The sequence below is a fragment of the Anaerolineae bacterium genome, from assembly GCA_013178015.1.
In the GTDB taxonomy this organism is placed as follows: Bacteria; Chloroflexota; Anaerolineae; order DRVO01; family DRVO01; genus Ch71.
In genome coordinates, this window is record JABLXR010000012.1 from 57,672 (window position 1) to 100,207 (window position 42,536).

34 protein-coding genes, 1 tRNA gene and 2 pseudogenes (1 of these 37 only partly in view) are annotated in these 42,536 nt (G+C 66.0%); 20 read left to right on the plus strand and 17 right to left on the minus strand.

Annotation, left to right across the window (positions count from 1 at the left end):
* The 4 genes from HPY83_06220 to HPY83_06235 all read left to right on the plus strand — a co-directional run.
* Positions 1-372: the 3' portion of an acetamidase gene (locus HPY83_06220; GenBank protein NPV07545.1), read on the plus strand. The gene continues 552 nt to the left of window position 1, outside the view; only the last 372 of its 924 coding nucleotides appear in the window; the start codon falls outside the window, past its left edge; the stop codon is at positions 370-372.
* 108 nt (positions 373-480) lie between these two features.
* Positions 481-1,176: a zinc metallopeptidase gene (locus HPY83_06225; protein ID NPV07546.1), complete on the plus strand. Its 696-nt coding sequence runs from the start codon at positions 481-483 to the stop codon at positions 1,174-1,176.
* A gap of 200 nt (positions 1,177-1,376) precedes the next feature.
* Positions 1,377-1,820 (plus strand): Hsp20/alpha crystallin family protein, encoded by a 444-nt coding sequence (locus tag HPY83_06230; protein ID NPV07547.1) that lies wholly within the window; start codon positions 1,377-1,379, stop codon positions 1,818-1,820.
* Between the two features lie 74 nt (positions 1,821-1,894).
* Positions 1,895-2,341, plus strand: a complete 447-nt coding sequence (locus HPY83_06235; protein ID NPV07548.1) for an Hsp20/alpha crystallin family protein — start codon at positions 1,895-1,897, stop codon at positions 2,339-2,341.
* A gap of 118 nt (positions 2,342-2,459) precedes the next feature.
* On the opposite strand, the gene HPY83_06240 is transcribed toward HPY83_06235, so the two are convergent.
* From HPY83_06240 to HPY83_06250, 3 genes are all read right to left on the minus strand, one after another.
* On the minus strand, positions 2,460-5,375 hold the full coding sequence (locus HPY83_06240) for a hypothetical protein (protein ID NPV07549.1): 2,916 nt from the start codon (positions 5,373-5,375) through the stop codon (positions 2,460-2,462).
* A 176-nt stretch (positions 5,376-5,551) separates the two neighbouring features.
* A complete protein-coding gene (locus tag HPY83_06245) occupies positions 5,552-6,427 on the minus strand; it encodes a sugar phosphate isomerase/epimerase (GenBank protein ID NPV07550.1) in 876 nt (291 codons plus the stop codon).
* A 46-nt stretch (positions 6,428-6,473) separates the two neighbouring features.
* Positions 6,474-7,436 (minus strand): sugar phosphate isomerase/epimerase, encoded by a 963-nt coding sequence (locus tag HPY83_06250; protein ID NPV07551.1) that lies wholly within the window; start codon positions 7,434-7,436, stop codon positions 6,474-6,476.
* 161 nt (positions 7,437-7,597) lie between these two features.
* Between HPY83_06250 and HPY83_06255 the strand changes: the two genes are divergently transcribed.
* The gene (locus tag HPY83_06255) at positions 7,598-8,287 is read left to right on the plus strand and encodes a glycerol-3-phosphate acyltransferase (protein ID NPV07552.1); all 690 of its coding nucleotides are present in this window, start codon (positions 7,598-7,600) and stop codon (positions 8,285-8,287) included.
* Between the two features lie 37 nt (positions 8,288-8,324).
* On the opposite strand, the gene lon is transcribed toward HPY83_06255, so the two are convergent.
* The 8 genes from lon to HPY83_06295 all read right to left on the minus strand — a co-directional run bounded on the left by lon (position 8,325) and on the right by HPY83_06295 (position 19,461).
* Positions 8,325-10,745: an endopeptidase La gene (lon, locus tag HPY83_06260; GenBank protein NPV07553.1), complete on the minus strand. Its 2,421-nt coding sequence runs from the start codon at positions 10,743-10,745 to the stop codon at positions 8,325-8,327.
* Positions 10,714-12,108 (minus strand): bifunctional folylpolyglutamate synthase/dihydrofolate synthase, encoded by a 1,395-nt coding sequence (locus HPY83_06265; GenBank protein NPV07554.1) that lies wholly within the window; start codon positions 12,106-12,108, stop codon positions 10,714-10,716. The genes lon and HPY83_06265 overlap by 32 nt, the downstream gene beginning before the upstream one ends.
* A 160-nt stretch (positions 12,109-12,268) precedes the next feature.
* A complete protein-coding gene (locus tag HPY83_06270; protein NPV07555.1) occupies positions 12,269-14,020 on the minus strand; it encodes a hypothetical protein in 1,752 nt (583 codons plus the stop codon).
* A gap of 52 nt (positions 14,021-14,072) precedes the next feature.
* Positions 14,073-14,885: a sugar phosphate isomerase/epimerase gene (locus tag HPY83_06275; GenBank protein NPV07556.1), complete on the minus strand. Its 813-nt coding sequence runs from the start codon at positions 14,883-14,885 to the stop codon at positions 14,073-14,075.
* Positions 14,879-16,918 (minus strand): hydantoinase/oxoprolinase family protein, encoded by a 2,040-nt coding sequence (locus tag HPY83_06280; protein ID NPV07557.1) that lies wholly within the window; start codon positions 16,916-16,918, stop codon positions 14,879-14,881. The genes HPY83_06275 and HPY83_06280 overlap by 7 nt, the downstream gene beginning before the upstream one ends.
* 119 nt (positions 16,919-17,037) lie before the next feature.
* Positions 17,038-17,778, minus strand: a complete 741-nt coding sequence (gene trmD, locus HPY83_06285) for a tRNA (guanosine(37)-N1)-methyltransferase TrmD (GenBank protein ID NPV07558.1) — start codon at positions 17,776-17,778, stop codon at positions 17,038-17,040.
* A 19-nt stretch (positions 17,779-17,797) separates the two neighbouring features.
* Entirely contained in the window at positions 17,798-18,835 is a 1,038-nt protein-coding gene (locus tag HPY83_06290) for a zinc-binding dehydrogenase (protein ID NPV07559.1), read from the minus strand.
* A gap of 59 nt (positions 18,836-18,894) precedes the next feature.
* The gene (locus HPY83_06295; protein NPV07560.1) at positions 18,895-19,461 is read right to left on the minus strand and encodes a hypothetical protein; all 567 of its coding nucleotides are present in this window, start codon (positions 19,459-19,461) and stop codon (positions 18,895-18,897) included.
* A gap of 111 nt (positions 19,462-19,572) precedes the next feature.
* On the opposite strand from HPY83_06295, the gene HPY83_06300 reads away from it, so the two are divergent.
* Positions 19,573-21,423, plus strand: a complete 1,851-nt coding sequence (locus HPY83_06300) for a hypothetical protein (GenBank protein NPV07561.1) — start codon at positions 19,573-19,575, stop codon at positions 21,421-21,423.
* On the opposite strand, the gene HPY83_06305 is transcribed toward HPY83_06300, so the two are convergent.
* Positions 21,384-21,605, minus strand: a complete 222-nt coding sequence (locus tag HPY83_06305) for a hypothetical protein (protein ID NPV07562.1) — start codon at positions 21,603-21,605, stop codon at positions 21,384-21,386. The genes HPY83_06300 and HPY83_06305 overlap by 40 nt on opposite strands.
* 198 nt (positions 21,606-21,803) lie before the next feature.
* Here HPY83_06305 and HPY83_06310 point away from each other — a divergent pair, with 198 nt between their 5' ends.
* From HPY83_06310 to HPY83_06365, 12 genes are all read left to right on the plus strand, one after another.
* Positions 21,804-22,295 (plus strand): hypothetical protein, encoded by a 492-nt coding sequence (locus HPY83_06310; GenBank protein ID NPV07563.1) that lies wholly within the window; start codon positions 21,804-21,806, stop codon positions 22,293-22,295.
* On the plus strand, positions 22,292-23,320 hold the full coding sequence (locus HPY83_06315; protein NPV07564.1) for a peptidoglycan bridge formation glycyltransferase FemA/FemB family protein: 1,029 nt from the start codon (positions 22,292-22,294) through the stop codon (positions 23,318-23,320). Before HPY83_06310 ends, HPY83_06315 begins: the two co-directional genes overlap by 4 nt.
* Positions 23,313-24,374 carry a peptidoglycan bridge formation glycyltransferase FemA/FemB family protein gene (locus HPY83_06320; protein ID NPV07565.1) on the plus strand — a complete coding sequence of 354 codons (1,062 nt, stop codon included), beginning with the start codon at positions 23,313-23,315 and terminating at the stop codon, positions 24,372-24,374. The genes HPY83_06315 and HPY83_06320 overlap by 8 nt, the downstream gene beginning before the upstream one ends.
* A complete protein-coding gene (locus HPY83_06325) occupies positions 24,367-25,668 on the plus strand; it encodes a hypothetical protein (GenBank protein NPV07566.1) in 1,302 nt (433 codons plus the stop codon). Before HPY83_06320 ends, HPY83_06325 begins: the two co-directional genes overlap by 8 nt.
* Before the next feature lie 110 nt (positions 25,669-25,778).
* Positions 25,779-26,813, plus strand: a complete 1,035-nt coding sequence (locus tag HPY83_06330; GenBank protein ID NPV07567.1) for a hypothetical protein — start codon at positions 25,779-25,781, stop codon at positions 26,811-26,813.
* Positions 26,814-26,815: 2 nt separating this feature from the next.
* A complete protein-coding gene (locus HPY83_06335; protein NPV07568.1) occupies positions 26,816-27,475 on the plus strand; it encodes a cyclase family protein in 660 nt (219 codons plus the stop codon).
* Positions 27,476-27,494: 19 nt separating this feature from the next.
* Complete coding sequence (gene mrdA / locus HPY83_06340; protein NPV07569.1) at positions 27,495-29,648, plus strand: penicillin-binding protein 2; 2,154 nt, start codon at positions 27,495-27,497, stop codon at positions 29,646-29,648.
* Positions 29,645-30,835 carry a deoxyguanosinetriphosphate triphosphohydrolase gene (locus HPY83_06345; protein NPV07570.1) on the plus strand — a complete coding sequence of 397 codons (1,191 nt, stop codon included), beginning with the start codon at positions 29,645-29,647 and terminating at the stop codon, positions 30,833-30,835. The genes mrdA and HPY83_06345 overlap by 4 nt, the downstream gene beginning before the upstream one ends.
* 17 nt (positions 30,836-30,852) lie before the next feature.
* Entirely contained in the window at positions 30,853-31,893 is a 1,041-nt protein-coding gene (locus tag HPY83_06350; protein NPV07571.1) for a glycosyltransferase, read from the plus strand.
* 4 nt (positions 31,894-31,897) lie between these two features.
* Positions 31,898-32,950 carry an SIS domain-containing protein gene (locus HPY83_06355; GenBank protein ID NPV07572.1) on the plus strand — a complete coding sequence of 351 codons (1,053 nt, stop codon included), beginning with the start codon at positions 31,898-31,900 and terminating at the stop codon, positions 32,948-32,950.
* Positions 32,951-32,961: 11 nt separating this feature from the next.
* Positions 32,962-33,816 (plus strand): amidohydrolase, encoded by an 855-nt coding sequence (locus HPY83_06360; GenBank protein NPV07573.1) that lies wholly within the window; start codon positions 32,962-32,964, stop codon positions 33,814-33,816.
* Positions 33,813-34,244, plus strand: coding sequence for a YjbQ family protein (locus tag HPY83_06365; GenBank protein NPV07574.1), 432 nt, complete (start codon positions 33,813-33,815; stop codon positions 34,242-34,244). Before HPY83_06360 ends, HPY83_06365 begins: the two co-directional genes overlap by 4 nt.
* Before the next feature lie 40 nt (positions 34,245-34,284).
* Here the strand turns inward: HPY83_06365 and HPY83_06370 are convergent, their stop codons facing one another.
* From HPY83_06370 to HPY83_06390, 5 genes and pseudogenes are all read right to left on the minus strand, one after another.
* Complete coding sequence (locus HPY83_06370; protein ID NPV07575.1) at positions 34,285-37,761, minus strand: hypothetical protein; 3,477 nt, start codon at positions 37,759-37,761, stop codon at positions 34,285-34,287.
* A 266-nt stretch (positions 37,762-38,027) separates the two neighbouring features.
* A pseudogene (locus tag HPY83_06375) lies at positions 38,028-38,195 on the minus strand (calcium-binding protein).
* A 431-nt stretch (positions 38,196-38,626) separates the two neighbouring features.
* A pseudogene (locus HPY83_06380) lies at positions 38,627-38,827 on the minus strand (calcium-binding protein).
* A 437-nt stretch (positions 38,828-39,264) separates the two neighbouring features.
* Positions 39,265-40,623 carry a tRNA (N(6)-L-threonylcarbamoyladenosine(37)-C(2))-methylthiotransferase MtaB gene (gene mtaB / locus HPY83_06385; GenBank protein NPV07576.1) on the minus strand — a complete coding sequence of 453 codons (1,359 nt, stop codon included), beginning with the start codon at positions 40,621-40,623 and terminating at the stop codon, positions 39,265-39,267.
* Positions 40,624-40,785: 162 nt separating this feature from the next.
* Positions 40,786-40,857: transfer RNA gene (locus tag HPY83_06390), tRNA-Gly, on the minus strand.
* A 114-nt stretch (positions 40,858-40,971) separates the two neighbouring features.
* Between HPY83_06390 and HPY83_06395 the strand changes: the two genes are divergently transcribed.
* Together HPY83_06395 and HPY83_06400 are read left to right on the plus strand one after the other, a co-directional pair.
* On the plus strand, positions 40,972-42,078 hold the full coding sequence (locus HPY83_06395) for a tyrosine-type recombinase/integrase (protein NPV07577.1): 1,107 nt from the start codon (positions 40,972-40,974) through the stop codon (positions 42,076-42,078).
* 56 nt (positions 42,079-42,134) lie between these two features.
* On the plus strand, positions 42,135-42,536 hold a 402-nt coding region (locus tag HPY83_06400), incomplete at its 3' end, for a hypothetical protein (protein ID NPV07578.1).

Consider the following 42,536-nt stretch of genomic DNA (forward strand, 5'->3'; position numbering starts at 1 on the left):
GACGTGCACGCCATCCAGGGCGACGGAGAGATCTGCTGCGGCGGGGGTATCGAGTGCCGGGCAACGGTGCAGCTCAAGGTAAAGGTGCTCGTGCGGCCGAAGCGCATGACCTGGCCTCGCTTCATGGATTCCACCCACATCGGCTGCTTCGGGTGCGCCCGCCCCGCCGAGGACGCCTTCCGCCTGGCCGTGCAGGACCTAATCTACTGGCTGGCAGACGACTACGCCCTGGACGAACGCGAAGTGTTTCTGCTGCTGGGCCAGATCCTGGAAGCCCGTTGCACCCAGTTCGTGGACCCGCTGTACACGTACGTGGCCAAGGTGCCGCTCAACTACCTTCCCGGCATGCCCGCGTCCGTTGGCGCCACCTAGAAGGTGCGGCCCGTCCCGAACGTCGGTATAATCGCGTTGATAGCTCTACGTACAATGCCGACGTTGGCCCTATTCAGCAGGCCCTATCGGGGATGCTCGAGGTGAATCATGCCGTTCCTGTTCTATAACCCCACTTACTGGCTTTTTGCCCTGCCGGCCCTCCTGCTGGGCCTATACGCCCAGTTCCGGGTCCAAACCTCGTTCAACAAGTACATGCGGGTCCCCAACTACCGCCGCGTGACGGGGCTGGCAGCGGCGCGGGAACTGCTCTCCGCCGCTGGTCTCGGTCACGTGGAGATCGAGGGAACCGCGGGCACCCTGAGCGACCACTACGACCCTCGCACCAAGACTCTCCGCCTCTCGCGGCCCGTGGCTCAGTCCGCCTCGGTGGCCGCAGTGGCAGTGGTAGCCCACGAGGTCGGGCATGCCGTCCAGGATGCCACCGATTACACACCGATGCGAGTGCGCTCTGGCATCGTGCCCCTGGTGAACCTGGGCTCTTGGCTGGGACCCATCCTCTTCTTCATTGGCCTCCTGGCCGCTAGCCCCGAGCTGGCACTCATTGGAGTACTCGGCTTCGCCGCCGCGGCGGTGTTTGCCCTTGTCACCTTGCCAGTCGAGCTCAACGCGAGCTCCCGTGCCCTGCACATGCTTCAGTCCTCTGGGCTCATCGCTGGCCAGGAGGTCCCCGCCGCCAGGACTGTGCTCAACGCTGCCGCGCTCACTTACGTGGCCGCTCTGGCCCAAGCCATAAGCACCCTGCTCTACTTCCTCACCCTCCTCGGTGGTGTCCGACGGGACTAGGCAACTACTACTGCAGCGAAAAACGAAGAAAGCCCTAGAAAGAAGCCGCGAGCATACGCCCGCGGCCGTTCTTTTGGCTCCTAGCCGGCGCCAGGGCCGCACAAGCGCCTACAGTTGCCCTAGATGCCGCTTGCACTCTCGTATCGAGAGTGCTAACATCCTGCTTGGTGCAAAACAACGCGTTTGGTTGGGAGGTTGTCATGGCGGAACTAGTACCACGAGAGAATCGCGAGGTTATGACGTTGCGTGAAGCCATTGATCGCCTGTTCGAGGAATCATTCGTGCGTCCCTGGACGCACTTCGCGCGGGCAGGCGAGCGTGGCATGGCCCTGGACGTCTACGATGAAGGTGATCACGTCGTGGTGGAAGCGGTGGTCCCCGGGGTGAAGTCGGAGGACGTGGACGTCCGGGTGGAAGGGAATGTCCTCACCATTAGGGCCGAGACGAGCAAGAGCAAAGACGTGTCGGACGAGAAGTACTTCTACAGAGAGCGCTACCGCGGCGTAATGCAGCGGAGTGTCACCTTGCCTTCAGAGGTGAACGCGGATAAGGCGGATGCCAGGCTGGAGAACGGTATCCTGAGACTGGCTCTACCCAAGGCCGAGAAGGAGCGGACCCGCCGCATACAGGTCAAGGGCGCCTAGACGTTCACCTCCTGGGTGGCAAACTGCTAGACACAGCTTACCTAGATGATGTGTGTAGGCAATGGAGGGTAGATATGAGAGACATCACGCGTTGGGATCCGCTAGCGGAGGCGGTGAGCCTGCGGCAGATGATGGACCGCCTCTTCGAAGACAGCTTCGTGCGCCCCTTCACCTGGAGAGGGGACACCGGTAGGGCTCTGCGTCCCCCTCTGGACATCTACAGCACCGATGAGGACATCGTCATCCTCATGAGCGTGCCCGGCGTCAAGCCCGAGGACGTAGATGTCACCGTGGAGGGCGACACCGTCACCATCCGGGGCGAGATCAAGCCCCCCATCGAGAACGTGGATTACGTGGTGCAGGAGCGGGCTACCGGCCCCTTCCGCCGGGTGGTGACCCTGAACGTGCCGGTGGAGGCGGACAAGGCGGAGGCCTCCTTCAAGGACGGGGTCCTCACCCTCACCCTGCCCAAGGCGGCGGAGATCAGGCCGCGCAGCATCAAGGTTCAGGCCGGCGGATAGTGTGAGTAGAGAAGGCGCCGCGCGCAACGCGTGGCGCCCCAGAAGTGACGAAGGAGGCGCGACGTGTGTCCCATCGCGCCTCCTTCGTCACTTGTCAACAAGGGCCGGATACCGCCTTCTAGCGGTCCAGCCTCAGTCTCAGCGCCCGACCCAGCTCGGGGAACCACAAGACCGGATCCTCCCAAGGCCCTCGTCCCGCGGGGGCGAGAGCGTAGGCCCTGAGCACGTATGCTGCGGAGTCTCCGCCCGTCAGCGGCGGCACTCCTTCCTGGGACAGCTCCTCCCAGACCGCGGCCGCCTGTCGCCAGTTCACGGGTTGGTTCGCCCCGCGACCCAGGTAGGCGCCGTACTGCCAGTCGGAGTTGATCACCAGCGCTGGGCCGAGGTTCGGCCTCAAGGCCACGTAGTCCTGGTTGCGGAACCGCAAGTCTATCGTCAGCAGCCCCCCATCGGCAGAGGCCTGGGCATCAGCCGACAAGGAGAGGTAGGCCATGACCTCAATCTCTTCCTCGTCCACCATCGCCCCCGGCGGCAGATTGGGAGCGGCGGTGGGCACGCGCCTGGGAGCCTCGCCCTCCTCCTCGCCCGGCAGGTAGAGAAACTCCAGAGGTATGCCATCGGCACTGAGCGATGGGAGCCCCACCCGAACCGTGGCTCCGCTGATGGCTGACGGCGAGGGAAACCCGGACACCTCGAAGTAGAAGCGTCCCCAGAGGTTCCTCAAGTCCTCGAACTGCAAGCGTGCCGGAACCGAAAGCGGCCCCTCCAGGCGTGCTTCGCTGGCCACGTGGCTATGCCCGTGGTCGTCCACCAGCGTCAATCCGAGGATTCGCCCCAGATCGGCGTCGCCCGTCGTGGCCAGCAGACGCTCGACGTCGTGGCGTCGGTGCCGGGTCATGGTGCCCCACGCTACCACCTTCACCCACCTGGCATCGGTCGGGTCTGGCTCTCGCCTCCACCCATCCAGGCTAAGTGTCCAATCGGCATCCAGGTACCGGAACCGCACTACGCTACCCAGGCACAGGGGCGCGCCCGCCTCCCGGCAGCCGGACGGCGCCGAGGACGACGAGGGCTCCGCCGTGGGGGTGACTGTTCGCGCTGCAGTAGAGAGTGGAGCTGGGGTGACCTTTGGTGCCGGCGTGGCGGTCGGCGCGGGGGTAGCGGTAGGCAAGCAGGCCGGGACCAGTACGTCACGCTGCAGCCAGTTGTTGTTCTCGTCCGTCTCTGCGACGGAGTTGCTGGCATCCGTTATCACCCGAACGGACCAGCTACCAGGTTCGCTCAGTTCACAGGCGAACACAAAGGCCTCTCCCGACTCCAGCCCTCGCACCCGCCAGGGCCCGCAGGCTCCGTCTACACCTCCGACGACCGTATTGAAACTCGACGCTCTCCCTCCCCCACGGTTGCGGACCTGCACCATCAGGCGAGCCGGCGACCCTTCGCACACCCCTTCAGGTGGTGTCTCGGCCCATATGCCCTCAACCGCCAGATCCGGCATCTGGCGCGCATGCTCCGCCTGCACCTCCAGCGCGTCCAGGTACGCTGTGGAACCCTGTCCCGGTTCAGGGTCGGAGAGCTCCAGGAACACCGTCACTACATCCCCCTCGGCCAGGACGTCAGCCAGCATCAGGCTGGTCCACGCCCCGTGGACGGCTCCCTCAGCCCACACCACCGACACCGCGGTGGGGTCCGTGCCTCCAAAGGGATCTACGCCGAGGCGCACTCGGGCCAGGCTCTCGGATTCCTCTGCCACCTCCAGGCGATACTGCACCTGAATGTGGTGCGGCTCTCCTCTGCGCAAGCCGGCTACCGGTCGCATGATCCCCACGCGAGTAGCCCCCCTAGCCCGCAGCACCTGCGCTCGTGACTGCTCCAGCCCGGCGCTGCTCGCCGTGAACTGGGCCACTACACCGGTCTGATACGCTCCCCACTCACGGGCCACGTCACGCCCTTCTGCCCCGGTGAAAGTCGCCGCGTCATCGAAGTCCTCGCTAGCCACCCCGGTTGGGTGGAGTGACAGGGGAGCTCCCGGTTCTCGAACCGTGTCAACCCGCTCCGGCAGCACCGGCGTACGAACCACCTCGGGCGCCTCCCCCGCCGAATCCCCGGCCCCCCTCACCGTGATCACACGCTCAGCCGTAGCCGAGCTGACCGGCCGTCCGGAGGTGTCATAGAACGTGAGCCTGACCTGCGCCCGCGCCAGTCCTGGCTCGCCAGCCGGTACCCGAAGTGGTGCCAAAGTCGCAGCATCGACCGCTGCTATTCCAGTAAGCGCCTCGGTCAGCTCGATGCCAGCCACGTAGGCTATGCTTCCTAGCGGGCCATCGGCGCCATCCCAATCCTCCAGCGCCCCGCTGGAGGCCTGGCTCACCCCTCCCGCTCCCCTCAACGATACGGTGACCTCCCCGTAGCCCTCCAGATCCGAAGGGCCCAGGTTCGCCACGGCGTACCCGACCTCGAGCTCCTGACCGCTCTCTACCTCGGCCGGGATGGAGAGGAGCAGTATGGAGGGCGCCGTCTGATCGTTGCCCAGATGTGTCACCGGATCCTGGCCCACACTCCACAGGCTGAAGTGGGTCGCCAGCACCCTCACTGCGCTCCCATCCGCCGGCACCAGCCCAGGAGACCGAGACCAGTGCGCCCCGTCCCAGAACACCGCGAAGGTCTCAACTTCCTCCGCCTGCGATGCCTCCGTGTGCAGGGGCAGGACCAGCTCGATGGGTCGGGCGAAGTCCGCTCCATCCGCCTCCAGCGACCAGACTGATGCGGCCAGAGAGTGAGAAAGAGGGAAGACCTCCTCGGGCGCCATGCGAACGCGGGTGGGCCGGTCGAAGGTCTGAGGGAGGACTCTGAGCCGAGCGCCGAGAGGATGCCACACCACCAGGCCCTCGCCTGGGTTCACCACTGCCTCCAGTGCCCATGGCTGCCCGGCAGCTGGCAGTGGCGCAACCGCCCCTTCGCCCACCTGGTAGTAGGCGAAGGCGCCGGCGACGGCGACTGTGGCCAGAAACGCGAGCGCCAGCGATCGCCTCACCGGCGCGACCCTCCTAGCACGTGCTGGCGCCAGTATGGACCGCCTGGCCAAGCGGCATCAGTAATGAGAGCGTAAAACTGCCGTAAGAGGGTCGTGAATTGCAGCGAAGCCGGCGAGCACTTTCGCCGGCCTCGCTTAGGTATCGCTATCGAGCTAGCTAGAGGGCGCTCATCTGATCAGCTCATCGCTGCTGGGGCGGCCTCCAAGCCGCGGATGTATTCCAGATTCCGTATCAGCTTCTCCTCAGTAGACATCCCCTGGCTGAAGTCCTCGAACGAGAGGTAGCCACCATAGCCACTTCGGCTCAGAGCAGCGAGCAACGCAGGGTAGTCGGCGATCCCCTCCCACATGGCGGCGGCGTCACACTTCCATAGGGTCCGGCCACCCTCCTCGCCTACCACCTGCCACGCCGCATTCTTCACGTGTACGTGGGCCAGATGCGGGCCCAGCAGGTCCACCGCCATGGCATAGCTCTCGAACCCTTCATAGACCATGTTGCCCGCGTCCAGTATCACGCCTACATATCGAGGGTCGAAGTGCGATGCCAGCCGCTGGGCCAGGCCGGGGCTTGGCGTCAAGGTGTTCATGTGAATCTCGATAGTGGCCTTGACGCCGCTCTCGCGGGCCGCGGCCTCTACCTTGCCGTACAAGTCCACCGCCCGGGCGAACACGTCATTGTAGTTCTGGCTGCCGTCGAACCGGGGCGGGCCCACCCTCATCATGGGAGCACCCATCGCTGCGGCCGCCCCCATCAGTCGGCGCACCTTCTCCAGTTCCTCACAGGTGACGTAGGTGCCCAGAGCGGGCATCTCGAGGCCAGCAGCCTCCGTCATCCGGCGCACCTCGGCCGCCCGTTCAGGCAGAGTGTCTGCATCCAGGGTGCACCGGTTGGCGGCCCAGTATCGCATCGCCGCCGGTACGCTTCCCGGCGCTGCCGATGAGAGCTGGTGCACCCGCCACTCCACCCCGTCATAGCCCGCCTCCGCCAGCTTGCCGACAGCCTCCTCGGGTGTCCACTCGGGCAGCATCACAGTGAAAACAGCATGTCTCATCGAGCGCCCTCCCTCCCGACCGCTCCCGTAACCAACACAATGATCATCAAGCCCAGAACATCTGCCCCGGCGGTTCGCTGATCACAGACTGCCTCAGCGTCTCCACCGCCTTGCGCAGCCCTTCCATCGGTGACATGAGCGAGTCTTCATGCTCGATACTGAGCACGTAGTCATAGCCCACCAGCCGCAGGTTGCTGACGAAGTCCTTCCAGAACATCAGATCGTGGCCGTAGCCCACCGAGCGGAATAGCCACGAGCGATGGATCTCATCTGAGTAAGGCTTGGTGTCCAGCACGCCGTTGAGGCCAGCATTCAAGGCGTCCACCTTCGTATCCTTGGCATGGACGTGATGGATGGCCTCACCTAGCGAGCGGACCGCCTGCACCGGGTCGATGCCCTGCCAGAACAGGTGACTGGGGTCGAAGTTTACCCCCAAGTAGCTGCCGGTGGCTTGCCGCAGCTTCTGAGCCGTCTCCGGGTTGTATACGCTCATCCCAGGATGCATCTCCAGAGCGATCTTCACCCCGTGAGAGCGGGCATACTTCTCCTCCTCCGCCCAGTAAGGGATCAGCACCTCATTCCACTGGTAGTCCAGCACCTTCAGGAAGTCGTCGGGCCAGGGGCAGGTGACCCAATTGGGGTACCTGTCGTTAGGAGATCCACCAGGGCACCCGGAGAAGGTATTGACCACCGGGACCTCCAGCTTCTCCGCCAGGAGTACCGTTTGCCGCCAAGACTCGTGCGAAGCGCGGGAAAACGCCGCATCCGGATGTACCGCGTTCCCGTGGCAACTGAAAGCGCTGATCGTCAGCCCTCGGCTCTCCACTGCCTGCCTGAGGGCGCGAGCCTTCGCCTCATCGCCCAGGAGAACCGCGGGGTCGGCGTGAGCCGTGCCTGGATATCCACCTGTACCTATCTCGACCGCTTCGAGGCCCATCTCAGCGATTACGTCTAGTGCCTGCTCCAGCGGCCGATCCTGAAACAAAGCCGTGAAGATGCCGATCTTCATGCTGCATCCCTCCATCGTGGCTGAGTTCACTATCGCTTGCGGTCTCGAAAGGCGCCGGCATTATAGGAATCGCCCTCCGAGGTTGTCAACGACCCTGGCTGCCGTTGTAGACTGATGGTGTCAGCACCCGTCCGTACCATCGCGCACGAGGAGACTGAGAGATGCCCGATTTCGTGTCGCTCCTCCTATGGCTGATCGTCGGCTATCTCGCCGGGTCCATACCCGCAGCCTACATCGCCGGCCGAGTGCTAAAGGGCATAGACATTCGTGACTATGGCAGCGGCAACGTCGGCGGGGCCAACATTATGGCCCACGTCTCCCCCTGGGCGTTCGTCCCCGTGGTGGCGACGGACCTCCTAAAGGCGATTCTGCCCGTGTGGGGAGCACTCAGCATGACTGGGTCTGAGTGGGCCGCCATGGCCGCTGGGGCGGGCGCAGTCGCCGGACACTGTTGGTCGCTCTACCTGTCGTTCACCGGCGGCCGGGGCATGGCGGCCACTCTAGGGTCGCTCCTGCCGCTGTTCCCGCTGGGGGTAGCTTGGATCGTGGGTGTGCACTTCATCGGCTCCGCCTTCCGCCGGGCGCCGCTCGCCGACATCCTGGCTCTCGCGTCCCTTCCTGTCCTGGCCCGGTTGAGCGGCCAATACGCCGCGGTCGTCTGGGGGGCGGTGGCCATCCTGCTCTTGGTGGCGGCCAAGCGTCTCCACGCTAACCGCCTGCCGCTTCCGAACGATCCGGCCTCCCGCAGGCAAGTGCTGCTTCTCCGCCTCCTGTACGACCGGGACGTTCCTCCGGGGGTTCCCTGGACCGAACGCAAGGGGGGCATACGAAGCGGGCGCCCATCCGAGTAGATGGGCGCCCCACCGGCGTCTGGACCTGCCGAGTGACTTAGGGAACCGAGGCGCTTCTCCTGTGTCGCCCCGTTCTGCGTGTCCGCTGTCTGTCCTGCTCGCCGGCCAACGCCACGGTGACCACGTCGTCCATGCTGTCGGCCGACACGAACCTGATCTTCTGCCGGATGCGCCGCGGCACCTCGACCAGCTCCCTCTCGTTCTTCCTCGGGATGACTATCGTCTCTAGCCCGGCGCGGTGAGCCGCCAGGATCTTCTCCTTCAAGCCCCCGATGGCCAGCACCCTGCCCCGTAGGGTGATCTCGCCCGTCAACCCTACCTCGCGCCGCACCGGCCGACCGGTGAGGGCCGAGAGGATGGCGGTGGCGATGGTGATGCCGGCCGATGGACCATCCTTGGGCACCGCACCTTCCGGCACGTGCACATGCAGGTCCAGCTTGTCGAAGTCCACGTCCTCCAGGCCGAAGGCGGCAGCGTTGGCGCGGGCATAGGAGAGCGCGGCCTGGGCCGATTCCTGCATCACGTCGCCTAATTGGCCAGTGAGCAGAAGAGAGCCTTTACCCTCCATAGCTGTGACCTCTACGGTCATCACGTCGCCGCCTACTTCGGTGACGGCCAGGCCGGTGGCCACGCCAACCTGGTCTTCCTCTTCCTTGAGCCCATACGTGAACTTGGGCACGCCCAAGTAGGCGGACAACGAGCGAGCGCTAATGCGGGTGGGTGCCGCCTTCCCTTCGGCCACGCGCCGGGCGATCTTGCGAAAGACGTTGGCGATCTGCCGGTCCAGGTTGCGGACGCCTGCCTCGTAGGTGTACTCCCGGATCATCTGCCGCAGAGCCCCATCCGAGAACGCTACCCGAGCCAGACCATGCTCCCGAAGCTCCTTGGGTATCAGGAACTGGCGGGCGATGGCCACCTTCTCGTCCTCGGTGTAGCCCGGGAACTCGATCACCTCCATCCGGTCTCGGAGAGCGTCCGGAACCGGATCCAGCCAGTTGGCCGTGGTGATGAACATCACCTTGGAGAGGTCGTAAGCGACCTCCAGATAGTGATCGGAGAAAGAGTTGTTCTGCTCCGGGTCCAGCACCTCCAGCAAAGCTGCTGACGGGTCTCCGCGGAAGTCGTAGCCTAGCTTGTCAATCTCGTCCAGCATGAAGACTGGGTTGACCGACCCTGCACGCCGCATGGTCTGAATGATCCGGCCCGGCAGCGCCCCGATGTAGGTGCGTCGGTGGCCGCGAATCTCGGCCTCGTCACGCACTCCCCCCAGGCTAACTCGCACGAAGTTCCGCCCCAGAGCCTCGGCGATGGAACGCCCTATCGAGGTCTTCCCCGTGCCCGGAGGGCCGACGAAGCAGAGAATGGGCGTGCGCATAGTCTCGCCGGCCAGCTTGCGGACGGCTATGTGCTCGACGATGCGCTCTTTCACCTTCTCCAGGCCGTAGTGGTTCCGATCCAGCACGTCGGCGACGTGGGTCACATCCATGTCGTCTTCGGTGGCCCTGGCCCAGGGCAGGTCCAGCAGCCACTCCACGTAGGTACGGATGATACCGCTCTCAGGAGAGCCCGGCGGCATGGTACGCAGCCGCGCTAGCTCCCTCTCCACTCGCTCGCGGGCCTCCGGCGGCATCTCGGCCTCTAGGAGTCGCTCCTGCAGGTCGTCCATCTCCTGCTCAAAGGGATCGTTCTCCCCTAGCTCCCTCTGGATGGCCCGCATCTGCTCTCGCAGGAAGTACTCCCTCTGAGACCGATCCACTTCCTCCTGGACCCGAGACTGGATGCGGTCCTCCAGCTCCAGGACATCCAGCTCTTTGGCCAGCAGCATGCTGATCTTCTGCAGGCGGGCCACCGGGTCCAGCGTCTCCAGTAGGTCCTGGCGTTGCCCCAGCTCAGTGGTCAGGATGGAGGCTATCATGTCGGCCAGCCAGCCCGGATCGTCTATGTTCATAGCCGCCACGTAGGCATCCTCGGGCATGTTGTCCGAAAGGTGCACGCAGCGCTCGAACAGAGTGAGCACCGCGCGCATGAGGGCCTCTACAGGAAGCCCCGACGCCCGCGACTCGGTGATGCGGACTACGCGCGCCCGCAGGAAGGGGCCGTCATCCAGTACGTCGACGATGCGCACTCTCCCCTGGCCCTGGGCCAGTACGCTGGTGGTACCGTCCGGCATGCGTAGAGTGCGCGCCACCGAGACAACGGTACCCACTTCGTACAGGTCGCCTCGGCCTGGGTCGGCCACCTCGGCGTGTCTCTGAGTGACCACCACCAGGTCGGACTCGTTCCTGACCGCGCTCTCCAGCGCCCGCACCGAACGGTCTCGCCCCACCATCAGCGGCGCCACCATGTGTGGGAATACCACTGTATCCCTGAGGGGCAGCACCGGAAGCTCTTCTACTTCCTCCACCTGCACCCCGTATAGCTCTTCGTCACGTTCCAACAAGGGACACCCTCCAATCATCAATAACTGATACAACCTCGGTCTCGCCCTCTGCCTCGTCCACCCGCCCGTATCGCCGGGCGACGGCTTCCCTGGCCGCTGCCACCACGAACAGCGACCCGGCGACGCACACGCAGTCGCCCTCGCCAGCCGAATCGAGCGCCGCCCAGAGAGCCTCGTCCACCGAGGGAAAGAGTACGTGCCTCAGGCCCAGGTCTGCTGCGGCCGCTCCAACCGCACCCGGATCGGCGGCTCGATCGTGGCGGCTCCGGCATCCGTACACGGTTAGGCCCGGTTGACGGATGGCTGCCAGCATACTCCTCACGTCCTTGTCTCGGGAAGCCCCGAACACCAGATGCAGCTCCCCATACTGGAAGTGCCGCTGCAGAGCCTCCCGCAACCGGCGGAAGGAGTCGTCGTTGTGGGCGCCATCGAGGACCAGATAGGGCTGCCGAAGCAGGACTTCCAGTCGGCCTGGCCACCTCACCGCCTCCAGGCCCGCTCTCGCATGTTCCGGCCGTACGCCCAACTCCACCGGCGAGTGGGTTACCGCCGCCACCGCCAGGACCGCGTTCTCGATCTGATGCTCCCCCAGCAAGGGCAGACGGTAGGTCCGATCATACACGCCCAGGCAGGCGGCAGGCCCGGCAAGGTCGAACTCCTGTTCCCGATCGTCAGCCGGCCCCAGCCGATAACGCCAGTCTGTCCCCACCCACTCCAGAGGACAACCCAGTTCCCCAGCCCGGTCTTGGATCACTGACGTCACTTCCGGCGCTTGGGCGGCGCTCACCGCCGGAACGCCGGGCTTCAGGATGCCCGCCTTCTCCTTAGCGATGGCGGCCAGCGTATCTCCCAGCACTGCAGTGTGATCCCGGCTTATGGAGGTGATCACGGAGACGAAAGGAGCGATCACATTGGTCGCATCCAACCGTCCCCCCAGACCCACTTCCATCACGGCCACGTCCACCATCGCCTGCCGGAAGTGCAGGAGAGCGGCCGCTGTGAGAGCCTCGAAGCTGGTTATGCCCTGTATCCCTTCTTTGGCTCGCGCGACCGCCACAACTGCGGCGGCGAAGTCCTCTCGGCTGATGGGCACACCCCCCACTCGAATCCTCTCCCGCACCGTGTGCAGGTGCGGTGAGGTGTAGAGACCCGCTCGGAGGCCCGCTGCCCCGTACACCGAGGCCATCATCGCCGAAGTGGACCCCTTTCCCTTTGTTCCGGCGACGTGCGCCAGCCGCATTCCCCGGTGGGGGTCCCCCAATCGGCCCAGCAGCGCGTCAACGCGCCTCAGGTCGAAACGTTCCGGCGAGTAATCGTATCCGGTACGACGCTCGTAGTCGGTGAGGCTCCACAGCCAGTCTACGGCTTCGGTGTAGGTCATGTGCCTGTCCGCGTGTTTCAGGGCCATCAACATTCCATTGTAGCATGCCAGGCCGGCTACAAGAAACCTGTCATCTCCTCCTTAGGACGCTCGGCGGCCGTCGCCCTGGGGGACCCTAGAAGGCCCTAGCTGATCACCCTGAACAGGCCCGGCTCCCCAGCTAGGCATCCAGGCCTGCAGTCACCTCGGTTGCGTCGACCGACTCGGGCCACATCTCCCGTACCCGGTAAGAGAGCAAGAGCCGGTAGATGTCCGTCGGACCGCGGACGTCGGAGAGGTCCACCGGTTCGCGCGTGACTCCGATGATGAAGGGGTAGCACTGCTCGCCGCCGACGCCGCCATGGGTAGCCCGTTGCCGCTCGAAAGTGACCACCAGGTCAGGCCGGCCCCACCAGTTCCACCGGCCCAACAACACAAGGTCGCCGGCACTAGGGTGCGCTAGCAGATCCCGCAGGCTGGTGACGATGGCGGTAGCGTCTGCCAGGTCGGCGAAGGCTGCCTCCCCCTGTCCCGGCCGGCAAGGATACGTGCCTTCAGCCGTCACCAACTGGGGACCAACCGCGGTTCGCACCCCGACCACGGCGATGCCAGGATGGTCGGCCACACGCCTGACCAGGCCCGGGTAGACCTCCTCCAGCGCCGACAGGTCCATGGGACCCTCAGGGACCACGCTGAAGTACACGTGGGAGAGCGGCCCCGAGTCCCGCACCACCACGTCAGTCCGGCCAGGCAACTCGGTGATCTCCTCTTCCGCCCGCCTTTCCAGGGACAGCCGCAGGCTTCGGGCCGCGTCCGAGGGGAGCCCTTCCAGGTCGTCCTCCGCCACTCCCACCTCGTAGCCCAGCAGAGAAGAGGCTCCCCGCAGACCCACCGCCCCCGCGCGAGCCTCATCGGTGCGGGTGGGTGCCTCGATGCAGCTATCCACGAACTGGCCCAGCGACTGCCCGAAAGCGGTCTCGAAGGGAACGCTCGGTGTCATGCCGTGGTCGGAGAGAAGGTACAGGTCGTATGGCCGCCCGCCCCACCGGCGACGCATCCGATCCACCTGCTGCACCTGGCTGTCTATGGCCTTGACGGCGCGGAGGGCATGGCCGTCGGTGGGCCCGAAGCGGTGCGCCCACTCATCGTAGCTGCTGTAGTTGGCGTAGATGGCCGGAACGCCGCGATAGATGTCCACCAGGACAGCGAAAGTCTCTATCTCTCGCACCACCACGTCGGTCAGCACGTGGACGAAGGGTGACAGGAAACTGAGCTGGCCATACTTGCTGGGCCAGAACAGTGCCGACAACCGCCGCCACACCCCTAGCAAGTAGGTCCATACCGACAGGGCCAGGATGCGCATCACACGAACGGGGCTGAACGCCAGGACCAGGAAAAGCGAGAGGCCGCCCATCTTCCGTAGGATGCTGGTACGGCCGATGGCGGAGAGGGTGAAGAGCGAGGTCGAAGCTCCCCCGTCGAACATGTTGGCGTAGCTGGCACCGCCCTCCAGGATGCCGCGGCGTCCGGCGCTCACCCGGGCTTGGATCTGGCTCAGGGTGCCGGGGAACTTGCAGACGATAGCCTGGCCGCTTTCCTTCTCGTACCAGCGAAAGCCCACGATGCCCTCACTGCTGCCATACATGATGGCAGCCTGCACCGCCGGCGTCGTGCTCGGCACCCCGGAGAACCAGCGATAGGCCTCGCCCTGGCCCGACCGGAGCAGCTGACCGATGTGAGGAGCGTAGCCCCGTGCCACCGCCTCCAGGAGCGTCGCGTGGCTCAGGCCGTCAATCTGTATGACAATGAACCCACGGGACTCGTCGCCCTCGGTCGTTCCCAATCGTCGCGCCACCGGGCCGTAGCGCCAGGAGTAGTACCGCCTCATGAGCCCTTCGTATAGGTCTATGAGCTTACGGACCAGAAGGTTCATGTGACCCCCCTTGCCCGACGGGCTCACCCCAGCCTGAACCGGTCTGTCGGGGCTAACCCAGCGAGCCCCGGAGCCGGCGCAATTGGCGGATACCCTCCAGCATGGCCCAGGGCGAGCCCCAGTGCTCGATGCTGGCCGCTCCTCCGTAGCCATCGCGCTGCAGCAGCTGCAGCAACTCAGCGTAGCAGCGCCCGGAGCCGGCGATGGTCTCGATGTTGCCCCGAGCGTTTGGCTTCACGTGCAGGTGCTTCACCAGGTGGCCAACTAGGGGATAGCAGTCCTCGATGGGATCCTCTCCGCCCGCGTGCCACGCGTTGTTGACGTCCCAGACCAGGCCCAACGCCGGGGACGGCCCCAGCGCCCCGATGATGGTGTGCGCCTCGCTGCACGTTCCGCAGTGGGTGGCGGCCTCAGTCTCGAAGCACAGGACCACGCCCTCTGCCTGGGCCCGCCCTACCGCCCAGCCTAGGCGCTCCACTATGCGGCCAAGGTACCGGTCCAGCCCGGGCCGAGGCAGGTCGCGGCGCCCGGGCGTCCAGAAGGGAAACACGCGGATGAGGCTAGTACCCAGAGCCTGCGCTGCCCGAATGGCGCCCTCAAGGATGGCCTGGTGCTCTCGCCACTCCTCTTCCGAGTCCAGTTCGCACTTGCCGAAGCTGGAGGCTATACAGGCAGTGGCCATGCCCTGGCCCGCGATCAGGGCCCGTAGGTGCGTCAGCTCTTCTCTCGTGAGCTGGTCAATCCGCTTGCCGAAGAGACGCGATCTGAGCTCCACCGCCTCGGCGCCCGCTTCCCGCCCCAGCCGGAGAGACTCCTCGATCTCGGGGGAGACCTCATCCGTGAAGTAGCAGACCGGAATCACCATAGCGCCTCCTCTTCTGGGCGTGGCTCAGCCTCCGAGGCGAACCGTGGCCGGCCCACCGCCGTGGCCGTGACGGTTGAGCCCAAGTAGAGCCGGTCGCCGAAGCCCGGGCCGGCCGTGCCTTTGTGGTCCTTCACCTCCACCCTGACCTCGATGTCCGCCGCGCCGGCCGCCTCGGCCGCCTGCCTGGCTAGGCTATGGGCCCGCCGTTGCGCCTCCTCCAGGGCCGCCTCCCGCTCACCGTATCGCTCCGCGGCGAACGGGCCGGTGAGGACGTACCCATCCAATCCCGAGGCCCGGTACACAGGCTGAACGCTGACCAACTCCTGCACCGCCACTGACCCCGAGATGGCGCCGACCGCGTTGGCCACCGAATGATGCTGCGGTAGACACGCGGAGTCGCCCATGACACGAGCAGCCGGGGAGACGAAGTGCCCGGCAGGCGCCCCCAGGCCCACTACGGGCACCCGCGAGCGGAGCCGCACCTCCAAGTCGCTCCCCTCGGCAGACAGAGCCAGGTCCAGCAGGGGCCCACCGACTTCCGTGACTGCTGACCCCCCCGAGCCATTGACGAGCACCGCCACCATGGCCCGGATCAGGCTGTGGCGCACTTCCAGCAGGACCCGGCGGCTCACCTCTTCCGGACTGGCCTGCAGGTACCAGGCCAGGAGCCGCGCCCCCAACATCGCGGCCTCTGCGTCCCAGGCCACGAACTCGCCCAAAGCATGCAACGCATCCGTGGGAGTGAAGGCGCTTCGCAGCACCACCCCGGTGCCCTCCAGTCGGTTCGGGTTCGATAGATAGAAGTGGACCCAGGGGTCCCGCGTGGCCAGGCGCCAAAGCGGCTGAGGACCGCTACCCAACGCCTCCAGTATGCGCTGCTCCACTGGGCTCATCCGGTTGCCGTCGGCCGAACGGGCGGCGAGGTAGACCACCGACTCAGATGGATCCAGTCGCGAGGCCCGAGTCAGGGTCTCCTCCAACATGCCAATCACCTGCGGATGCTCTTGAGCCGCGAAGGCGAGAGGCACCGCCCTTCTTGGGCCGACGCACAGGCGCGTCCCCTCGAGCAAGGTCACCTGGCTGTCGCCTCCCAGCCCACTGCTGACCGTCTGCACAGCGCGCACCAAGGTGCGCCAGCGGCCCACAGTGGCGCCCCTCGGGTTCAGCAGCGGCAACCCCCCGCGCACCAGGGCGAGGTCGGTGGTGGTGCCGCCAATGTCCACCACCAGCATGTCCTGCAATCCGGCCAAGGCTCGCGCCCCCACCACGCTGGCCGCCGGTCCACTCAGTATGGTCTCCACCGGCCGGTCCAGCGCCATCTCCACCCGCATCAGCGACCCGTCGCCTCGCACTACCATGACCGGAGCCCGCACTCCCAGGGCATCCAGAGCCCGACGCAGGGAGACCATCAGGTCGCGCAGCAAGGGCACCAGGCTGGCGTTGAGGGCGCACGTGGCGGCCCGCAGAACGGAGTCGAGCTCGCTGGCCAGCTCGTGACCGCAGGTGACTGGCAGCCCAGTCTCTTGGATGAGGATACGCTTCGCCCGCATCTCGTGATCGGCGTTGCGCACCCCGAAGAACCCGCTGACGGCAAAGGCAGCCACCTTGTCCCGCTGCTCCCGGGCTAGGCGTCGGAGCTCGCTCTCGTCCAGTGGCTCCTGCTCCGCTCCCATGCCGTTGTGACCGCCTTTCACAAAAGCCAGGTTGGCGGTCGGCAGCAGCCGCTGCAGCTCATAGCGGCGGAACAGCTCCCGGTCATATCCAATCAGCACCAGACACGTAGGCGAGCCATTGCCCTCCACGATGGCATTGGTCGCTAGAGTCGTGGATAGGGACACCAACCCGACCCGTCTCAGAAGGTCCTCGGGCACCTGACGCACCGCGCTGGCAATGCCCTTTGCCAGGTCGTGGCGCGTCGTCGGCGCTTTGGCGGATGCAAGCACCCTGCCGGAGGTCATCTCCACCACGGCAACGTCAGTGAAGGTGCCCCCTGTGTCAACACCCAGGCCCAGATTCGCGCTGTTCAGGTTCAACTCCCCCTCTAGGTGGTACGTGACACGTGACAAGTGAAGAGAGCACGGCCTGATGTATGAGTGAGTTGCATCTCGTGCAGCCTACTACCCATCGCGTATCACGTGTCTCTCTTCACGTATCAATCAAGACTGCGGCGCAACTCCGCCAGATACTCCCGGTCCACCTGGCTCAACCGCGCCCGATCGAGCAGATCCGGCCGACGCAGAAGGGTACGCCGGAGGGATTCTTGCCGCCTCCAGCGCACGATCTCGGCGTGGTTCCCCGACAGAAGCACCTCCGGGACGACCAGGCCCTCGAACTCCGCCGGGCGAGTGTAGTGCGGGTATTCCAGCAGGCCGTCGGCGTGGCTGTCTTCGAAAGCAGCTCCCGGGTCGCCCAGGACCCCGGGAAGCAGCCGGGTGACCACCTCAATCAGCACCATCGCCGCCAGCTCGCCGCCGCTGAGAACATAGTCCCCGATGGACACCTCCCGCGTCACCACCAGCTCCCGCACTCTCTCGTCCACGCCCTCGTACCGGCCGCAGATCAGCGCTATCCTGCGCTTGTGACTCAACTCGCGCGCCAGCCTCTGGGTCAGGACCTGTCCCTGTGGCGTCAGCAGGACCACCTCCACATCGGGCGCATCGCGATCCGGCACCACCGATCTGATCGCCCGAACCAGAGGCTCGGCTTTCATCACCATACCGCCACCACCACCGTAGGGGACGTCGTCGGTGGTCTTGTGCCTGTCGGTAGCGTAGCTGCGAACGTCGTGGGCCTCCCATGCGACGAGCCCAGCGCGCACCGCCCGGGCCACTATGCTCTCGCCCAGCGGCCCAGCGAACATGCCCGGGAAGATGGTGAAGATGTCGAACCGGATCACCGCGATCCCCTGCGTCTCACTGGCCCGGCGTCAGGATCACCTTGATCCCTCCCTTGCGCTCGAACAGCTCGAACCCTTCCTGCCAGCGCGACAGAGCGAGCACGTGCGTGGCCAGAGGCCGCACCCGTACCGCGCCAGAGGCCATCAGCCCCAGGGCCCGCCGCCATGCCGGGCTCGTCTGGCCCAGGGATCCCACCAGGCGCAGCTCCTTGTATGCCAGAAGCGACAAGTCGAGGGGGAACGGTTCCCCTGCCAGCCCAATCTGGGCGTACTGCCCGTTCCGCCGGGTCAGTTCCAGACCCATGCGGGCGGCCGCCGGCGCGCCCGAGGCCTCGACGAATACATCGCAGCCTTCGCCGCCGCTCTGCATGGCAACCACCTCCGACACGTCGTCCTCGCCCGCGACCAGGGTCCAGTCGATTCCCAGCTCCCGGGCCAGCGCCAGCCTGTCCCGGTCCACCGCAGTGCCCACTAGGCAGGTGCGCGCCCCCGCCGCCCGAGCCAGCTGAGCGCAGAGCAACCCGATGGCGCCCGGGCCAGCCACCACTACCAGGTCGTAGGGGCGGATGGTCGCCAGCTGGCACAGCAGGCGCACGCAGCAGGCTAGCGGTTCTGTCATGGCACCGGAGATGAAGTCCACCTCGTCCGGCAGGGCATACAACCGATCGGCGGACACCACCGTGTAGGGAGCAAAGGCACCGTCATGGATGTAGCCCAGGATCTCCTTCTGAGAGCACCGGTTGTAGGCCCCGGTGCGGCACGAGAGACACTTGCCACACGTGCGCACCGTCGTCTCGGCCGTCACCCGGTCACCCTCCCGCCAGCTCGTCACCCCCGGGCCTACCTGATCCACGACGCCAGCGAACTCGTGACCCATCACGACCGGCGGTCTGACTAGCAACTTGATGTCGTCGTGCAGGATATGCAGATCCGAGCCGCATATTCCGGCGGCTTGAACCGAGATGCGAACCTGGCCCGGACCCGCCTGCGGGTCGGGCACTTCCGCCAGCCTCACGTGTCCCGAGCCGGGTGCTTCCTTTAGCAATGCCAACATGTTGCCTGCTCCTGTAAGTGCCGGTCGGCACCCGTCCTAGGGCACTGACCACGGCACTTCTATCCCCTGCGACGCCGTTCCCGGTCCGAGACGATCACAGCCGCATCCTGGGCGCCCTGAGGCTCGCCATGGCCAGCCACGCCCGGCTCCTCCGGCTTCTCCTCCCTGAGGTACACCACCAGTCTGGCTGCCTCGTCGGCGGAGAGGCCGAGCTCTATGGCGCGATCCACCACTCCCTGGGCCATGTGCCTCACTACCAGTCGCCGCAGCTCGTCCGTGCCGCTGAACGACTCCCAGGTCTCGACGCTGTTGTACTGGAAGAAGCGTTCCGCCGGCGTGTGGGGAACGTCCTTCACCAGCACGTACACCGGCACCCCCGCGTCGCGGCCCGCCACCAGCTCCGCCCCCACCGGGGCAGTGATGTCTCCACCGAGAAGTACCAGACAGAAGTCGCTTCGGCGGACTTCCTCCAACGCCGCAGGGGTCTGCTCACCTGGACGCGGAGTGCGCGCGATCCGCCAGGGGAGCGCCACGGGGAAGCGCGCCAAAGCCTCCCCCACCACCTCGCGCTCGGGCTCAAGATCCGCCGTAGCACTGACGAAGACTGTGATGGCACGTTCCTTCATCCTTGCTTCACCACCGCTCGATTTCTCCGTGGCGGGGCGCCCACCCGGCCGGCGGGCGCCGCCTGTGGCCGCACATCTGCACCGCTGCTATAATGCGGAGCGAGGTCAACCGTGAGATCACCATCATCTATGATACCACGGCTCACCGTCGGCCTGGTGCTGGTGCTGCTCGCATCTGGCTCGCGCGGCCCCTGGCTCCAGGGTGCTTCCGTGCCAAGCCAGGCCGGGGGAGTCATCCTCCGCCACCTTGATGTCAGCGACGTGGAAGTGGCGCTGCGTCCGACCGGGGCGGCGGTGCCTCCATCGGGTGCGGGCTCGGCCAGCCGTGCCTTCTGGGTCGCGGCAGGACGGCGTGGGGAGTACCGCGAAGTGCCCACGGTCCTTGTGGGGCGCACCGGGTCCTTCCGGGTGTGGGCTCAGGATAGCATAGACATGCCCGCTGACCTAATGCTGGCAGCTGTAGCCCAGGTGGAGTCCAGTATGCACTCCGGCCTACTGGGCGCTCTCCTCGAGAGCGCCCTTCGGTCGCGCCGTGACCTGTTCCCGGTGGATGTGATCTACGCCACCTTGAGCGCCATGGGCGGGTACTTCTCTTCCCTGGACCAGCCCGGGTTCCGCGACCATCCCTACAGCAACGAGACCAACGCCATCTACATCAGCCTGGCTTCCTGCAACCTTAGCTCCGGCTGCTCCGCGCCTCTCGTGGCCCACGAACTGCAGCATCTGCTGCAGTTCGTGGTGGATCCCCAGGAGGAGACCTGGTTCAACGAGGGCCTCTCCGAGCTGGCCGAGGGCTCGGTCTCGGAGGCGCCCCTCGAATGCTCCGACTTCCCGCTGTTCGGGTGGTCTCCCGATCCACAGTTGACCGGCCTTCACTATCGCTCCGCCGCGAGCTTCCTCTCCTACTGGCAGGGCGTCTTGGGGGAGGAAGCGCTTCTCTCCGTTGCCGTAGACCCCTCGCCCGGGAGCGAAGCTCTGCGCCATTATCTCCGACTGACCGGGGATTCTCGTTCCCTCGATGACCTCTTCGTTCAGTGGTCGCTGGCCCAAGCCCTTGCCCGACTGTCCCAGGAGGAGGAGTGGGCTTCCCAAGGCCCGTGCAAGACGGCTTCAGTGCACGTCCTGAGCGAGAACGCCGCACTTAGCGACACCGTCAGCCAGTATGGCTGCGACCTGGTCGTTCTGACCGGCGCTGCCGACGCCGAGCTCAAGTTCGAGGGCGAGGTCCGGGCTGCCGTGGTGCCGGAGTTCCCGCCCGGGCACGATCACGTCTGGTGGTCAGATAACAGGTCCAACACCCACACTACCCTCACCGCGGAGCTGGACCTCCGTGGAGCGCAGTCTCCCCACCTGCGGTACTGGGTGTGGTATGATATCGAGCAGTGGTACGACTGGGCCTATGCCGCCGTGTCGGCCGACGAAGGGCGAACGTGGCAGTGGCTGAGGGCCTCGGGGATGACCGCCAAGGACCCCTTCGGCAACAGCCCCGGCGTGGGATACACTGGGTCGTCCCGCCGCTGGAGAATGCAGGAACTGGACCTCACCCCGTACGCCGGAGAGCGGCTGCTGCTGAGGTTCGGCTATCTGACGGACGACGCCATCGAGTCCACAGGGTTCGCCCTGGGCGGTGCCGTGCTCACCGATCCGGGGTCCGGCAGCGCTGCAACCGCCGTCGAGTGGGAGAGCCAGGGCTTCGTTCTGCTCTCGGCCCGGGCCCTGCCGCACCAGCGGTACGCCATCGTCGCAATCGAAGGCCCGACCGAGGAGGATACGCGGTCACTGCCCCTGCACGGGCACAACCGGGGTCGCTGGCTGCTACCCGCTGGGGAGACTCGGGCAGTAATGGTCTGTGCCCTGACGGCGGGGGCCCTGCCGGCTCCCTACCAGGTCGAGGTCAGCTATGTCGAGCCGGTCGGCGGCGGTCAGATGCGGGCCACTCCAGAGCGCTTGGCGGACCGGTAGCGGTCCTCCATCTCGCGTCGCCTCTCCTCCGCCGCTCGCTGAGCCTCGTCGCGCACGTAATGGTAGCGAGCCCGAAGCTCCGCCTGCAGGGCGACGCCGGTCGAGGGGGCGTAGAGCCGTCCAGCCAGGTAACCGACGCCGAGACCGAGTGCAACCCCGAACATGAAACGGAAGAAACCCATTCTGTGTGCTCCTCCAAACCTTGGGAAGCTATGAGCTGCGCTCCGCCGCCTCCAACCGATCAACCCGGAGTGCTGGAAGCTTACCAGCAGTCGAAGGTCAGAGTATGCCCCTCTGACGCCGGACTGCCCGTTCCCTGGAAGCTGAGACGCCGCCTAGGCTCGTTCCTATCCCAGTTGCCACCCGCCTGCCTGCAGGAGATGACTGAGGCACCGGGAGGCTTCATCATCTTCTGGGATGGCGAGACCGTCTACCATCCCGGGCCCTGGCACCACGGTGACTGCGAGGCTCAGGGAGTAGCTCTGCTCAACGCACGGGCCTTCCTGGAAGACCCAAAGCCGGCGCTCCGGGCCCTTGCCGGGCTGCTGGATCACTTCCTCGGTTCCCGGTGCACCTGGCCGGCGCGCTACATCACATCAGGCCAGCCTTACTCACCTCACTGGCGCCAGTTCTACCACCGGTTGGTGGCCGCCTACCAGCTCCAGTACGCCGATGACGCGGAAGCGCGGCGCTCGCCCCAGGCCTACTTCCGCTGGGCGGTCGCAGCCTACCTGGACGACGCTCTGTCTCTACAGGCTACCGACCCTCAAGCCTACCGCCTGCTGCGGTCCACTCTGTTCTCCGCCCCCTTCTGGAAGGGACACCCTCTGCGCCCCCGGGCAGACAACCAGGAGATTCTATGCTCCCAATGAGCTGGCGGTCAAGCGGCGCTGCAAGCCCGGGCTGGAACTCTCGCCTGCAGCACCTGCCCGGCGCCAGCCTCCTGCAGACGACGCAGTGGGGACAACTGAAATCCGAGTTCGGCTGGCAGGCTCTGCGCCACGAGTCTGGGGCCGGCATGGCCCAGGTGCTATTCCGCCATACTCCCATCGGCAGGCTGGCCTACGTTCCCCTCGGCCCAGTCTGTCGCTCCCCCTCCCGACTCCCCGTCATGATCGAGGAACTGCACCGGCTGTGTCGGTCACGAGGCGCCTTCGCCTTGAAGCTCGAGCCCAACTTCCGCCACAATGACCCGGCCGTCGTCCTGCTGCGTTCACTGGGCTTCCGTCCGGCGTTCCAGAGCGTCCAGCCCCGCAGCACCGCGGTGGTGGATATCTCCGCCGGCGAGGAGGAGGCCCTGGCGCGGATGAAGCCCAAGACCCGCTACAACATCAGGCTGGCGGAGCGGCGCGGAGTCCAGGTGCGGCAGGGCACCGCCGACGACCTGGAGACCTTCGCCCGGCTGATGGAGGAGACCTCCCGGCGCGACGGGTTCGGAGTGCACCCGCCCCGCTACTACCGGCGAGCCTACGAGCTGTTCGCGCCCGAGGGCATGGCACGCCTGTTTGTAGCCGAATACCGATCGGAGCCCCTGGCGGCTGTCATGGTCTTCGCCTTCGCCGGCGTCGCCCACTATCTCTACGGGGCATCCTCGGACCGTCACCGCAACCTCATGCCCAACTACGCTCTCCAGTGGCATGCCCTCCGCTGGGCCCGGGAGTGCGGCTGCCACCATTACGACCTGTGGGGCGTGCCGGACGAAGTAGGTCAGAACCCGGCCGCCTATCTGGACGTGGAGGTGCCCACGGGCGAGGGCCTCTGGGGCGTCTGGCGGTTCAAGCGCGGCTTCGGGGTGGAGGTCGTCCGAAGGGCTGGCGCCTGGGATTATGTCTATGACCGGCTGGCATATCGGGCCTACTGGCTGGCGTACCGCCTCCGAAGGAGGTCCAGTGGCTGAGGGCGCCTACCTGGAACCGGTGCTTTCTGCCGAGGAATGGGAGAAGGAAGTGTCTCGCCTGCCGCAGCCCCACTTCCTTCAGTCTGCTCCCTGGGCCCGGTTCAAGGAAGCCTACGGCTGGAAGCCGGAGCGGTACCGCCTGCACTCAGGAGGCCGAGTGTTGGCTTACGCCAGCGTTCTGGCCCGGCGGCTCGTCGGCCCGCTGACCGTAGCCTACGTGCCCCGAGGGCCACTACTGGTGCAGCCAGATGCCATCTCTCTAGACCTCGCTCTAGCTTCGCTGGAAGAATTGGCTCGGGGCCGGCATTGGCTCATGCTCAAAGTGGATCCTGAGATCTGGGACGAGGATGCTCGGGCCTGGGCTCGGCCCGTCCTGGAAGAACGCAGCTGGCGGCCGGGCCAGCAGGTGCAGTTCCGCAACACCGTGCAGATGGACATCACTGACGACGAGGAGAAGCTTCTCTCTCGTATGAAGCCCAAGACCCGTTACAACGTGCGCCTGGCATCGCGTCGAGGCGTGCAGGTGCACCCACTAGCGGAGGACGAGTTCGGCCTAGCCTACGACCTCTACCGCCGCACTGGTCTCCGCGACGGGTTCATCGTGCGCCCCCGCTCCTACTACGAGCACCTGTGGTCCACCCTCCTGGAAGCCGGCATGGGCACGGTTCTGGCAGCCGAGTACGAGGGTACTGCCCTGGCGGCGCTAGTGGCAGTGGCGCACGGCAACACCTGCTGGTACTTCCACGGCGCTTCCGGGGACGAGCACCGCAATCTAATGCCAACCTACCTGCTCCAGTGGGAGGCCATCCGCTGGGCCCGCGCCCGTGGCTGTGCCATCTACGACCTGTGGGGCGCGCCTGAGTCGGAATCCCAGGAAGATGGTATGAGCGGGGTCTTGCGTTTCAAGCTCGGGTTCGGCGGCCGCTTCCGCGAGGGGCTGGGCGCGTGGGACTACACTCCCGTGCCCGCCCTCTATCGCCTGTATACTGCCGTGGCGCCGCGCCTGTTGGGGCTCGGACGCCACCTTAGGCGTCGGACTCAGCGCCATGACTAGGCTCTTGCAGGTGGCCCGTTCTTCGCTCCTGGCACTGACCCGCCGGGCGGACGTGGATGCACCTGCGCGGCCGGCGCCCGATCCCCTGGGCGCACTGTGGCGTCTGCTGGAGATGCCGACCGTCCTGGCGCTCCTCTTGGCGCTTCTAGCCGTGCTGGTCCTCTCCGCCCTCTTCTCGCCCCACGTGTACCTGGCCGAGGGGAATGCCCTTGGCTGGCCTACTTCCGCCTGGCCCGCCGCCTTCAGCCGCCTGGCCGCCGTAGCCCTCCTGGCGAGCGTTCCCTGGGGGCAGGTGACCCTGGGCTCCCTGCTGGTGCTGTCGGTGGTGCAGGCCGCGGCCAACCTGCGCCTGGGCCTACGTCCCGCGGCCTACCCCGCCCAAGGCAGCTGCAAGCCGGCCGCATCTCGAAGGGTTCGGTTCTATGCTCAGACGGCGCCGGCGGCAATGGTGCGCAGGATGCGATTGGCACTGATGCCACTGGGGTACCGCCTGCGCCCAGCGCCCGGCTCGCCGCGGACCTTCGTCGCCTCCACGGAGCAGTCACTGGCCTGGGCCCGGAGTGCGGCTGCCGCTTCGCTGGGTGCGCTGGCGCTCCTGGGACTGCTGGCGCCCAAGGTGACCCTGGCAGAGGTGATGGATCTGGAGCCCGGGTTTCCTCGCCAGTCGCAGGCGGGTCCGCTCCTCCTGGCCAGCCAGGAACCCTCAGTGATAGTCCAGGACGACAGCGCGGATGGTGCTCGCCCGCTGTCCCTACGCAGCCCGCTCCTCCTCGGCTCTGTGCTGCTGACCTGGCACGGCAGCGGGCCCGCCCTCGCCGTTCATCCCGCCACCGCTGACTCGGTAGAGTACCGGCTAGTGATCCCCTTCCTCCCGGGTCAGGGGGCCAAGTACATCACCGTGCCGGAGACGGGTGCGTCCCTGCGGGTGTCGCTGACCCAGGCCGGCCCAGAGACCCGGTTCGAGGTCCAGCCTCTCACTCGGCAGGGGCAAGCCGCAGGGGATTCTCACGTGATCACCGAGGCAGCGGTGGTGCCAGCCCAGGGCACCGATCTGGCCCTGGCGCCAACGCGCTACCAGGTAGTCTCCGCCTTGAGGACGCCATTGTGGTGGCCCGGTGCAGCCACAGCGCTTGTGTGCCTTGGCTCCCTGGGCCTGGCTCTCCTCCAGTCGGGTCCACCGTTGACCATAGCCCTAAGCGAGCGTTCGGGAATCGTTACTACGGAGGTGGAGAGCTACTCCGTGCCAGCCGCCCATGAGCTGTGGTTGAGAGCATTACGTCTGGTGTTCCGATAGCGACACCAGCGCCTTCGCCTCCCTTGATGCGGTCGCCCGCTCCGCTTACAATGCGAGCTCCGGCGAAGGCTTGCTTGACCGAGTGCATCGGATAAGAGAGGACCAGCAGTATGGCCATGACCAGTCGCGAGATCGTGCAGCGCTCGCTCAGCTTCACCGGCCCCGAGCGCATCCCGATGGGCTTGCCCGAGCCCTACCCCCATGACATGGTGGGCGCCGGGTTGTCCCCCTGCGATGACCCAGACGTAGATGTCTGGCGGCTGGAGGACGGCCGCTGGCGCATGCGCGACGAGTGGGGAAACATCTGGGGTCGCCTGGAGGGCTTTAGCAAGGGGGAAGTCATCCACGGGGTGATCGAGGACGACTGGCGCTTGCTGGCCACCTACACCTGGCCCGACCTCAGCTGCCCCAGCCGCTACGAGCGAGCTCGCGACGTCTTCAGCAATCATCCGGACAAGTATCGCATCGGCGGCTTGCCCGGCTTTCCGTTCGCCATTGCTCGCTACATGCGCCGTATGGAGAACTTCCTCGCCGACGTTCTGGTCGAGCCCGAGCGCTCGGCGGCTCTCCTCAAGCAAGTGGCAGACCTGCTGGAGCAGTCAGTTGCCCGCTTCGCCGAGGCCGGCGCCGACGGGGTCATGTTCGCCGAAGACTGGGGCACCCAAGATCGTCTCCTCGTTAACCCGCGCACTTGGCGTGAGCTCTTCCGCCCCGGCTTCGAGCAGCTCTGCAGCGCCGCCCGCCGCCATGGATTGGACGTGTGGATGCATTCCTGCGGAGCCATCTACGAGATCATCGCCGACCTGATAGACGTGGGCATCGCCGTGCTTCAGTTCGACCAGCCGGAGCTTCACGGGATAGACAACCTGGCCCGCGACTTCGGCGGCAAGGTCAACTTCTGGTGCCCGGTAGACATCCAGCGCACACTGCAGACCCGCAACCCCGAGGTTATCGAAACGGCGGCCCGCGACATGATCGAGAAGCTCGGCTGTTTTGGCGGCGGGTTCATCGCGGGCTACTATGGCGGCAACGAGGCTATTGGCCTAGAGCCCTGGGTCCAGGACGTGGCCTGCAGGGCGTTTGTCAAGTATGGCTCCAATCTCACTTGCGGGCACCCCGATGTCCGCTCTCAGCCGGAGGCCTGAGGATGTTCACCATTGACCCCAGCAAGTATCGCATCGTGGACCTGTCATACACCGTAGATCCCGACAACTACCCCCCAGACCGGCCATTCGAGCTGAAACTGGGCTACCTGGCCGACCGCGCCTTCAAGTACGACGTGCGCACTCACAGCCACGTCGGTACTCACATCGAGGCACCAGCTCACTTCTACGAGGGCGGGCGCGACATCACCTCCTACCCCCTCGATGCCTTCTATGGCCGGGCAGTGCTCCTCGACTTCGAGGATGCGCGGGAAGCAGCCCAGGTGTCTGCCGCCCTTCTTGACCGTCTCATCGGTGACAAGGTACAGCCGGGAGATATCATCATCTGCCGCAACAGCGATACCGCCTCCAAGCAAGCTGGCGAGCCCTCGGGCTATCCCACCCTCACGCCCGAGGCGGCGCGCTGGTTCGCGGCGCGGGGCATCAAGATGCTCGGCATAGACAACTACGTGCGGCTGGGCAAGGACGTGCCGGACGGTCGGGAACTGCACGATGTCCTCATGGGCCGCGGCGTCACCTTCATCGAGTGGCTGGACCACCTGGACGAGCTTACCCAACCCGTCTTCTTCTTCATGGCCCTCCCCTTCAAAGTCAGGAAGATGGACAGCTCCTGGTGCCGAGCGATCGCCATTGAGGAACGCTGACTGCAGCTCCACCAGGCGCATGACCCGGAGGGCGTTCGGAGCCACTGTCCTGGGCGCCCTCCCAGCGTCGCTCGTCCTGCTCGCGGGCTGCTTCCCGTTCCCATCCGGCTCCTCACCGCCTATTCTCACCGCGGAAGACCTGCCCGACCCTCAGGCGGCCAGCCGTTCGACCGGCTCACCTCCCTCCCCCAGCCAGCGCCCGGAGGAAGTCTGGCTATCCTATGCCGATCTCTGGTCCCGAGAGGACTACGCCGGCATGTACGCCCTCCTCAGCCCGGCTGCTCGAGCTCGCTTCACCGCCGAGGTCTTCACCCGCCTGTATCAGCAGCTCGATCAGCTCACTGCCCTGCAGAGAGTCTCAATCGAGATCACCTCTTCCCTAGTCTTGAGCGACCGAGCGGAGATCAGCTATAGAGTCCTGCTGGCCACCGGACGGTTCGGCACTATTATGGAGGACCACACGGTGGGGCTGGCGTCGGTGGATGGTCACTGGAGGGCAGACTGGTCGCCGGATCAGGTCCTCCTCGCGCTCTCCGAGGGAGCCAGCCTCAACCTGGAGGAGACCGACAACCTCCGCGGTGCCATTTACGATCGGGCCGGACGGCCCCTGGCGGTGCTGGGCGCGCGCGTAGTGGTAGGGGTGGTCCCAGGGGAAATCACGGACGAGGGAGCGCTCCTGGCCGCGCTCTCGGAGATTCTAGATCAGGACCGGGCAGACATCAAGGCCTCCTACTCCAGAGCCCTACGCGCCGACTGGTTTATGCCCGTAGGTGAGCTGTCGCCGCATCAGGTGCAGGAGCACTATGCCCGGCTCAACGCCCTGCCGGGCGTCCTACTCCGCGAACGCCCCATCCGCTATTACCCTGAAGGTCCCGGAGCGGCGCACCTCACCGGATACGTGGGTGTCATCTCCTCCGATCAACTCGAGCGAATGCGGGCCAACGGCTACCGCGAAGACGACGTGATTGGCCAGGCCGGGATGGAGCGCGCTTTCGAGCCGCAGCTGGCCGGGCGCCGGGGAGCACGCCTCTTGGTCCTAGGCCCCGGCGGGGAAGTCAGGAGCGTCGCCGCCGAGAGGCCTCCCGAACCCAGCCAGAACGTCTACAGCACCATTGCCTTGCCGCTGCAGCGGGCCGCTATGTCTCTCCTGGAGGGCAAACGGGGCGCCATCGTCGCTCTGGACCCTCGTACAGGTCAGGTGCTGGCCCTCGCCTCCAGCCCCAGCTTTGACCCCAATGCTGTGACCGAGGGCCTTTCGGGTTCGGAGTGGGCCGCTCTGATGGAGGACGAGGGGCGGCCTCTGGTCAACCGGGCCACCCAGGCAGAGCTCCCACCGGGCTCGGTGTTCAAGATCGTGACCGAGACCGCCGCTCTGGAGTCAGGCATACTCACCCCGGAGAGCAGGTTCTTCTGCTCCGGTTCCTGGTCCGGTCTGGGGCCTAGTTGGAGCGTCAGCTGCTGGCTGCCTTCCGGCCATGGCTCCCTAACCCTGGCCGAGGGGTTGGCACGCTCCTGCAACTCCGTCTTCGCCGAGGTGGGCAAGCAGCTGGATGCCTTCGACCGAGAGGCACTGCCCCAGTTCGCTCGCGACTTCGGCTTCGGCAGCAGCACCGGGCTAGTCGGGGTGTCGGAGTCGCCCGGCCTGGTGCCGGGCCCCGCCTGGAGGCAACGCGCTCTGGGGCAGGCCTGGTTCCCCGGGGATAGCGTGAACCTGGCCATAGGCCAGGGCGACCTCCTGGTAACCCCTCTCCAGATCGCCAACATGATCGCCGCCGTGGCCAACGGCGGCACTCGCTATCGGCCACAGCTGCTTCTCAGCATCGGCTCGCCCGAGTCGGAGGGATCGTCGCGGAGCGCGCCCGAGGTGGTGGGCCAGCTACCTATCAGCCCAGAACACCTAACTAGTCTGCGCCGCAGCCTGCTGGAAGGGTGCATGAGCCCGGGCGGAACCGCCTACGCTGCCCTGGGCACGATGAGCACCCCGGTGGCGGGCAAGACAGGCACGGCGGAGAACCCGGGAGCCGCCCCCCACGCCTGGTTTGCCGGGTATGCCCCCGCCGATGACCCGATCATCGCCGTCGCCATCCTCATCGAGCACGGCGGGCAGGGGTCCCTGGTGTGCGCCCCCCTTTTCCGACAACTGGTCGAACCCTACCTGGAGGGCGCTGCATGACGAGCCCGCCCGGTATCACCCGTCCCAGCGGCACCTTCCTCACCCGCGAGGAGTGGGAGGAACAGGAGAGGCGCTGGCTGGCCCCCTGGGCCATGAGGAGCGCCGACACCCGTGGGCGGCAATACCCCGACCCGGAGCGACCCTACCGCACCGCCTTCCAGCGCGACCGCGACCGCGTGGTCCACACCACGGCCTTCCGGCGACTGGAGTACAAAACCCAGGTCTTCGTCACCTACGAAGGGGACTACTACCGCACCCGCCTCACCCACACCATCGAGGTGGCCCAGATCGCCCGCACCATCGCCCGCGCCCTCCGCGCCAACGAAGACCTGGTGGAGGCCATCGCCATGGCCCACGACCTGGGCCACACCCCCTTCGGCCATACTGGCGAAGCCACCCTCCACGACCTCATGCAGGACCACGGCGGCTTCGATCACAATCATCAGACGCTGCGCATCGTCACCCGACTCGAGCGCCGCTACCCAGACTTCCCCGGCCTCAACCTCACCTGGGAGGTCCGCGAGGGTATCATCAAGCACAAGACCGAGTACGACCGGGGCCAGTCGGTCGAGGAGTACGAGCCCGAGTGGGCCCCCACTCTTGAGGGGCAGATCGTCAATGCTGCCGACGAGATCGCCTACACCACCCACGACCTGGATGACGGCCTACGGGCGGGCTATCTCGACCGGCAGGACCTGGAGAAGGTGGCAGTGTGGAACCTGGCCACCGACGAGGCGGGAGTGTCGGCCGGCCCCCTGGGCGAGGTAGACCGTCACCGCGTCATTCGCCGCCTCATTGACCTGGAGGTGACCGATCTCATCGATTTCACCGCTGACCGCCTGACAGACCTGCACCCGGCCACGTCGGAGGATGTGCGCCGCCTGGGCTTCAGCATCGTCAGCCACTCCCCTCGCCTGCAGGAGCTCAACCGCGAACTCAAAGACTTTCTCTTCGGCAACCTCTACCGCCACTGGCGCGTGCTGCGCATGGCCAACAAAGCACGCCGGTTCGTCACCCGGCTGTTCGAGGCCTACGTGTCCGACCCTCGGCAACTCTCCGATACCGTCCGCCGCCTGATGCAGGAGGACGGCCTGTACCGCGCTGTGGCCGATCACATCGCCGGCATGACCGACCGGTTCGCCCTGGAGGAATACCGGAAGCTGTTTGACCCGATGGTCAACCAGTAGCCCGAGGTTAACTCCCCATGACTCGCTTCACCGATGGCCTCAGGGTCACCCTCATCGCCACCTTCCGTAGTGAAGAGAGCAGCCTGCCCTCCCTTCTCCGCAGCTTGGAGTCCCAGACGCGGCTGCCGGATGAGGTGGTGTTTGTGGACGGTGGCTCCGAGGACGACACGGTACCGCTCCTCCGCCGCTGGGCCGCCCGGCAACCCTTCCTGGTTCGGGTGCTGGAAGCCCCGGGAGCCAATATCGCCCAGGGCCGCAACCTCGCTATCAGCGCCGCCACTCACGACCTCATCGCCGTCACCGACGCCGGAGTCGAGTTGGAGCCCTCATGGCTCGCTTGCCTGGTCGCCCCCTTCGCCAGGGAGCATCCGCCGGACGTGGCAGCGGGCACCTTTCGTGGCCGGGCCGACACTGTCTTCCAGGCAGCCATGAGCGCTACCGTGCTGCCTCTGCCCGAAGAGCTGGACGAGCGCCGCTTCCTGCCTTCCAGCCGTTCCGTCGCCTTCACCCGGGAGGCCTGGCGGACCGTGGGGGGCTACCCCGAATGGGCGACCTACTGCGAGGACCTGCTGTTCGACATGGCCCTCCTGGCAGCAGGGAAACGCATGGCTCTGGCCCACGATGCCCTGGTCCACTTTGCTCCCCGGGGAACGCTGAGGTCGTACTGGCGCCAGTACCGTAACTACGCCATGGGAGACGGCCAGACCGGCATCCTCTGGAAACGACACCTGATCCGCTACGCCACCTACCTGGGGTTAGTGCCGGCCCTGGCGTGGCTGAGCCTGCGCCACCCTCTATGGCTGCTGGGCTACGTTGCTGGCGCTCTCCTCTACCTGCGGCGCCCGCTATGGCGACTGCCGCGGCTCACCCCCGGGTGGCCCTGGCACCGGCGCGGCCGCGCTGCCCTTTGGATCCCCGTGCTGCGCCTCTGGGGCGACCTGGCCAAGATGGTAGGCTACCCGCTGGGCTGGCGTCACGGCTGGGCCCACCGGAGTGTGAGCGCCCGCTATCGTCGCGGGGCCATGTCGACGCCAACACCTCACACCGTGAAGGAGTGACGCTTTGCGAGGACAACATACTTGGAGCGAGATCCAGAGCCAGCCCGAAGTATGGGAGGCAGCCCTTGAGCGGGCCTCCGAGGCCGGGCGACACGCAGCTCAGCGCTGGCCCTTGGTGGACTTCTCCGAAGCCCTGTTCGTCGGCTGCGGCTCCACCCACTACCTCTCCCTCTCCGCCGCCGCCTTGTGCCACCGACTGACCGGCCTCAGGTCGCGGGGGCTGCCCTCCTCCGAGGTCTTCCTCTTCCCCGAGTACTCGCTCCCGGCGCCCGGGGCCAGTCCGCTTCTAGTGGCTGTCTCCCGCTCCGGGGAGACCACGGAGACGCTCCTGGCCCTGCGTGCCTTCCGGGAGCGCTTCCCCGGGCCGGCTCTGACGGTGGGCAACTACCCGGAGAGCGCCCTGGTGCGCCAGTGCGATGCGGCTCTCGTGGTCCCTGAGGGCCGCGAGGAGAGCGTGGCCCAGACCCGCTCCTTCACCAGCATGCTCCTCAGCCTACAGGTGTACCTGGGCCTGGCAGCCGGCAATGGTACTTATGTCGAGTCCCTTCGGGCTTTGCCGGGTGCGGCCCGGACGGTGCTCGAGAGGGACAGCGAGCCTCTGCAGCAGCTGGGAGGGGATGGGCGCTTCGAGACCATCATCTTCCTGGGCTCGGGACCGTTCTACGGCATCGCCTGCGAGGGCATGCTCAAGATGAAGGAGATGTCCCTCTCGCACTCCGAAGCCTATCACTTCCTGGAGTTTCGCCACGGCCCCAAGTCCATCGTTACCCAGCGCACCTTGATCGCTGCCCTCCTCTCCGACGGCGCCCGCGAGCAGGAGTTGCGGGTGCTGCAGGAGATGCGCCAACTGGGCGCCACGGTCCTGCTGGTGGCCGACGAGGTCCCTGACGCGACCGATGCCTACGACGTCGTCGCCTACTTGGGTTCGGGCCTCCCGGAGGCCGCCCGGCTCCCCCTCTGCCTGCTGCCCCTGCAGCTGCTCGCCTACGGTCGCGCCCTGGCCAAGGGCCTGGATCCCGACCGCCCCGCCCATCTCGACTCCGTAGTGGTCCTCTGAGGGAGAACCAGTTGATAGACTTCCACACCCATCCGCTGCTGGTCCAGGAGCTGGTCGGCGACGACCCTGACCTCCTCCACGCCCAGAAGAACGTGTTCGACATCCAGAACCGGCTCCAGCCGCTGGAGACCTTCCATCTAGAGCTGGACGTATCGGGGTTGGCTCGGGCCGTGATCGTTCCGGTGGATGCCCGCACCGCCAAGGGCTCCCAGCTCTTCACCAACGAGCAAATCGCGCGGCTCTGTGCCATGAGCGGCCGGTTCATCGGCTTTGCCAGCGTGGACCCTCACCGAGGCGACGCCGCCGAGCAGCTGGAGCGCGACGTGGGCCGCCTGGGCCTGCGGGGGCTGAAGCTCTCGCCCAGCTTGCAGGAGTTCCGCGCCAACGATCGGCGGCTGGCCTATCCCGTCTATGAGGCGGCACAAGCCCTTGGCATACCGCTCCTCATACACGCCGGCATGACCTGGGCGCCGCGGTCGCGAGCCACCCACCCCATGGAGCTGGAGGACGTGGCCTTCGACTTCCCCCAGCTGAACCTGGTGGTCGCCCACTTCGGCTGGCCCTGGGTGCAGGAAACGGCCATGCTGGCGCTCAAGTACGACAACGTGTTCGCCGACACGTCTTGCCTGTACTTCGACGCCCCTTGGGAGTTCCTGCGGCACGTCTTCACCGAGCGCCTGCCGCTCACCCTCCTCGAGCGGAGCCTGCGCCACAAGGTGGTCTTCGGCTCCGACTACCCCCGAGTGGAGATCAAGAACATGGTGCGCGCCCTGTCGCAGCTGGGTCTGTCCGACCAGGCCCTGGAGATGATCCTGAGCAAGAACGCCCAGCATCTGCTGGGCGAGGCGGAGGCGAGCTACAAGTGATCATCAGGACCGTGACCCTGACCGTACAGAGCCGCAGGGAGCAGGAGCTGATAGACGTCACTCCTGAGGTCCAGCGCGTGATAGAGGAATCCGGCGTGCAAGAGGGCCTGGTCAACGTTCTCACCATGCACACATCCTCCGGCATCGTGGTGACCGAGGGGCTCCCCTGCCTAGAGGAGGACGTGGTGAACCACCTCAGTCGCTTGTGTCCCTCCGAGGGCAACTACCTGCATCGGCGCTACCTGGACATCGACGGCCGCATCGGCTTCAACGCCGACGCCCACCTTAAGAGCGTCTTGGGCGGCATCAGCGCCACCTTCCCCATCACTGGCGGGAAGATACTCAAGGGTGGCCGCCAGACGATCTACTTTGCCGAGTACGACGGTCCTCTCAGCCGGGAGTACGTAGTGCAGGTGCTGGGGGAGTAGGGCAATAGCACCGTCTGGACTTCCCTCAGAGATAGCCTCTTCACCAGGGACTTGACGACACGAGGCTCAGACTCGCTGAGGACGGGTGTATATCGAAGACGAACACCATATGGCTGGTGAAGCCGGGCTGGATGCGGTCGTAGGTGCCTTCCAGGTTGTACGTGTACTCAGCCGCCAGCTGTACCATTACGTCCGCCATGTCAAACAGACGGCCCTGGGAATCAGCAATCCTGAACGATGTCAGCCCGCCAACGTCATCGGACTCGGTGCCCCGGTTGGTGACCTCCATGAACACCAGAACGTAGACGCCACCCGCGTGATAGACTCGCCCCCAGTAGTCCACAAGCTCGGAAGCCTGTGCGCACCCAGTCAGCCGGGCCTCCATAGGCATACTCCGCAGGGCCCCTTTGAACCGCACGACCTGCGAAGAGGGTAACAACGAGCATGACGTAGGCGGGATGGAAGGATCTGGGTTGAGAGGAGGGCCACCCTCGCTATTCTTCATGGCAAGCGGCAGATAGACCTGTGGAGGGCCGCCCTCGTAATGGAGGCTTACAGAGTACAGAATCGGAGTGTGCGGAACGTTGTACGCAACGGGGGAATCGCGCTCGTCCTCATTGACGCAGTACTTGGCCGGGTCGAGTGGGGTACGTGTCCACATGTTCACTCGGAACTGCACATACCGTCCTTGTGGGCGCAGGTTCCCCTCAGCGTCCACTATAGGCTGACCCGACGTGCTATACCCCTGGATAGGCACACCGACGCTCTCGTACGGCCGGACCGATGGTTGCCACTGTGAGGCCACCAGGCTATCTGGATCAGAGCTGAGCCGAGTCTGGAGGGTTACAAACGTGCCCACCGGGGTCTCTGCGTTCCATTCGATCCGATCCCAGCGCACGTCGGTTGCAGCCAAGTCGAAGACCGGGGATATGTAGGAGCCTGACCCGTAATGGCAGACCAACCCATCGTACGACGGGTACAGGCGATCGTAACCCCCGGAGTAGGTCAGATTGGAGCGAGCGAGGAAGACGTCTCGATCGTACACCAGATCGCGGTTATCGTCCCAGACGACGTAGACGTAGCCTTCTTTGCTTTGGCACAGCTGGCGCCTTTCACTAAAGGGGTCAGAGCCTTCGATGCTCCGTTGGATGTCCGCTGCCACCGCAGGTCTCATCTGCTGGGCCGCCGGTGGGTCCTGGCTCGCGTCAGCGAAGCCGGGCCCCTGGGCTTCGCTAACGTGAACACCGCTGTTCACCTGGAAGTCCCCAACCAGGCTGACCTCTTCCTGGCACCCAGTGAGGTCGCCCCGGACGGTCATGTACACATCAACGTTGCTCTGCCCGTGGTTGCGCCCGTCCGCCCACACGATGAACACATCTATGGCCTTCCCGCCCACGGAGCCCGGGGCATCGTAGTTGCGCACCGTGAGGTCGGGGTGGCCTTGCCACGCAGAGCCAGCCACCAGGTAATCCGAGTCCCTGTTCAACTTCTCATTGGCGCCAGCATCCACCCGCCACAGAGCCGGGTTTGCCGGGTCGCGGAAGATGTCCACCCGAGCGAGATAGATATCAGGGTTGTTGTCCATTGCATGGTTCTGGCTGTTACGGAAGTCCTGCCAGGTGAAATACACTGCAACTGAAGCTAACTCATACGTCACCTCTGACGGGGAGCAGCGGCCTGACTTGTCCTCCAGCGTCACTGTGGTGGAGCTCTGCCCCAGTCCGATCGCTGGCTCGGCCTGCGCGATGCCGTTGTGCGCCAGTGGGTCGCTACCCTTGTCGTCGTTCAGGATGCGATCCACTGCAAAGGTGCGGCCTCCATCCACCGAGAACGTCCAATAGATGTCGCTGTCAACGCCGTCGTCTGCCAAGCCGTTCTCCGCTCGAAGGTCTTCCCAGGCTACAACAACGGGCTCGAGCTCGATAACCTCAAACTGCGGATTGGGCCTGCCATCAGCCTGGCATTCCGCAGCGAAGCCTAGGAACGTGGGAAGATACACGCGGCCCGCAGTCACTCTGGGGGATTGCTGATAGGTCAGACCCGGGGCGTCCCCAACCCTCCTAGGCGGTTCCCACCGGCCGCCATCCTCACCGCCCTCGTCCGTGTCGGTGAAGAAGAAGGAACGCATCCAAATGCGACTGCCTCCGTCGCTGTAGTCTTCGCGCCATGTAACGTACCAGTTCGTCGGCACCGTCCCGGCACCCCACCGTACCCGGGCGTCCGTTGCTGCTGCCACATCGGGCGTCAGGCAGTTCGCGCTGGGTGCAGCAGCTATTGGGAAGTTAGACCCCACGGGAGACAACTGCAGGGTACTCCCCATGAGCACGTAAGCGTACCACTGTCCCCATACCTCATACTTGCCATTTCGATTGTCCTGCCAGACGACCAGGACACGCGTTTGCCCCACCTCGTCGGTGCCAATCGCCAGAGCGGGATGCCGTTGGTCGTAGTCGGTGCTCTCGGGGTCGTTGACCTGGCCGCTTCCCATGCTCTCCTCCCCGAGGTATGGCCTCCGCCAGCTTCTGCCCTGGTTGTCGGACCAAGTGAGGTAGATGTCCCAGCTTGTCAGCGCGCTGTTCCTTCGGTCCTCCCACACCGCAACAACCAGGCCTTCAACCGCAGCTATCCTCGCAGATTGCTGCGGCCTACCGCTACTGTCATCGCTGAGCTTCCTGTCAAGCGGCACAAGGTTGTACCGCATCGGATCCAGAGTGCCCTGGCTGTAAACCGGGTTCCCCTCGAAGTAGCCCAGAGACAGCGCCGTATCTCCGAAGCTCAACGACAGGCTTCCGACGCTCCTGTCACTGCTACCTATCGGGGCAGGCGTGGCCACCGGGGTGGCGCGAGCCGACAGCACCGGCACAATCGCCAGACTCGACGCCGGCCCGCGCACGAAGTCGGCGTTGTCCTTGGCCACGATCACGTTCGGCCGGCGCACCTCTACCGCCCGCGGGCCGTACGCGTTGTCGCTTTCGGCGGCGGCTCCCCCCTCATCAACGTTGCCAATGGGCAGGTCCAGCTCCGCAATGTCCACTACGGCATACAGGTCGTGCATCCCAGACTCGGCGAACGAGAGCTCGAACTTGACCACGTAGCTCTGCCCGGGCGCCAGCCAATTCGATTGCACCCCCTCGCTGGCAGTGGGCGGGTAGCCGGGCATGCTCAGCAGATCCTCTGCCCTGGCAACCGGCGGGTCCACGAACAGGTCCACCCAGAAGTTGGCCGGGTTTCCCCTGCCGTCCGTCGGATGTCCGGTACCGGTGTTGGACACCGTAACCCGTATCTCCGCCATCCGCCCCACCAGAGGAGCGGCCGGCAAGACCTCGACGGCCTCGATCACCAGGTTGGCATAGCTGCTGCCCGCCGCGGCCAGCGCTCCGTCACCCTCAGAACCCGGCACTGTGGTGGGCATAGGGCGGGTGGGAGGAGTCTGTGCCAGCACCGGGCCTGCCACCAAGGCGAGGATAGCCAGAAGACCGACCGGCAGTGCGAGAATCAGCCTGATGCGCGTCAACATGGTATGCAGCACTGCTCCTAGAATGTCTTGTCTTGGTGGGCGTCGCCTCGGATTCGTATGCGGAAAGCTGCCAGCCCGCCGCCCACGACAACGACCAGCAGACCGCCTGCACGGGCCCACCCTCCGGTCTCAACACTGGCGCCATTGTGGCCCACCACCGGAAGAATCTCCGGCGTACCCGACACGCTCCCCGGGTTGCCTGGCGTCGGCTGAGGCGGCGGGTACTTCCAGCGGTCCACAGTGGAGATGGGAGTCACCGGGCGCAGCGTCGGTGTGCCGGTCTGGGTGGGCGTGGACGTGAAGGTGGGGGTGACGGTCGGCGTTAGAGTGGGAGTGCCGGTCTCGGTTGGCGTGGGAGTGATGGTGGGTGTGAGCGTCTCGGTCGGAGTAGCGGTCCAGGCAGGGGCGAGAGTGGGCGTGGGCCGGGCCGTGGGCTCCTGGGCGCCAGCATTCCCTGGAAAGTAGACCAGGGTCGCGACCGCGAGCGCGCAAACCACTCCTGCCAGTGCCAGTCTGGTACCGATACTGGTGCGCCCCATCATTCGGTCCTTCTCCAGTCAATGCGATACTTCTGAAGGCCGTTCTGGCAACCGCGGCTGGTCTCGAAGATGATCACCTCAGACTGGGCCACGCCCCCTTCCAGCACTTCCATGAACCAGCGAGCCTCCACCGGCTCTCCGCTCACCTGGATCTCGTAATTGCCGTCCAGGTCCGTGGGCGCCGAGATGAACTCGAGACCCTGCTCCGTCCACAGGCGCAGCTGGACCCCCTCGCGGGGAAGGTCAGTGACCGTCCATACCACGCCGTACACGCCGGTGTAGGCGCAGTCTGGCCCTGCCCTCATTTCGGACATCAAGTAGAGGGGAGGCTTGGGCGTGGCTGTGGGCCCCGGAGTGTTCGTCGGCGGAGGTATGGGAGTGGCGGTGGGCGTGTCCGTAGGGGTGGGCGTCACGGTGAACGTGGCCGTGGGCGTGTACGTGGGCGTGGGCGACGGCGTGGCCGTCGGAGTCGAGGTGGACGTGGGAGTGACGGTGGGCGTCCAGGTGGGAGGCAGTGTAGGAGTGGGCAGGTCCTGAGCTACAGCCACCTCCGGTGCCTTGGGCGGGAAGGGATTGAGCGGGTTCCGGGGTGAGAACAGAATCAGCCCGTAGTAGATCACCACCCCAACTGTGGCGCAGACAATCACCACGAGACCGATCGAGTAGATTCTGTCGTCGCCCCTCCTGAACACCTGCCCCCTCCGCCTGGCGGCAACTGCATCGTCTTCATTCGGCGCGCCCGGGGTCGGTCCATCCAACGCGCAGGAGCATCCTCACAGCCGTGCTCCCCACCGCCCGGGCGGCGAAGACAGAGCGCCTGCGCCCACGTAGCCCTGCGCTAGTATGCTCGATGTCCCCAGCTTTATTCAGTAAACTGGGCGTGAATCGACCATAAAGCGCCCATAAATCCCCCCGGCGACCCAGCCGGCCCCGCGCCCAGCGAGGTCAGCAGACCCACAGATCCTCACTGCAACTGCAGTGCCAAATCACCCGGAGCGTGCGGCTCCCTCACCACTTCGCCCACCAACCCGTACCTGTCCCGCCGGCAGAGCCTGGTGGAAGTGGCCCGGCCGCTGAGGTCTTCGGCATGTCGGGTGCGCACCCGCAGGTAGTTCGGAGTCAGGCCGCTCCACCAGCCTTCGCGCTTCCGCTCCCACAGAACCGACATCGTCCGCCCGACGTACCCAGCCTCATAGCCTGCGGCCAGTTCAGCGGCCACCTCCCGCAGTCGCGCCGCTCTATCCCGGATGACCTCCGGCGGCACCTGATCGGGCATGTGGGCGGCGGCCGTGCCAGGGCGAGGCGAGAAGCGGAACACGTGCATCCGGGCGAACCCGCATCGGCGGGATAGCGCCACCGTCGCCTCCAGATCGAGCTCACTCTCCCCTGGGAAGCCGGCTATTACGTCTGTGGTGACCGCCAAGTCGGGAATGGCCTCGCGCGCTCGTGCGATGGCTCGCTCGTACTCGGCCGCCGAGTAACGCCGCGCCATCCGCCCCAGCACCGTATCGCTCCCGCTCTGAAGCGGCACGTGCAGGTGCGGGCACAGGCGCGGGTCGGACCACAGGGACAGATCCAGGTGGCGCAGGTCCCAGGGCTCGATGGACGAGAGCCGCAGGCGGCGAACCGTCGTCTGGTCCAGGATCAGCCTGAGCAGCCCCGAAAGATCGGGCACCTCCGGCCGTAGTCGGTCGCGGCCATAGGCACCGATGTGCACCCCGGTGAGCACCACTTCCTGTCGTCCCTCCGCCACCAGTTGGCGCACCTCGGCCAACACGTCCCCGGCTGGGCGGCTGACCTGCTCGCCTCGCAGCCGCCACACCACGCAGTAGGAGCAGCGGTTGTCGCATCCTTCCTGCACCCGCACCAGAGCTCGGGCCCGCAGAGCGGGAGCAGCGCGGCCGTTAGCCGCGCTGGCAGGCGGAATGAAGTGCTCGGGGGCCTCAAGAAGGCGCCGTTTGGCCACGTTGTCCACTACCGCGTCGGCCAGACCGGCCGCACCGCCGAGATCGCGGTCGAGCTGGGGATAGCAGCCGGTGACGAGGATGCGCGCCCCAGGGCTCTCGCGGTGCAAGCGCCGAAGCAGCTGCCGAGACTTGCGCTCCGCCTCGGCCGTCACGGCGCAGGTGTTCAGCACCACGACATCCGCCAATCGCGCCTCGCTCACCATCTCGTGGCCCAGGCGGGCCAGGGCCCGCCGTAGCGCCGCCGCCTCGGCCTGGTTGAGGCGACAACCCAGTGAAGTGACGTAGATCGCTATTGCTGCCTCCCTCCGGCAGCGAGCGCGAACCCGAGGGCCTGGGCGCGCCTCTCCGCACTCCAAGCGCGATCCCCTCCGCGGGCCCTTGCGCCCATCAGGTTACAACCTGAGTCCGCCGAGTCAATGGTACCGGTGTACCGGGCTGGAGAGGAGAAGGCCTGGGCACAGCACGAAAACCTCCAGGTCCACTAGAGACCTGGAGGCGCTGCCGGCATAAGGATCGAGAGCGGGTGAAGGGATTCGAACCCTCGACTCTCTGCTTGGGAAGCAGATGCGCTACCGCTGCGCTACACCCGCACACTACCCCTAGGGGTGCCTGCCTGGCCCTGGCCCTACCGGTAGTAGGTCGCCAGTAGCACGTTTGTTCTGACACCATCAGTACACCATCACGTCGGGGCAAAGGAGCGGACGATGGGCAAGCGGAGTCCCGGCGAGGGCAGTGTCTTTCAGCGAAAGGACGGGCGTTGGCAGGCATCGCTCCAGGTGAACGGACGTCGGAGGGTAGTGTACGGAAAGACCAGAGCGGAGGCCAGTCGCAAGCTGGCCGAGCTCAGGCAGCAGGCGAGCGGTGGCGTCCTCCCCGACCCTGGCAGGCGGACCCTCTCGGACCTGATGGACGCCTGGCTGGAAACGTCGGCGCCGAACTGGAAGCCCAAGACCGGGAGCGATTACCGGTGGCTGTGTGAGCGTCACCTGGCGGACCTGGGGAGGGTGAAGCTAAGCCGCCTGGAACCTCACAGGCTCCAGTCCCTCTATGCCGACCTGCAATCCCAGGGGAAGCACCGGACGGCTCAACGGATTCATGGGATGTTACACAAGGCTCTCTCCCTGGCGGTGCTGTGGGGATGGCTGCCGGAGAACCCGGCTGACCGGGTTCTCCGACCCCAGTGCCGGGTCGAGCAGCGAGAAGTGTGGAGCCCTGAGGAGCTGGCCGCCTTCCTGGCCGGCACGGCAGGCCACTGGCTTCAGTCCCTGTGGGTATTGCTGCTGGCTTCCGGGTGCCGGCTGGGGGAGGCCCTGGCCCTGGAATGGACGGACGTTCAGGGGAGTGTGGTGAACATCACCAAGGCCGGGCAGTATGTGCGGGGGGAGTGGGTAGTGACCGAGCCCAAGACGAAGGCGGGGAGCCGCACGGTCTCGCTCCCACCGGAGGGAACCGCTGCCCTGAAGCGCCAAAGAGTCGTACAGGCAGAATGGCGGCTGCGGGCCGGGCCGGCCTGGACCGACTCCGGCCTGGTGTTCACCGGAGAGACGGGCAGGCCCTTACACGCCAGCGTTGTGAGCCATGCCCTCCGACGGGAATGCCGGCGGCTGGGCCTCCCGGAAGTGACCCCGCACGGGCTCCGGCACCAGCATGCCAGTCTGCTCCTGAGCGAAGGTCTGCCCCTGCCGGAAGTGTCCCGGCGGCTGGGCCACGCTCACAGCGGCATCACGGCCCAGGTGTACAGCCACGCCCTGGCCGGGGACGACAGCGCTGCCACCAGGGCCATCAGCAGAGCGCTGTCCGGGAGCCGATAGGATGGCTGCTAAGGCCACTACTTGACAATAACGTTGGGCGTTTTGGAGGCCACATGATGAAAGACACTGCCCCTACCCAGAACCGCACGAAAACCCCCGGAAAACCCACCACAAATGGCCTTTCGGACGCAGCCAGAGCCAGAGGCCGGGCCAAGAGTCGGGAGGCCAGGAAAGCGCAACGGGAGTGGGCCAAGGCCAACCTACGCTGGGACTTCCTGGACGCTCCTCACTGGGCGGAACTGGCCCGGCAGTACGGAGTGCGCCTGCCCCAGTGGTGGGTGCCCTGCACCCGCAAGCACATGGTTCGCTGGCTGCCCAAGCTGGGATTCAGCCTGGCCTGGTACCGGGACTGGGCCGGCAAGAGCGACTTGACGTGGTTCATGAAGCGCAACCCCGACTGGCCCCTGCGGGCCTTCGTGGGGCTGCTGCTGGAAGAACGGGAGGCAGAGAGCCTGCCC

Excerpts from the sequence above, each read along its gene's own strand:
- HPY83_06225 (NPV07546.1), top strand. The coding sequence starts at position 481 with ATGCCGTTCCTGTTCTATAACCCCACTTACTGGCTTTTTGCCCTGCCG.
- HPY83_06230 (NPV07547.1), top strand. The coding sequence starts at position 1,377 with ATGGCGGAACTAGTACCACGAGAGAATCGCGAGGTTATGACGTTGCGT.
- HPY83_06235 (NPV07548.1), top strand. The coding sequence starts at position 1,895 with ATGAGAGACATCACGCGTTGGGATCCGCTAGCGGAGGCGGTGAGCCTG.
- HPY83_06245 (NPV07550.1), bottom strand. The coding sequence starts at position 6,427 with ATGAGACATGCTGTTTTCACTGTGATGCTGCCCGAGTGGACACCCGAG.
- HPY83_06250 (NPV07551.1), bottom strand. The coding sequence starts at position 7,436 with ATGAAGATCGGCATCTTCACGGCTTTGTTTCAGGATCGGCCGCTGGAG.
- HPY83_06255 (NPV07552.1), top strand. The coding sequence starts at position 7,598 with ATGCCCGATTTCGTGTCGCTCCTCCTATGGCTGATCGTCGGCTATCTC.
- lon (NPV07553.1), bottom strand. The coding sequence starts at position 10,745 with ATGATTGGAGGGTGTCCCTTGTTGGAACGTGACGAAGAGCTATACGGG.
- HPY83_06265 (NPV07554.1), bottom strand. The coding sequence starts at position 12,108 with ATGACCTACACCGAAGCCGTAGACTGGCTGTGGAGCCTCACCGACTAC.
- HPY83_06270 (NPV07555.1), bottom strand. The coding sequence starts at position 14,020 with ATGAACCTTCTGGTCCGTAAGCTCATAGACCTATACGAAGGGCTCATG.
- HPY83_06275 (NPV07556.1), bottom strand. The coding sequence starts at position 14,885 with ATGGTGATTCCGGTCTGCTACTTCACGGATGAGGTCTCCCCCGAGATC.
- HPY83_06290 (NPV07559.1), bottom strand. The coding sequence starts at position 18,835 with ATGTTGGCATTGCTAAAGGAAGCACCCGGCTCGGGACACGTGAGGCTG.
- HPY83_06295 (NPV07560.1), bottom strand. The coding sequence starts at position 19,461 with ATGAAGGAACGTGCCATCACAGTCTTCGTCAGTGCTACGGCGGATCTT.
- HPY83_06305 (NPV07562.1), bottom strand. The coding sequence starts at position 21,605 with ATGGGTTTCTTCCGTTTCATGTTCGGGGTTGCACTCGGTCTCGGCGTC.
- HPY83_06310 (NPV07563.1), top strand. The coding sequence starts at position 21,804 with ATGACTGAGGCACCGGGAGGCTTCATCATCTTCTGGGATGGCGAGACC.
- HPY83_06315 (NPV07564.1), top strand. The coding sequence starts at position 22,292 with ATGAGCTGGCGGTCAAGCGGCGCTGCAAGCCCGGGCTGGAACTCTCGC.
- HPY83_06325 (NPV07566.1), top strand. The coding sequence starts at position 24,367 with ATGACTAGGCTCTTGCAGGTGGCCCGTTCTTCGCTCCTGGCACTGACC.
- HPY83_06330 (NPV07567.1), top strand. The coding sequence starts at position 25,779 with ATGGCCATGACCAGTCGCGAGATCGTGCAGCGCTCGCTCAGCTTCACC.
- HPY83_06335 (NPV07568.1), top strand. The coding sequence starts at position 26,816 with ATGTTCACCATTGACCCCAGCAAGTATCGCATCGTGGACCTGTCATAC.
- mrdA (NPV07569.1), top strand. The coding sequence starts at position 27,495 with ATGACCCGGAGGGCGTTCGGAGCCACTGTCCTGGGCGCCCTCCCAGCG.
- HPY83_06345 (NPV07570.1), top strand. The coding sequence starts at position 29,645 with ATGACGAGCCCGCCCGGTATCACCCGTCCCAGCGGCACCTTCCTCACC.
- HPY83_06350 (NPV07571.1), top strand. The coding sequence starts at position 30,853 with ATGACTCGCTTCACCGATGGCCTCAGGGTCACCCTCATCGCCACCTTC.
- HPY83_06370 (NPV07575.1), bottom strand. The coding sequence starts at position 37,761 with ATGTTGACGCGCATCAGGCTGATTCTCGCACTGCCGGTCGGTCTTCTG.
- HPY83_06395 (NPV07577.1), top strand. The coding sequence starts at position 40,972 with ATGGGCAAGCGGAGTCCCGGCGAGGGCAGTGTCTTTCAGCGAAAGGAC.